This window comes from Spirosoma pulveris (genome assembly GCF_054781875.1).
Genome location: NZ_BAAGTO010000009.1, coordinates 173015 through 220595, shown reverse-complemented (window position 1 = coordinate 220595; position 47581 = coordinate 173015). Strand labels below are relative to the sequence as shown.

General features: G+C 45.6%; 42 protein-coding genes and 2 rRNA genes. 32 read left to right on the top strand and 12 right to left on the bottom strand.

The genetic code is table 11. From position 1 onward, the window contains the following. From ACYVJM_RS25085 to ACYVJM_RS25075, 3 genes are all read left to right on the top strand, one after another. Positions 1–146 (top strand): 23S ribosomal RNA (locus ACYVJM_RS25085); the annotation flags it as partial. A gap of 126 nt (positions 147–272) precedes the next feature. Further along, positions 273–383, top strand: a 5S ribosomal RNA gene (rrf, locus tag ACYVJM_RS25080). A 199-nt stretch (positions 384–582) separates the two neighbouring features. Further along, on the top strand, positions 583–2874 hold the full coding sequence (locus ACYVJM_RS25075) for a GH92 family glycosyl hydrolase (RefSeq protein ID WP_461150983.1): 2292 nt from the start codon (positions 583–585) through the stop codon (positions 2872–2874). Positions 2875–2898: 24 nt separating this feature from the next. Here the strand turns inward: ACYVJM_RS25075 and ACYVJM_RS25070 are convergent, their stop codons facing one another. Continuing rightward, positions 2899–3450, bottom strand: a complete 552-nt coding sequence (locus ACYVJM_RS25070; protein ID WP_461150982.1) for an LOG family protein — start codon at positions 3448–3450, stop codon at positions 2899–2901. A gap of 55 nt (positions 3451–3505) precedes the next feature. Next, the gene (locus tag ACYVJM_RS25065; protein WP_461150981.1) at positions 3506–4867 is read right to left on the bottom strand and encodes a UDP-N-acetylmuramate--L-alanine ligase; all 1362 of its coding nucleotides are present in this window, start codon (positions 4865–4867) and stop codon (positions 3506–3508) included. Positions 4868–5126: 259 nt separating this feature from the next. On the opposite strand from ACYVJM_RS25065, the gene ACYVJM_RS25060 reads away from it, so the two are divergent. After that, positions 5127–6611 carry a type III PLP-dependent enzyme domain-containing protein gene (locus ACYVJM_RS25060; RefSeq protein WP_461150980.1) on the top strand — a complete coding sequence of 495 codons (1485 nt, stop codon included), beginning with the start codon at positions 5127–5129 and terminating at the stop codon, positions 6609–6611. Positions 6612–6920: 309 nt separating this feature from the next. Here ACYVJM_RS25060 and ACYVJM_RS25055 read toward each other — a convergent pair whose 3' ends face one another. Together ACYVJM_RS25055 and ACYVJM_RS25050 are read right to left on the bottom strand one after the other, a co-directional pair. Beyond that, positions 6921–7439, bottom strand: a complete 519-nt coding sequence (locus ACYVJM_RS25055) for a D-glycero-alpha-D-manno-heptose-1,7-bisphosphate 7-phosphatase (protein ID WP_461150979.1) — start codon at positions 7437–7439, stop codon at positions 6921–6923. A gap of 145 nt (positions 7440–7584) precedes the next feature. After that, positions 7585–10254, bottom strand: coding sequence for a valine--tRNA ligase (locus ACYVJM_RS25050; RefSeq protein WP_461150978.1), 2670 nt, complete (start codon positions 10252–10254; stop codon positions 7585–7587). Between the two features lie 164 nt (positions 10255–10418). Between ACYVJM_RS25050 and ACYVJM_RS25045 the strand changes: the two genes are divergently transcribed. The 7 genes from ACYVJM_RS25045 (at position 10419) to hisF (ending at position 14775) form a co-directional block, all read left to right on the top strand. Continuing rightward, positions 10419–11345: a DUF72 domain-containing protein gene (locus ACYVJM_RS25045; protein ID WP_461150977.1), complete on the top strand. Its 927-nt coding sequence runs from the start codon at positions 10419–10421 to the stop codon at positions 11343–11345. 15 nt (positions 11346–11360) lie between these two features. After that, positions 11361–11594, top strand: coding sequence for a DUF433 domain-containing protein (locus ACYVJM_RS25040; RefSeq protein WP_461150976.1), 234 nt, complete (start codon positions 11361–11363; stop codon positions 11592–11594). Next, complete coding sequence (locus ACYVJM_RS25035; protein ID WP_461150975.1) at positions 11591–11941, top strand: DUF5615 family PIN-like protein; 351 nt, start codon at positions 11591–11593, stop codon at positions 11939–11941. The genes ACYVJM_RS25040 and ACYVJM_RS25035 overlap by 4 nt, the downstream gene beginning before the upstream one ends. A gap of 228 nt (positions 11942–12169) precedes the next feature. Beyond that, on the top strand, positions 12170–12757 hold the full coding sequence (hisH, locus tag ACYVJM_RS25030; RefSeq protein WP_461150974.1) for an imidazole glycerol phosphate synthase subunit HisH: 588 nt from the start codon (positions 12170–12172) through the stop codon (positions 12755–12757). Between the two features lie 121 nt (positions 12758–12878). After that, positions 12879–13601 (top strand): 1-(5-phosphoribosyl)-5-[(5-phosphoribosylamino)methylideneamino]imidazole-4-carboxamide isomerase, encoded by a 723-nt coding sequence (gene hisA / locus ACYVJM_RS25025; protein ID WP_461150973.1) that lies wholly within the window; start codon positions 12879–12881, stop codon positions 13599–13601. Continuing rightward, complete coding sequence (locus tag ACYVJM_RS25020; RefSeq protein ID WP_461150972.1) at positions 13598–14020, top strand: GNAT family N-acetyltransferase; 423 nt, start codon at positions 13598–13600, stop codon at positions 14018–14020. The genes hisA and ACYVJM_RS25020 overlap by 4 nt, the downstream gene beginning before the upstream one ends. After that, a complete protein-coding gene (hisF, locus tag ACYVJM_RS25015; RefSeq protein ID WP_461150971.1) occupies positions 14020–14775 on the top strand; it encodes an imidazole glycerol phosphate synthase subunit HisF in 756 nt (251 codons plus the stop codon). The genes ACYVJM_RS25020 and hisF overlap by 1 nt, the downstream gene beginning before the upstream one ends. 75 nt (positions 14776–14850) lie before the next feature. Here hisF and ACYVJM_RS25010 read toward each other — a convergent pair whose 3' ends face one another. Then, positions 14851–15756: a porin family protein gene (locus ACYVJM_RS25010; protein ID WP_461150970.1), complete on the bottom strand. Its 906-nt coding sequence runs from the start codon at positions 15754–15756 to the stop codon at positions 14851–14853. A 39-nt stretch (positions 15757–15795) separates the two neighbouring features. On the opposite strand from ACYVJM_RS25010, the gene ACYVJM_RS25005 reads away from it, so the two are divergent. The 4 genes from ACYVJM_RS25005 to ACYVJM_RS24990 all read left to right on the top strand — a co-directional run bounded on the left by ACYVJM_RS25005 (position 15796) and on the right by ACYVJM_RS24990 (position 21071). Beyond that, positions 15796–16785: a gliding motility protein GldB-related protein gene (locus ACYVJM_RS25005; protein ID WP_461150969.1), complete on the top strand. Its 990-nt coding sequence runs from the start codon at positions 15796–15798 to the stop codon at positions 16783–16785. Between the two features lie 89 nt (positions 16786–16874). Next, complete coding sequence (locus ACYVJM_RS25000; protein WP_461150968.1) at positions 16875–18680, top strand: ABC transporter ATP-binding protein; 1806 nt, start codon at positions 16875–16877, stop codon at positions 18678–18680. A gap of 91 nt (positions 18681–18771) precedes the next feature. Then, on the top strand, positions 18772–19188 hold the full coding sequence (locus tag ACYVJM_RS24995; protein ID WP_461150967.1) for a Fur family transcriptional regulator: 417 nt from the start codon (positions 18772–18774) through the stop codon (positions 19186–19188). Positions 19189–19229: 41 nt separating this feature from the next. Beyond that, positions 19230–21071 (top strand): MutS-related protein, encoded by a 1842-nt coding sequence (locus ACYVJM_RS24990; protein WP_461150966.1) that lies wholly within the window; start codon positions 19230–19232, stop codon positions 21069–21071. 46 nt (positions 21072–21117) lie between these two features. Here the strand turns inward: ACYVJM_RS24990 and ACYVJM_RS24985 are convergent, their stop codons facing one another. Both ACYVJM_RS24985 and ACYVJM_RS24980 read right to left on the bottom strand, forming a co-directional pair. Continuing rightward, positions 21118–22578, bottom strand: a complete 1461-nt coding sequence (locus ACYVJM_RS24985) for an MBOAT family O-acyltransferase (protein WP_461150965.1) — start codon at positions 22576–22578, stop codon at positions 21118–21120. 8 nt (positions 22579–22586) lie between these two features. Continuing rightward, entirely contained in the window at positions 22587–23489 is a 903-nt protein-coding gene (locus ACYVJM_RS24980; RefSeq protein ID WP_461150964.1) for a hypothetical protein, read from the bottom strand. An 826-nt stretch (positions 23490–24315) separates the two neighbouring features. Between ACYVJM_RS24980 and ACYVJM_RS24975 the strand changes: the two genes are divergently transcribed. The 4 genes from ACYVJM_RS24975 (at position 24316) to ACYVJM_RS24960 (ending at position 27234) form a co-directional block, all read left to right on the top strand. Continuing rightward, positions 24316–25530 carry a tyrosine-type recombinase/integrase gene (locus ACYVJM_RS24975; RefSeq protein ID WP_461150963.1) on the top strand — a complete coding sequence of 405 codons (1215 nt, stop codon included), beginning with the start codon at positions 24316–24318 and terminating at the stop codon, positions 25528–25530. A gap of 298 nt (positions 25531–25828) precedes the next feature. Continuing rightward, positions 25829–26671 (top strand): hypothetical protein, encoded by an 843-nt coding sequence (locus ACYVJM_RS24970; protein ID WP_461150962.1) that lies wholly within the window; start codon positions 25829–25831, stop codon positions 26669–26671. 15 nt (positions 26672–26686) lie between these two features. Further along, complete coding sequence (locus ACYVJM_RS24965) at positions 26687–26959, top strand: helix-turn-helix domain-containing protein (RefSeq protein ID WP_461150961.1); 273 nt, start codon at positions 26687–26689, stop codon at positions 26957–26959. Further along, positions 26956–27234 carry a hypothetical protein gene (locus ACYVJM_RS24960; protein ID WP_461150960.1) on the top strand — a complete coding sequence of 93 codons (279 nt, stop codon included), beginning with the start codon at positions 26956–26958 and terminating at the stop codon, positions 27232–27234. Before ACYVJM_RS24965 ends, ACYVJM_RS24960 begins: the two co-directional genes overlap by 4 nt. A 3-nt stretch (positions 27235–27237) precedes the next feature. On the opposite strand, the gene ACYVJM_RS24955 is transcribed toward ACYVJM_RS24960, so the two are convergent. After that, positions 27238–27846, bottom strand: a complete 609-nt coding sequence (locus ACYVJM_RS24955) for a hypothetical protein (protein WP_461150959.1) — start codon at positions 27844–27846, stop codon at positions 27238–27240. Positions 27847–27928: 82 nt separating this feature from the next. On the opposite strand from ACYVJM_RS24955, the gene ACYVJM_RS24950 reads away from it, so the two are divergent. From ACYVJM_RS24950 to ACYVJM_RS24930, 5 genes are all read left to right on the top strand, one after another. After that, entirely contained in the window at positions 27929–28576 is a 648-nt protein-coding gene (locus ACYVJM_RS24950) for a hypothetical protein (protein ID WP_461150958.1), read from the top strand. 167 nt (positions 28577–28743) lie between these two features. Then, positions 28744–29214: a LexA family protein gene (locus tag ACYVJM_RS24945; RefSeq protein WP_461150957.1), complete on the top strand. Its 471-nt coding sequence runs from the start codon at positions 28744–28746 to the stop codon at positions 29212–29214. Beyond that, entirely contained in the window at positions 29214–30485 is a 1272-nt protein-coding gene (locus ACYVJM_RS24940; RefSeq protein ID WP_461150956.1) for a Y-family DNA polymerase, read from the top strand. Before ACYVJM_RS24945 ends, ACYVJM_RS24940 begins: the two co-directional genes overlap by 1 nt. A gap of 99 nt (positions 30486–30584) precedes the next feature. After that, a complete protein-coding gene (locus tag ACYVJM_RS24935; protein ID WP_461150955.1) occupies positions 30585–32759 on the top strand; it encodes an AAA family ATPase in 2175 nt (724 codons plus the stop codon). 266 nt (positions 32760–33025) lie between these two features. Then, complete coding sequence (locus tag ACYVJM_RS24930) at positions 33026–33868, top strand: hypothetical protein (protein ID WP_461150954.1); 843 nt, start codon at positions 33026–33028, stop codon at positions 33866–33868. A gap of 59 nt (positions 33869–33927) precedes the next feature. Here ACYVJM_RS24930 and ACYVJM_RS24925 read toward each other — a convergent pair whose 3' ends face one another. Beyond that, positions 33928–34941 (bottom strand): BsuBI/PstI family type II restriction endonuclease, encoded by a 1014-nt coding sequence (locus ACYVJM_RS24925; protein ID WP_461150953.1) that lies wholly within the window; start codon positions 34939–34941, stop codon positions 33928–33930. Positions 34942–35255: 314 nt separating this feature from the next. Between ACYVJM_RS24925 and ACYVJM_RS24920 the strand changes: the two genes are divergently transcribed. After that, positions 35256–36740: an Eco57I restriction-modification methylase domain-containing protein gene (locus ACYVJM_RS24920; RefSeq protein WP_461150952.1), complete on the top strand. Its 1485-nt coding sequence runs from the start codon at positions 35256–35258 to the stop codon at positions 36738–36740. A 121-nt stretch (positions 36741–36861) separates the two neighbouring features. On the opposite strand, the gene ACYVJM_RS24915 is transcribed toward ACYVJM_RS24920, so the two are convergent. Beyond that, positions 36862–37731 (bottom strand): hypothetical protein, encoded by an 870-nt coding sequence (locus ACYVJM_RS24915; protein WP_461150951.1) that lies wholly within the window; start codon positions 37729–37731, stop codon positions 36862–36864. Between the two features lie 437 nt (positions 37732–38168). Here ACYVJM_RS24915 and ACYVJM_RS24910 point away from each other — a divergent pair, with 437 nt between their 5' ends. The 7 genes from ACYVJM_RS24910 to ACYVJM_RS24880 all read left to right on the top strand — a co-directional run bounded on the left by ACYVJM_RS24910 (position 38169) and on the right by ACYVJM_RS24880 (position 44299). Then, entirely contained in the window at positions 38169–39401 is a 1233-nt protein-coding gene (locus ACYVJM_RS24910) for a tyrosine-type recombinase/integrase (protein WP_461150950.1), read from the top strand. A 204-nt stretch (positions 39402–39605) separates the two neighbouring features. Then, on the top strand, positions 39606–39836 hold the full coding sequence (locus ACYVJM_RS24905; RefSeq protein ID WP_461150949.1) for a helix-turn-helix domain-containing protein: 231 nt from the start codon (positions 39606–39608) through the stop codon (positions 39834–39836). 43 nt (positions 39837–39879) lie between these two features. Beyond that, complete coding sequence (locus tag ACYVJM_RS24900) at positions 39880–40791, top strand: toprim domain-containing protein (RefSeq protein WP_461150948.1); 912 nt, start codon at positions 39880–39882, stop codon at positions 40789–40791. A gap of 23 nt (positions 40792–40814) precedes the next feature. Next, entirely contained in the window at positions 40815–40979 is a 165-nt protein-coding gene (locus ACYVJM_RS24895) for a hypothetical protein (protein WP_461150947.1), read from the top strand. Between the two features lie 156 nt (positions 40980–41135). Continuing rightward, positions 41136–42083: an ArdC family protein gene (locus ACYVJM_RS24890; protein WP_461150946.1), complete on the top strand. Its 948-nt coding sequence runs from the start codon at positions 41136–41138 to the stop codon at positions 42081–42083. Positions 42084–42275: 192 nt separating this feature from the next. Then, positions 42276–43643 (top strand): hypothetical protein, encoded by a 1368-nt coding sequence (locus ACYVJM_RS24885; protein ID WP_461150945.1) that lies wholly within the window; start codon positions 42276–42278, stop codon positions 43641–43643. Continuing rightward, a complete protein-coding gene (locus ACYVJM_RS24880; protein ID WP_461150944.1) occupies positions 43640–44299 on the top strand; it encodes a hypothetical protein in 660 nt (219 codons plus the stop codon). The genes ACYVJM_RS24885 and ACYVJM_RS24880 overlap by 4 nt, the downstream gene beginning before the upstream one ends. A gap of 25 nt (positions 44300–44324) precedes the next feature. Here the strand turns inward: ACYVJM_RS24880 and ACYVJM_RS24875 are convergent, their stop codons facing one another. Beyond that, positions 44325–44717: a hypothetical protein gene (locus ACYVJM_RS24875; RefSeq protein ID WP_461150943.1), complete on the bottom strand. Its 393-nt coding sequence runs from the start codon at positions 44715–44717 to the stop codon at positions 44325–44327. Further along, on the bottom strand, positions 44701–47445 hold the full coding sequence (mobF, locus tag ACYVJM_RS24870) for a MobF family relaxase (protein ID WP_461150942.1): 2745 nt from the start codon (positions 47443–47445) through the stop codon (positions 44701–44703). Before mobF ends, ACYVJM_RS24875 begins: the two co-directional genes overlap by 17 nt. Between the last annotated feature and the right edge of the window lie 136 nt (positions 47446–47581).

Here is a 47581-nt window from a genome sequence, read left to right as displayed (position 1 = left end):
CTGAAAGCATCTAAGTGCGAAACTGGCCTGAAGATGAGTGTTCCGGTATAAAGGGGTGTTGTAGACGACGACGTTGATAGGCGGCAGGTGGAGGTGGTGAGAGCCATAAAGCCGAGCCGTACTAATGACCCCGGAAGCGTGTTTATGATTTGCTTTGCATCAGTGGTGAATCAAGTTCAAAAGATCAATAGCTCTCTCTGTAGGAAAAAAGACACCAAGATATTGTGAGAAGGGAGTTTATACTTCCTGGGAATCACAGAAGAGTCAATTAGGTTGGTGTAGTTTAGGCGGGTGTTCACCTCTACCATTTCGAACAGAGCCGTTAAGCCCCGTACTGCCGATGGTACTGCTGTCATAAGCGGGAGAGTAGGAAGATGCCACCTATTGAAACAGCGAAAGCCGTTCACCCAGTGAACGGCTTTTTGCGTTTAGGTCAGGGTAAATAGAGCCTAAATTGTCAAAAATTGATGTGCTGGCTACCTAACTTCCTGGATTCAGCTTGATCGCATAAGAAGAAGTTACCGTAATTTCACGTTCTAATTCTTGATTTTCATGAAGCGCAGCTCTTTAGCCTATTCTCTAATGCGTACATCCTCTCTTACGCTAGTTTGTTTAATATGGGCAACGATAATATCGTTTGCTCAATTTATAGAACCCAAAACAAGCCCTGTTGATTTAATCAACCCGTTGATGGGGACAGCATCGAAGCCAAGTTTGTCAACGGGCAATACGTATCCTTCAATTTCACTGCCTTGGGGAATGAATTGTTGGATGCCCCAGACTGGAAAAATGGGAGATGGATGGGCGTATACTTATGATGCTGATAAGCTTCGTGGCTTCAAACAAACTCATCAGCCTAGTCCTTGGATCAATGACTACGGTCAGTTTGCTATCATGCCCATAACCGGAAAAATTCGCTTTAATGAGGACGAGCGGGCTAGTTGGTTTTCGCATAAGTCTGAAATAGCAAAACCCTATTATTACAAGGTTTACCTGGCAGATCATGATGTAACAACAGAGATTAGCCCAACTGAACGAGCAGCGTCTTTACGCTTTACCTTCCCCGAAACGGAAGAAGCTCACGTTGTAATTGACGCGTTAGACAAAGGTTCTTACGTGAAAATCATTCCTGGTGAGAATAAAATTATCGGCTATACGACAAAGAACAGTGGTGGTGTTCCTGCAAATTTTAAAAACTACTTTGTCATCAAGTTCGACAAGCCATTTGCCAAGACAGCCACCTGGCATGGAAAAGAATTGTCGTTAAAAGACCTCGAACAAACGGCTGATCATGTTGGGGCTGTTGTAAGCTTTAAGACCAAAAAGGGTGAGCAGGTTGGAGCCAGAGTAGCATCTTCATTTATCAGTCCTGATCAAGCAGAACGTAATCTTGCAGAGATCGGTAATGATTCATTTGAGGCTGTAAAAGATAAAGCAAAAGCAATCTGGAATAAAGAGCTGAGTCGGGTAAGTGCGGAAGGTGGTACGGATGAACAGCTTCGAACCTTTTACTCGTGTCTGTATCGGACTATGTTATTTCCCCGCAAGTTTTATGAGCTGGATGCCAATAAAAAAGTAATGCATTACAGCCCATACAATGGTGAGGTCTTACCCGGTTACATGTTCACCGATAATGGGTTCTGGGACACCTTTCGGGCAGCATTTCCCCTGTTGAACTTGCTTCAGCCAACCATGAACGCCCATATTATGGAAGGATTGGTAAATGCTTATAAGGAAAGCGGGTTTCTGCCTGAATGGGCTAGTCCAGGTCATAGAGACTGTATGGTGGGCTCTAACTCAGCATCGATCATCGCCGATGCGTATTTAAAAGGCATCCGGACAGGCTACAATATCAACACGCTTTACGAAGCTATCCTGAAGAATACGCAAACCGAAGGGCCGCTGAGTTCGGTTGGTCGAAAAGGGGCATCGTATTATAACCGGCTGGGCTACGTTCCGTACGATGTTAAGATCAATGAAAATGCGGCCCGGACACTGGAGTATGCCTATGATGATTTCACGATCTATCAACTTGCTAAAGAGTTAAAGCGACCCCAATCTGAGATCGATTTGTTTGCCAAACGCTCGCAGAATTACCGCAATCTCTTCGATCCAAGTACGAAACTGATGCGGGGTAAAAATGAAAATGGTACATTTCAGTCCCTTTTCAATCCGTTTAAATGGGGTGATGCTTTTACGGAAGGAAATAGCTGGCATTACACCTGGTCGGTGTTTCATGATGTACAGGGACTGGTCAATTTAATGGGTGGCCGTAAGGAGTTTACTAAAATGCTCGACTCGGTATTTGTCGTACCACCCGTTTTCGATGATTCCTATTATGGATTTGTGATTCATGAAATTCGTGAGATGCAGATCATGAATATGGGCAATTATGCCCATGGCAATCAGCCGATTCAGCACATGATCTATCTCTACAACTATGCGGGACAGCCTTGGAAATCGCAGTACTGGCTTCGTGAAGTGATGAATCGAATGTACCAGCCAACACCGGATGGCTACTGCGGAGATGAAGATAATGGACAAACGTCGGCCTGGTACGTGTTTTCCGCCATGGGCTTTTACCCTGTTTGTCCGGGTACTGACCAATATGTGCTGGGAGCGCCTTTATTTAAAAAGGTCACACTGAAGTTAGAGAATGGTAAAACTGTAACCATTGATGCGCCGGCCAACAACGCCCGGAATCGGTACGTAAAAACATTAACGGTTAATGGAAAGCCTTACAGTCCGAATTGGCTGAGTCATAAAGGGTTAATGCAGGGCGCCACTCTTAATTTCGAAATGACGGACAAACCCGATACCCAACGAGGAACAAAAGCGGCTGATTTCCCTTACTCTTTCTCAACCGCGAAATAATAAATACCAGCGATTTCTGGAATACTAAATGGTATTCCAGAAATCGCTGATCATTTGAAGTACTTCATCAACAGTATCAGCAACGAGCAGGATGGACCGGTTTTCTGGTTTAAGAAATCCGTCGGCAACCATCCGGTCGAGTTGCTTCAGCATGAGGTCATAAAAACCATTGGTGTTGACGATAGCGACAGGTCCGTCATACAGCTTGAGTTGCCGCCAGGCCAGAATCTCAAATAATTCATCCATTGTGCCATAGCCGCCCGGTAATGCAATTACGCCTTTGGATAACTGTACCATTTTGAACTTGCGTTCGTGCATGGTTTCAACAAAATGCAGTTCTGTCAACGTTTGGTGAGCCACTTCCAAATCAGCGAGAAAGTTGGGAATCACTCCCGTTACTTCGCCCCCACTTTTTAACACAGCGTTGGCCACATTGCCCATTAAGCCAAAGCCGCCCCCGCCATAAATAAGGCGGACGTTATTAGCCGCCATTTTCTCTCCGAGCTCAACAGCTACTTCATTATAAATTGGATTGACGCCGAGGCTCGACGCACAGTAAACGACAATACTTTGCATATGAAAAACAAACGGACGTTTGTTAAAAGGTCTAAAAAATAGCTATTCAACCCGTTTATAAAAGAGCTTCAGCTAACGTATTCATCGCTAATCCGCCAAACTGACCAGAACTCATCAGCAGAAAAACAGTTGCTGCTTCCTGTTGCTCAACCAAAAAGAGTTGCAGTTCTTCAGGCTGGCTGAATACACGTAAGCCGGCCTTATTAAAGGCTGTAAGCACATCGGTTGTCGATATAGCCTCTGGGTTGCCGCCTGACGCGTTTTCATCGACGTAAACAACACCAACATCAGCTTTGTCTAATGTGCCCTCATATTGGTCGAGAAACGCTTTATTTAGGCTACTGAAGGTAGACAACTCAACAACAGCTACGACTTTTCGGCCGGGGTACTGATGCTTTACAGCCTCGGTAGTTGCCTCTACTTTGGCAGGTGAATGGGCAAAATCACGGTATAGAATTCGTCCGCCCTTTTCGCCAACTTTTTCCAGCCGCATTGCTACAGGCTTGAACGTTGGAATAGCTTCATAAAATTGATCTTCGGTGATTCCGATCCGGTCGCAGACAGTCATAGCGCCAGCAATATTTTTCAGGTTATGTTCACCAAATACCTGTACCGGAATCCTGGCCCCTTTTTTCGTTACCAAAATAGTTTTGCCCTCAACCGTTGTGGCCGGGTGAGGCAGGTAAGGAATCTTGGTAATATCGGTGCGCTCTTTCTGCCCAATTACATCGAGCATATCATCTGATTCGTCAAAAACCAAAATTCCCGCTTTCGGCATGGCCTCGGCCAGTAACTCGAAAGCGTCGACGTACTCATCCCAGGTTGGGTAAATATTAACATGGTCCCAGGCAATGCCGCTGATCAACGCAATGTGTGGCTGATAGTGGAGAAACTTTGGTCGGGCGTCAATTGGTGAAGATGGGTATTCGTCTCCTTCGAGGATAATGACCGGTGCATCGGGTGTTAACTGAGCCATGGTCTCAAAACCGTCAATCTGTTCACCTACCAGGTAATCAAATTTTCTGTTGTGATACTTCAACACATGCAGAATCATGGCAGTTATAGTCGTTTTGCCATGGCTTCCGGCAATAACTACCCGTTGCTTCTCTTGACTTTGCTGATACATGAACTCAGGGTAGGAGTAGATGGGCAAGCCCAGTTCCAGCGCTTTCACGAGCTCCGGATTATCTTTATGAGCGTGCATGCCAACAATAACGGCGGTTAAACCCGAATGGATTTTTTCAGGGAACCATCCCATTTCAGCTGGTAACAAGCCATGTTGCTGCAAACGGATGCGGGATGGGTCGTAGATTTCGTCATCGGAGCCCGATATGGTATAGCCTTGTTGTTGAAGCGTCAGGGCAAGATTATGCATGGCACTGCCGCCAATGGAAATAAAATGAATAACCTGAGACATTCGGTAAAATCAATCTGTGTCGAGTGACAAAAGTAGACGTTCTTTTTGGTTTCAGGAAAGAAGATAATGGTACGGCTCAAAAAGCTGATTCTGGTACTATTAATTTTATGTTTGTTACGAATCAAACCCCCTTGTTTTTCGTTGACTAACGTACGAATTAACTTTAGTTGGAAAGCCGGAATGCCGGACTACCATTTTTCGGGTCAAATTCGCGCCTGTTTTTTGAACACAAACCCCATTTTATGCGTCAAACGTAAGAATGAAGACATACTATGACCTGATTGACCAGACGTTCGAGTTCCCAACGCGGGAGTTCAATGTCGAGAACAATGAACTGATGTTCAACAATGTTCCTTTAATGGACATTGTCAAGCAGTACGGTACCCCGTTGAAACTGACGTATCTGCCGAAAATTACGGAGCATATTGACCATGCCAAGCTGCTGTTCAAGAATGCTATGAAGCGGTACAATTACAAAGGCAATTACACCTATTGCTATTGTACGAAGTCGTCACACTTTCGGTTTGTACTCGACGAAGTTCTTAAGAACAACGTACATCTCGAAACGTCGTCAGCTTATGATATTCAAATTATAAGGGAGTTATACAAGGCGAATAAGGTCAATAAAGGTACTTATATCATCTGCAACGGATATAAACGACCGCTTTACACGCAGTATATAAGTGAGCTACTCAACGAGGGTTTTACCAACTGTATTCCGGTTCTCGATAACCTGAAAGAGATCGAAGCGTACGAAAATTCGGTAACAGCCGATTCCGTTAACTTTGGTATTCGAATCGCTACGGATGAAGAACCGAATTTTGCGTTTTATACGTCTCGTCTGGGCATTCGGTACAGTGATGTGAATGAGTTGTACCGGAGCAAAATTCAGCCGAATGAAAAGTTCAAGCTGAAAATGCTGCACTTCTTCATTAACACCGGCATTAAAGACAGTGCTTATTACTGGAGCGAATTAAGCCGGTTCATGTATAAATACTGTGAGTTACGGAAAATGTGCCCGGACCTCGATTCTATTGATATCGGTGGGGGCATGCCTATTCAGACGTCGTTCCAGTTTACCTACGACTACCAGGCCATGATCGATCAGATTGTGGAAAGTATTCAGTGGATCTGCAACAAGAATAATGTACCCGTGCCGCATATTTTTACGGAGTTTGGTTCGTACACTGTTGGCGAAAGCGGAGCGGTTATTTACAAAGTAATCGACCAAAAACTCCAGAACGATAAGGAGTTGTGGTATATGATCGATGGGTCGTTCATTACGCAATTACCGGATTCATGGGGGTTAGGGCAGAAATACATTATGCTGTCTGTCAATAACTGGGAGAATCCGTATCAGAAGGTGAACCTGGGCGGACTAACCTGCGATTCGCACGATTTCTATAATACTGAAGCGCATAGTGCCGATTTGTACCTGCCCATTTTTGACCAGGATACGGAAGATCAGTACATCGGACTTTTCCATACCGGTGCTTATCAGGAATCGTTGGGTGGATATGGTGGAATCCAGCACTGCCTGATCCCGGCGCCCCAGCACGTTATTGTGGATAAAGATGAGGATGGTAACCTCCGAACCCGTTTGTTCGCTCCTGAGCAAAACAGCGAGGTAATGCTTAAAATTCTGGGCTATGGTGGCGCTGAGCCGGGCATGACAGAACTCGAAGCGACAGAAGCCGCTGAAGAGCGGGAGGAAGAAGCTGAATTAATAAAAGACGAAAACTAAATTTTGTCGGACCGGGAGCCCGGTCCGACAAAAATCTAACGAATCGTACTGTTTTTGGCACTATATTCGTTTATAAATCTGAAGGTTAAATCAAAAGCAGAGGCTATCGATTCATGAAAAAACTACTGGTTTTTGGTGCCGTATTGGCAACATTATCGCTTGGAGCATGTTCGCGTAAAGCAAATTGCCCGGCTTATGGAAGCGTACAAAAGCCGGCCTCCGGACAGGTTCGAGCTTAAAGAGAAGTTTACCTCACAAAAAATGCCTCTAATTCTGTATGAGTTAGAGGCATTTTTTGTGAGGTTTTGTTTAGGCATATTCCAGTACAAACCGGGATGCTTCCAGTAAGTTGGGTGCGCACCCATCACAGTCGGGGGTGAGTTCGGGTTCGTGAGCAATTCGAACGGTACGAACTCCGACACGCTTGCCGGCCTGCATATCCCGAAGTGCGTCGCCGATCATCCAGGACTCGTTGGGCAGAATATCGTATTTCGCCATTGCTTTCTCCAGCATTAGCGATCCGGGTTTCCGGGTGAGTGACTCTGTATCGTATTTGGGGTGATGCGGGCAGTAATAAATATCGTCGATGAGTTGGCCGCACTGCTCTTGTAAATACTGATAACAAGCCATAACATCATCGCGGGTGTACAGCCCCCGGGCAATACCGGCCTGGTTAGTAATCACAATGAGCAAATATCCAGCATCTTTCAGTAAGCGGAGAGCTTCCGGCACACCGTTGGGAATTATAAAGTCCTCAATCCGATACACATAGTCCGTTCGGTCTTCATTCAAGACGCCATCCCGGTCTAAAAAGATACATTTGTTCATTGATGATACAGACTTTTTGAAAAGCAATAATGCAATTATTTGACCAAATAATTGCATTATTGCTTTAAAATACCGTTAAATATTAGGAAGCGGCCGCCAATACCTTATTTATCAGGCTGCAGACCACATAAAGATGGCTTTTAGTCTATATGCCTAAATCGGCCAGACGTTGCTCGAGCGCCTGAATTTTAGCGTCGGCATCGGCCAGCTTCTGACGCTCACGGTCAACGAGTTCAGGTTTGGCATTAGCAACAAACTTTTCGTTCGACAACTTTTTGAGCGTTGATTCCCGAAATCCAATATTGTATTCCAACTCCTTACGCGTACTGGCAACTTCCTGTTCTACATCGATTTCGCCAGCTATGTTGACAAAGTATTCGTCGCCTTTGATCAGGAACGAAAGTGCCAATCCGGAAGCAGCCTCACTGGCTCCCTGTTCATTTACATAACTAATAGCCGAAACGTTGGCCATTTTCTGCACCAGCGCTTCCAGCTTCCCGAATCGCTCGGGCGTAATTGTTTTAATGGCTAGTGGAAGATCCGTTTTAGGCGAGATCTGTTTTGCATTCCGAATGTTTCGAATATTCGAGATTATCTCAAATAAGGTGTCGAAATCGGTCAGAATATGCGCATCGACGGCACTGGCCTTCGGAAACGACGAGATGCAGATACTTTCTCCCGGTTTACGTTCGCGAATATCCTGCCATATCTCCTCCGTAATGAACGGCATGAACGGATGGGCAAGACCCATTAGCCGTTCGAAAAAATTAATTGTGGCCTCGTACGTCGTTTTATCAATTGGCTGCGCAGTACCGGTTGCTGCATCAAATGGGGGTTTAATGAGTTCGAGATATTGCGAACAGAAATCATCCCAGATCAATTTGTAAACGGCCTGTAGCGCATCCGAAATCCGAAATTTGCTGAAATCGTCTTCGATCTGAATCAGCGTTGCATTCAGTTTCGATTCGAACCATTGGATTGGTAGGGATAACGCATGCGTTGTATCGTTCTCGTCGGCCACCGTCCATCCTTTCACCAGCCGGAACGCGTTCCAGACTTTATTGCTGAAATTGCGGCCCTGTTCAACCAGCTTCTCGTCGAACATCAGGTCATTCCCGGCCGCCGAACTGAACAGCATACCCGTGCGTACGCCGTCGGCACCGTACTGGTCGATGAGATCGAGGGGATCGGGTGAGTTACCCAACGATTTTGACATTTTGCGGCCCAGCTTATCCCGAACAATACCCGTTAGGTATACATTCTTGAACGGCGCTTCGCCCCGATACTCATACCCGGCAATGATCATCCGGGCCACCCAGAAGAACAAAATCTCGGGGGCTGTAACGAGGTCGTTGGTTGGATAGTAATAGTTGATGTCGGCATTTTTAGGGTCTTTCAGCCCGTCAAATACCGACATCGGCCATAGCCACGACGAGAACCAGGTGTCGAGTACATCTTCGTCCTGCGTCAGATCCGCTTCGGTCATGGCGAACAGCAGTTTCTCATGCTGTACTTTCTCCAGTGCTTCGTGCTTATTTCTGGCGACAATGATGGTACCATCCTGCATGTAAAAGGCCGGAATACGCTGCCCCCACCAAAGCTGACGGCTGATACACCAGTCGTGGACATTCTCCATCCAGGAGCGGTACATGTTCTTAAACTTGGGCGGTACCAACTGAATGGTATCGTCCATGACGTTCTTGAGCGCTGGTTTCGACAGCTCATCCATTTTCAGGAACCACTGCAACGACAACTTAGGCTCAATAACGGCCCCGGTCCGCTCCGACGTACCAACGTTCGATTTGTACTCTTCGGTTTTTTCCAGATTTCCAGATTCTTCCAGCAGTTTGATGATAGCCTTCCGGGCGGCAAAGCGATCCATTCCGACCAGAATCTGGGCTTTCTCGTTCAATGTGCCATCGTCGTTCAAAATATCGAGAACCGGCAGGTTGTGGGTTATTCCCAGGGCATAGTCGTTCGGATCATGAGCGGGCGTAACTTTCAGGCCACCCGTTCCGAAGTCCATCGTTACATATTCATCCGTAATGATGGGGATTTCGCGGTTGATAAGCGGGATCAGGGCTTTCCGACCGTGCAGGTGCTTGTACCGTTCGTCGTTCGGGTTAACGGCAATGGCGGCATCGGCCATGATCGTCTCCGGCCGAACCGTGGCGATAGTGATCGAATCCTGCCCGTTACTTCCGGCTATTTCGTACCGGATGTAAACCAGTTTTTGTTGAATTTCTTTGGTGATAACTTCTTCGTCAGACACTGCCGTTTTACCCTGAGGGTCCCAGTTCACCATGCGAACGCCCCGGTAGATCTGTCCCTTTTCGTAGAGGTCAACAAACACGTCGATAACCGAGTCGTGTAAGGCTGGTTCCATGGTAAAGCGCGTACGATCCCAGTCGCAGGAAGCGCCGAGCTTACGTAATTGTGCCAGGATGATGCCACCATATTTATGCGTCCATTCCCAGGCGTATTCCAGAAACTCTTCGCGGGTGAGGTCTTTCTTACTAATGCCCCGTTCTTTGAGCATCGCTACCACTTTGGCTTCGGTGGCAATACTGGCATGATCGGTGCCGGGTACCCAGCAGGCGTTTTTGCCTTCCATACGCGCTTTCCGCACCAGTACGTCCTGAATGGTATTGTTAAGCATATGGCCCATGTGCAGCACACCGGTCACATTTGGGGGCGGAATGACAACCGTATAAGGCTCACGCTCGTCGGGCGTAGACTTGAAAAACTGGTTGTCAAGCCAATACTGATACCATTTGGCTTCAATCTCCTGGGGGGCGTATGTCTTTGAAATCATAAATCAGTTGAAATACTATGCCGTACAATCCTGCAACGTGGTGTTATCCTAAAAACCGATTGTGAGGACTATGGATAAAAGGCAAAATTAACTAAATTGGATAGGGCGAAAAAACGAAAGCATGTCTTTGCTAGTTTTATAACTACACTTCATGACCAGCACACATGGAATTCGGGAAAGTACAGAACCTTAGTAACGTAAATTTCAGCTTACCACCCGGTGCTGCCTTCAATGGCCGAATTTGGGCGACTGTTGAGCAAATACAACATAGCGGTCGATGTCAGCCATCGGTTTCTATTGGTGGCCCTGTGTGGGCTAACAAAGATTATGTCGGAAAAGTGTATCCGTCTACTGCCAGAGAAAAGGAGTTTTTGCACTACTACACCCGGCAGTTCAATACTATTGAGCTGAATCTGACCCACTACCAGATTCCAACGTTGGGTATGATCGAGAAATGGAAGATGGAAGCAACGGACGGCTTTACGTATTGCCCCAAATTTCCGCAGATGATCAGTCACGAGCGGCAACTGCTAGCAACTGAAGGCCTGACCGAAGAGTTTGTGAATGCCGTCTTGAGCCTGGAAGAATACCTGGGTATGACGTTTCTGCAATTACCACCCAACTTCAGTCCTGATAAATGGCCGGTTCTGGAAGCCTACCTCAAGAGTCTGCCCGATGAACTGGATGTTGCCGTCGAGTTTCGTCACCCCGACTGGTTCAGCAAAACGGCTGTCTGGCAGCAAACCCTCGAAAGGCTGTATAACCTTCACCGGCACGTGGTCATTACCGATGTCGCCGGTCGGCGCGATGTGCTGCATATGGGTCTAAGCAGCCCGGTACTGACACTTCGCTTCATCGCCAACGAAGGTCACCCCACAGACTATACCCGGACCGATGCCTGGGTGCAGCGGCTAAAAACCTGGTTTGAAAAGGGTCTTCAACGGGCTTATGTATTTGTGCATGGGGGCGGTGACAACGATACCGCCCCCGAACTGATCGCCTACTGGATTCGCGAACTGAACAAACATTGCGGCCTGAATCTGCGCCAGCCCGTTCTCCAGCCGAAAGTAGTGCAGGGAAGTTTGTTTTGATTTATATTGCATTCTATGAACTACAAAGACAGAATTGTTTCTGACCACCAGGTTATGCTGGGTAAACCTGTTATTAAAGGCACACGCATTACGGTCGAGTTAATCCTGCGTAAGTTGTCGGAAGGTGCGGTAATGGCTGATTTATTAGCCATGTACCCACATTTACAGGAGTCAGATATTCTGGCAGCACTGATGTACGCATCTGAGGTTTTAGCAAACGAAGAAGTAATTATGCTGAAAGCAGCATGATTATCGCTGACGAGAACATCGATCACAGTCTTATTTTGTCAATTCGTAACCTGGGTATTGAGGTGTACTCGGTTTATGAATCAAACCGGGGTATTCGTGACGAAACCGTAATAGAGTCATCTCGAAATCCACCACGTATTATTCTGACAGAAGATAAAGATTTCGGTGAGTGGGTGTTTGCGCATAATGTGAAAGGAATCAGTGTTCTTTTTCTTCGGTATCATTTTAAAGAGACCGAAGCCATGCGCGAAGTACTAGTCAAGCTTCTAACCGAAAGACTAGATGAATTAGTTGGTTGTTTCACAACCGTAACGATTCAAAAAATTAGAACCCGTCGCATCGACTGAATCTCATCTTAAAGTAGTACAGGGAAGTTTGTTTTGATTTACAGGCCGGACCCTTTACCTTTGTTGCATGATTTCACAGGTAATAACGTATCGGCATCACCATTCTGAGCGGTAACGCAGCAGAACGAGATGCTCGTGTTTGTGAATTCGGAGAGATATTCCTGACTACCACAATATACAAAGCCCGGTTCTGCCTAGGAACCGGGCTTTTTCTGTACAACGGAAAATATGAAAACGGTTATTATCAAATACAACGCGGGTAATGTACAGTCGGTGATGTACGCGCTGGACCGCCTGGGAGCGAGTTATCTGCTTACCGACGACGAAGCCGAAATTCGCTCGGCCGACAAGGTTATTTTTCCCGGCGTGGGTGAGGCCAGTACGGCCATGGCTTATCTGCGGGAACGTGGATTGGATAAACTGATTCCATCGCTCAAACAGCCGGTGCTGGGCACCTGCGTGGGTATGCAGCTCATGTGCCGTTATTCCGAAGAGAACAACACGACCTGCATGGGGATTTTCGATATTGACGTCCGCCGGTTTCCGAACGATGCCGGGCTGAAAGTGCCGCATACCGGCTGGAACAACATCCATACGCTGCGGGGTCCGCTTACGGAAGGCCTACCGGACAATGCTTATGTCTATTTCGTTCATAGCTACGCGGCCGATGTATGTCCTGAAACAACGGCCATCTGCGATTACGTTCGGCCGTTCAGCGCCATGCTGCACCAGGATAATTTCTATGCCGCCCAGTTTCACGCCGAAATCAGCGGAAATGTAGGCCAGCGGATACTGGAAAACTTTTTGACGTTGTAGTGTCGGGCGTCCCGCCTGGAAGAAATGTGAACAAGTGAAATTGAAACGATTGATTCGTTGACACAAGAATCGGTACCAGAACTTATAATCACGGCCGGGCGGGATGCCCGGTGATACATACATGTATATTATTCCCGCTATTGACCTTATTGATGGTAAAGCCGTCCGGCTCACTCAGGGCGACTACAATCAGAAGAAAGAATATAACGCCCGGCCGCTCGAAGTGGCCAAACAGTTTGAAGACGCCGGACTAACCCGCCTGCACCTGGTTGACCTCGATGGAGCCAGGGAGAAACGGGTTATCAACTGGAAGGTTCTTGAATTGATAACGTCAAAGACCAGCCTGCACGTCGATTTCGGCGGTGGCGTTCAATCCGACGAAGACTTACGGGTTGTGTTTGAATGTGGGGCAAAGCAGGTAACTGGCGGAAGCATCGCCGTGAAAAAACCTGACCAGATGGAGCGGTGGCTTTCGCAACTGGGTTCCGAAAAGCTGATTCTGGGTGCCGATGCCAAAAACGAAAAAATCGCCGTCAGTGGTTGGGAAGAAGGTACCGATGTCTGGATCTATGACTTTCTGCAAAACTGGGTGGATAAGGGAATAAAATACGTAATCAGTACTGATGTGGCGAAAGATGGGCTGTTGCAGGGGCCTTCGTTCGATCTATACCGCAACATGCAGGATCAATTTCCCGACTTGAATATCATTGCCAGCGGGGGCGTCAGCAACATGGCCGACATTGAAACTCTGGCCGATATGAATGTATTCGGCGTGATCGTCGGTAAAGCGATTTACGAAGGGCGCGTAACGTTGAAGGAACTGCAGAAAATTAGCGGGCAATGACCATCGATTATACCATCAGCGACGATAAAACGAAACTTGATCTGGATCTGATTCACCGGTTTTTGAGCCAGGAAGCGTACTGGTGCAAGAACATTCCGATGGACATTGTGAAGCGCTCGATTGACAATTCGCTTTGCTTCGGTGCTTATCTGGGCGATGATCAGGTTGGTTTTGCCCGCGTTATAACAGACCAGGCTACGTTCGGTTATCTGGCCGATGTATTCATCCTGTCCGAACATCGGGGTAAGGGATTATCCAAACAACTAGTAGCCTTTATTATGGCGTACCCGGCTTTGCAGGGCTTACGCCGACTCATGCTGGTTACATTCGACGCCCATGGCTTGTACGAGCAGTTTGGCTTCAAACCCATCGACATGCCCGAAAATACAATGTCTATAAAAGCTTTCACTGCCTACTAATGCTGACAAAACGAATTATTCCCTGCCTCGATATAAAAGACGGTCGCACTGTAAAAGGCACCAACTTCGTCAATCTCCGCGATGCTGGCGACCCCGTTGCACTGGCTGCCGTTTACGCCGAACAGGGTGCCGACGAACTGGTATTCCTGGATATTACCGCCACCGTCGATGAGCGTAAAACCCTTATCGAACTCGTTCGAAACGTAGCGCATACGATCAACATACCGTTTACGGTTGGCGGGGGCATCTCGTCTGTTGCCGATGTGTCGACCTTGCTCAACGCGGGAGCTGATAAGATCTCGATCAACTCATCGGCCGTTCGCAACCCCGGCCTGATTAATGAGCTGGCGCTGGAATTTGGCAGCCAGTGTGTGGTCGTGGCTATTGATACACGTTATGTGAACGACGAACATATCGTTCATACCCACGGTGGACGTAAGCCTACGGAATTGCGCACGATTGCCTGGGCGAAAGAAATAGAAGAAAGAGGGGCGGGTGAAATTCTGCTGACGTCAATGGATACCGACGGTACCAAAGCCGGATTTGCCCTTGAGCTGACCGCCCGGATTTCGGGAGCGGCCAATATTCCGGTCATTGCCTCGGGCGGAGCAGGTACCATGGATCACTTTGTCGATGTGTTCACCATAGGGAAAGCCGATGCCGGGCTAGCCGCCAGTATCTTCCACTTCAAAGAAATTGAGATCCCTGACCTGAAAGGGTATTTGCGGGAGAAAGGAATTGAAATGCGGATTTGAAAAGTTTGGGCCAGCCTCCAGCCTGGCCCGTCAAATTTGCAGGGGCTAATCCAGAAATTGGCCCAGCCTTACACCTTAGAACTTAAACCCTAAATCCAGCGATACGACCCGGTTTTTAGAGGTTAACTCACTAGCCCGAGCTACGTTGATCAAACCACGCTGATAACTCATGCCGATATTGAAGGCGTTGTTTTGATTGATTCGGTATTGAACGCCCGCGCCAAGTAACAGCTCAATATCACCGAAACCGTACTGTCGGCGGGTGCCGCCACTTTCGGCCATGTAGAGACCATTGCGGGTTGGCTCCACGGCATGTTCAGCTAATTTTAAACTCAATAGGCCGCCCGTTTGCACATACAGCCGCATATTGGGGCCAATGTTATTGGCAAACAACTTCACTGTTGCCGGAATTTGGAGGTACTGTAAATTATAAACCGATTCCTTTTCGGGGGCACCGGGGTTCCACCGCGACTCGCCAAATGAGCCGGGCATTTGAAAGCCGGATCGCTTAATGGTGTAGAAAAGTCCCGTACTGAACGCATACCGGTCTTTAAAGAAAAAGTAGTCCAGTGTTGGCCCGACACTCATCCGAACACCCGCGCCATTGTTACGAAAACCAGCGTAAGAACCGGTGCCTTCGGCCGTGTTAAGATTGAGCGATGGCGCAAAACGAATGCCCATTTCAATCAGGTGAGTTGGCCAGGCATAATCGGGGCCGGAACCGTAGCCATTATTGTCGGTCTGGTTACCGGTGGTTTGTTGCTGCTGCTTTTTCCGTCGTCGTTTGCGGTCGTCGTCATATTCCCTGCGGTTTTTGTCCTGACCGTCGTAATTATCACCTAAGATTTTTCGGAATCGCCTATCCGTAGCGTTCGATTCCTTCGTTCTCATCTGGTATAAAGCGGGTGATGTAGATTGTGCCCAGCCACACCCAACGGACAACATGACCAAAATCAATCCGAACCCTGCAACTTTTTTCATAATTTTGCACGTTTTCTATATTGAAAACACGTGATTTTCATGCGAATATGGTTGGCCCTTGTAGGCCTCTTTTGCTTCTTTTTATTGACTTCGTGTACTAAAAACGAAGACATCACCCTTATCCGGCTCAACCAGCAGCTTTTTCCCGGTAAATCGCCCGATAGTATTCGGGCTTTACTAAACCGGAATCCAGCCGTAGCTCAATTGTACTTTAACGCGAACGGAGCCGGAAATGATACAGCACTCGTCCGGGAATTGACCAACCGGGTTTCAAATCCGGCACTTAGTGAACTCAATAACCAGATTCAGACTGAATTTGGCGATATGGCCGATCTGAAAAGTCAACTGGCTGAAGCCTTTACAAACATAAAGAAAGACTTCCCCGATTTTCGTTCGCCTAAAGTGGTTACCGTTGTAACGGGTTTCATGGGCCCTGACCTGGTCGTTACCGATAGCCTGATTGTGATTGGCCTCGATTACTTTGCCGGACCGAAAGCCAAATACCGTCCGCCCACACAAGAATTTCCTGAATATATCCTGCGTAGATACCAAAAGCAGTACATCGTACCAGCCATTGTGTTTGCTATCTCCGACAAGTACAATGCCACCAACCGGGCCGATCAGACCATGCTGGCCGATATGGTGTATTATGGTAAAGGATACGTATTCACAAAATCCATGCTGCCCAACATCGACGGCGAACCCGTTGCCGACAGCCTGATCATCGGATATACAGACAAACAACTGACCGAAACGTTTAATGCGCAGGACATTGTTTGGGCGCATTTTATCGACAATAAACTTTTATACCAAACGAGCCCTGCTATAAAACAGCGATATTTGAATGAGCGGCCGTTTACGGCCGAAATTGGTCAGGCTTGCCCCGGTGCGATTGGCCGTTGGGTGGGCTGGCGAATTGTGGGCCGGTACCATGACGAACACGGCAGTGTTGGCATTCCGGAACTAATGCGAAATTCTGATGCCCGGCAGATTTTTGAGCAGTCGGGTTATAAAGGACAGAAAGAATAGTGAATTAGTAGTAGTAAAAAACGTGTAGTGGGTTGTTTCGTGAAAACGTACTGCACCTAGTAGACTACTGCACCATTCTACCAAAAATAATGGCAAAGAGAGGAAGAAGTTTTGGCGAGGAAGCCAGCGAAGAGGACAAAAAGAAAATTAGTCGGGAAGGGTTTAAAAAGGCACTGAGCATATTTCAGTTCGTGAAACCCTATCGATTGCAGTACATCATTGGATTCGTGTTCCTGATTTTATCGACGGGTACGACTATGAGTTTTGGTCTGCTCATCGGGCAGATAACGAGCGTTATCCAGGGAAAATCGGCGTTTACGCTCAATCAGGTCACGCTGTTTTTTGTGGGCGTGCTGGTGGCACAGGCCATTTTCTCATTTTTCCGAATTTACTTTTTCTCGCAGGTGAGTGAGCGAGCCATGGCCGATGTGCGTCGGGCAGCATACAGCAAAATCATTACCCTGCCGATTCCATTTTTTGAACAACGACGCGTTGGCGAATTGACCAGCCGTATCTCCGCCGATATTTCGCAGTTACAGGACGTACTGACACTGACCGTGGCCGAATTGTTCCGGCAAGTCGGCACGCTGACCATTGGTACGGCGATCATTTTTTATGTTTCCTGGAAGCTGACGCTGTTTATGCTGGCAACCTTCCCGGTTATCATTGTGGCGGCTATGGTCTTCGGCCGGTTTATTCGTAAGCTGTCCAAGCAGGCGCAGGATTTGCTTGCTCACGCAAACATCATTGTGGAGGAAACCCTCCAGTCGGTGAACGTGGTGAAAGCCTTTACGAACGAGAAGCTGGAGATCAATCGTTATGGAACAGCCCTGGAGCGGGTGGTTAATACCGCACTCCGGGCGGCCCGGTTCAGGGGCGTGTTTGTTTCGTTTGTAATTTTTGCGCTCTTCGGCGGTATTATCGGGGTTGTCTGGTATGGTGGTTCGCTGGTAATTTCCAATGAAATGCCGTTTGCCGACTTGCTGACATTTATCGTTTACACAACCTTCATTGGCGGTTCGGTAGCAGGTATGGGCGATTTGTACGCTCAGCTACAAAAAACGATTGGTGCTTCGGAGCGGATACTGGAGATTCTGGAAGAGCCGTCCGAAGTAGATGCTACCGAAGAAACACCCCTGTTTGTACCAGTGCTTGGTAATGTTCAGTTCAACGATGTTCGGTTCTCGTACCCATCCCGCCCGGATGTACCCGTATTGAAAGGTATCACGCTCAATGTAGCTGCCGGTCGGAAAATTGCACTGGTGGGTCAGAGCGGAGCTGGCAAATCGACAATCGTTCAATTGCTGATGCGCTATTACCCAATTGGTGGTGGTCAGGTAACGGTCGATGGCCGGGATTTGTCGGGGTTCAATGTAACGGAGCTACGCAAGAATATTGCTGTGGTACCGCAGGAGGTTATGCTGTTTGGCGGGACCATCCTCGAAAACATTCAATACGGTAAGCCCGGCGCATCCGAAGCCGAAGTGCGCGAAGCCGCGCGAAAAGCCAATGCGCTCCAGTTTATCGACTCCTTCCCCGAAAGCTTACAAACCATTGTTGGCGAGCGTGGAGTTAAACTATCCGGTGGCCAGCGGCAGCGAATTGCTATTGCCCGTGCCATTCTGAAAGATCCTGCCATTCTGATTCTTGATGAAGCAACGAGTTCGCTCGATGCCGAATCGGAGCGACTTGTTCAGGAAGCACTGGATATACTGATGCAAAACCGGACTACGATCATCATTGCCCACCGGCTGGCCACCATCCGTAAAGTAGACATGATTTACGTGATGCGAGAAGGGCAGATTGCCGAAGCGGGCACCCACGACGAGTTGGCAACCCAGGAAGACGGCATCTACGCCAATCTGGTTAAATTGCAGTTCGAAACGATAGAATAAAGACTAATTGATAATGCACAGTGTATAATGAGCACCATAAGTAATCAGTGAATGTTCATTATACATTATACATTTCACATTCCTATAGATCATGACTTTGGCTGCTAAAACCCTGAAAGACTTTAACCTTCGCCATACCAGTGGCCGGGAGGAAGTCCTTGCTTTGTTTTTGAATGCCGGTCATGCACTGGCCCATAACGATGTCGAAAATGGTTTGGGTCCTGACCATGACCGCGTAACGATTTACCGAACGCTGCGGACATTTCTGGACAAGGGGCTGCTGCACAAAGTGCTGGATGACGAAGGGGGGACAAAATATGCCCTCTGCCGCGATAATTGTTCGGAAGGACACCATCATCACGACCATGTCCACTTCAAGTGCGAAGCCTGTGGGCAAACCACTTGCCTTGATAAAGTCAGCATACCAACCATTGCGTTACCCGAAGGTTACAACCGAAAGGAAATGAATCTACTCATTCAGGGGGTTTGCCAGGGTTGTAATAAGTAATTGATTGTTTTTGTCATGCTGGAACGCCAGCCCGGTGCCGAATGCCCCCAGAAACTACTTTTCTCGAACGTCAGCAGGAATTCAGTCAGAAAGAACAGGCTGCTCAAGGTAAATACAATCAACTTGCCTTCTGGCGGCTCATCTGGTTTGTTGGAGCCGTTGCCGGGGTTTGGCTGCTCGCCCGGCTTGATGAGCAGTTAGCTGCGGCTGGTGCTTTACTGATCGGCCTGATTGGGTTTATGATTCTGTTGAAAAAGCACCAGAACATTCGTCAGGAGCGAGATCTGTATCATCACCTTGCCTTTGTCAATCAGGATGAGCTAGCCCGACTTAAGCGCCAATACCTGCGTTCTGAAACCGGCGAACAGTTTGTTGGCCCTACTCATTACTACGCGGGTGACTTAGATGTTTTTGGTAAACACTCACTTTTCCGACTACTTAACCGTACCCACACGTACGAAGGTCAGAAACGGCTGGCAAGCTGGCTAAAGGCTCCCACGGCACCGGATTCCATTCGATTGCGCCAGGAGGCTGTAGCCATGCTTAAACCGCAACTGGAATGGCGTCAGCAGCTGGAAGCGCTGGCTTATGCGGAGCCAACCATTAGCCAGTCGCCGGATGCGCTGGTTAAATGGGCCACGGCTAAAGGAGAGTCGTTGCCGGGGTACTTATCCATTGTTCGTTTTGTTTTTCCCATCATCACGCTGTGCATATTTGTTGCCTGGTTAATGGGCTATGCTCAGGGAGCCGCCGTTTTGCTGGCACTTGCCGGGCATGGTCTGGTACTCAGTCAGGTTTCAAGGTTGGCGAAAGATGTTAGTGAACAGACATTTGAGATCTCGACGGCACTGAAGGCCTATCAGGCGTTACTCCAGCAGGCCGAACAGGTGCAAGGCGATTCTATACGACTGCGGGCTATTCGGCAGGCACTCACGTCAGACAATAAACGGGCTGCTTCGGAAGCGATCGGCCAACTCGGACGGCTTACGGAAGGGTTAAACTTCCGCCGAAATCCTTATTTCGTTTTGCTGCTTGGTGTAGTAACACTCTGGGACATTCATTACCTGCTTCGGCTCGAACGCTGGCGGCAAACGCACGGGCCGTCACTTCATCTATGGTTCGACGCACTGGGCGAACTGGAAGCCCTGAATAGTCTGACCGGCTTCTCGTACGCGCATCCGTCTTACGCAACTCCCGATATCGTTGATGATAAGTTTGTGCTGGAAATAACAGCCGCTGCTCACCCATTACTGGCAGAAAATAACAGCATCGCTAACTCCCTCATCCTGCGCGGTGCCGGGCAAACTGTTTTGATTACCGGCTCTAACATGTCGGGGAAAAGCACGTTTCTGCGGACTGTAGGCACGAACGTAGTGCTGGCATTAGCAGGCGCCGTGGTGCGTGCCGACCAATTCCGATGTTCGCCCGTTCAGGTGTTTACGAGTATGCGTACGCAGGACTCGCTCGAAGAAAGTACCTCGTCGTTCTACGCCGAACTTAAACGTCTTCAAACACTTATTGGCCTGACAAGCCCGACTAAATCAACGGCCGACTCACCAACTGATCGGCTACCAATGCCTGTATTATACTTTCTGGATGAAATCTTGAAAGGCACGAACTCCGCCGACCGTCATCGGGGCGCTGAGGCTCTTATTCGGCAGCTACATCACACAACGGCGTCTGGCTTCGTATCGACCCACGATCTTGAACTCGGGCAGCTTACGGATGCCGATGGTTTCGTGCGTAATTATCACTTCCAGTCAGACCTGATTAACGGCGAACTTGTCTTCGACTACAAACTCCGCAATGGTATCTGCCAGAGCTTCAACGCCAGTCAGTTGATGCGGGCCATCGGTATTGATATGGACGCCCTTCGGAAGTAAAACAAGTATCGTATTCGTCTGATACAGCGCCTGCTCAAGGCCTGCTTTAAAACTGAAAGTAGATAAACTGAGCGGGTTTATTAAACGCGCCAAAGAGTAGAATAAGTAAGATACCCACATAATACACACTCCATCTAACCCAGATGGGTTGCATCCGGAAACGAGTCTGCCAGGAAGGATTTCGCTGTAAGTAATGCACCAGTTCCATCAATACGATAGCCAGCAGCGAAAAAGTAAATAATTGCTCTGATTCTTTTAGCAATATATGGGTTCGTACAAATTCCGGATTGCTCAGATGATTCCAGGTATACTGCCAGCCCACGGCTAAATGGCTGATAATATAAAAAGCATCCTGTACGCTTGATGCCCTGAAAAATATCCAGGCGAAGCTGACAAATGAAAACGTTAAGCCTACGTGCAGCACTTTTTTGATGAAAACAGGATTGGCATTCGATCGTTTTCTACCACGGCGGGCCACTAATTCTACGAATAAGTAAACTCCGTGTAGCGCCCCCCAAATAACAAATGTCCAGTTGGCTCCGTGCCAGATACCACTGAGTATAAAGACCAGGAAAAGATTGAACGCCTGTCGCCACATGGGTACCCGATTTCCGCCCAAAGGAATGTATACATAGTCTCGAAACCAGGTTGACAGGGAAATATGCCAACGGCGCCAGAACTCAGTAATGTTTTTGGAAAAATAAGGCCGGTCGAAATTCGTCATCAATTTGTAACCCATTACCCTGGCAGCACCAAGAGCAATGTCGGAATATCCGGAGAAGTCGCAAAAAATCTGAAAAGAAAACAGTACAGTCGCCAGTACCATTGATGGCCCCATGAACTGTTTCGGGTGGCCGTAAACTGAGTCGACCATTGGGGCTAGTCTATCGGCAATAACTATCTTTTTAAAGAACCCCCAAGCCATTAATTGTAAACCGCTCACTACATTCTCATAATTGAAGACTTGCCGGGTATGCAGTTGTGGTAAAATGTTTTGTGGACGTTCAATGGGTCCCGCAACCATTTGTGGATAAAACAAGACATAAAGCGCGTAAATCCCTAAGTGCCGCTCTGCCCGCTGATTTCCCCGGTAAACCTCGATCGTATAACTCATCGCCTGAAACGTGTGGAACGATAGGCCAATGGGGAGTGCCCACGAAATCAATGGAAGGCTCGTTGCTCCATCGGGCGTGTGCAAAAAACCAGGTAGGCTGCCGACTATGAAATTGTAGTATTTGAAAACAACCAATAACCCAATGTTAGCGACTAAACTCGTGATCAATAAAATTTTACGCTGTTTTCCTGTCGATGCTTCAATACCTATACCGGCTAAATAATCGACCAGTATTATGAAAAAAAGGACTAGAATATAAACGGGCAAAAAGCTCATATAGAAATAGCAGCTTGCCAGCAATAACCAGGCCCAGCGAACGCGATGTGGCAACACGAAAAAAAAGACAGTTACTAAGGGAAAGAAGAACAGGAAGTGAACTGAATTAAATAACATAATGCCGTTTAATTACTCGATAGAAGTGTTGGCTGATTTACCCGACGCGTCAATGGTTTTAAGAGACCAGCCAATTGTAAGGAACGGTCATGACGGCCAGCAGACGCCAGGTGATATGCGCTGTCGAAAAAGCAGGAGTCGGGGTACATATTTTTCTCCGGCTGACTTAGCACGTTAACAAATCTCAAATTTTTTAACAGGTTGGTATAAAGCTTAATGGCAGGTTGATTTGCCATAAACGTACTCTCAGACAGCGCAGGATAAGTGAGTAGCATACTGACATTACGCTGCCGAAATTCCTTTGCCAGTGCGTTTATTAAGGCAATCTCTTTTTTATAGTCGAGGGGCTTTATATCCAGTTGGGCAATTTTTTCTGGCGCCTTGTTGTTGAGCGGGCTAATGAGGTCTCCCTGTGGTGAGAATCCAGCTCGAAAATAAACAGATGTAGTATCGCTTATTCGAGCAGACCGCTCATCTTTGATCACTAAAAGGAAACTGGATTGAATGCGTCTGATCCAGTACTTTACGCGACGTACAGCAAAGCTTAGGGGATGATCGAACGTGATGTAATTCAATGCCGGTGAGTAGCACACGCTGGTATAAAACTGCATATACTCATCGCCGTCACTGAGGAAGTATTCAGGGGTTAAGAGGACTACATCTCCCGAATGAGCAATGCTTTGTACCTGGTTAAGCATGAATGGAAGACCTAAACCTGCGTGGATTGCAAGGTTTACAACAGAAATATGAAGGCTGTCTTCCAGCAACTTACTGTCAATGCCAAACGCCGTCCCGGAGCCCCCTACCAGCAGCAGCCGCGGACGGTCTTTCAGACTTTCGGCCCGGTTTTGTTTATCGACTATGGAGGAAAAGTAATTTGCTTCCTGATGCTGATTTACGTATTGGTACATGACATAAAGGGTTAGTACCAAAGAACTTGATAACAGGATTATCCTGGATAAAAGGGTATACATTTCAATATATAAGCCTGTTAATTAAGTGTAATTGTTTTGATTGAATGTAGCTATCCGATAAGTGGCAGACGGTATACCACTTCGCCACCTGTGTTTAACCCTTGTCCTAAACTGATAAAGTTGAGAAGTATAACCCTCCGGAAGATGTATCCAGAAAGTACTAGATGGTTTATCGACTTCGGATGCAGCTCATCTACCCAGCAATATTGATTATTGCAGCGGTTGCCGCTACTCAATGGTACACCTACTCGTGTTCACTCATTAAGGTAACTTGAAAAAAAAGTACAAATTAAGTCACTTTACCAGTAAAGTGACGTTTCTCAATCCATTCTAATTGGCTTAAACTTGCGCTAATTGCATCAGTTAAGGCTACTAGAAAAATTGTAGTTTACTTAAACCAGTGCTAAAACAACCCCTTCCAGCACTTGTTAGATATATCGAAAGCAGTATATTTGCCGTTGCAATAATAGTATGCAAGCATACTATTATTGCAAATCTTATGTAGATGATTACGAAAAGCAAACTTCTGAATAGACAGGGCATAAAAAAGCCTTCCCGAATGGGAAGGCTTGCGTTAGGGTGGTGATGGACGGAATCGAACCGCCGACACAAGGATTTTCAGTCCTTGGACAAATGGTTTTATGTGGCTCCATATGAATCAATAATGGTGATTATCAGTCGTATATAGATTAATTTAAGCCAGCAAAAACCGAGTAAAACCACCCATTGTTGTACCTTTGTTGTACCAACAATGAGATGTTGTATGTCGGAAGTTAAGCTCGTTCTGCGCCAGAAACCCAATAAGGAAGGCAAATTGCCTTTGGCGTTACGCATCACAAAGGATCGCAAATCCTCTTTCATTCATTTAGGTTACCATCTTGATCCCACTGAATGGGACGACGCTAAAGGGCAAGTTCGGAAATCACATCCGAATAGCGCTCGGCTCAACAATTTTATCAAGAAAAAACTGATCGAGGCCGAAGATCAGTCTTTAGAGCTCAAAACGCAAAAACCACACACTTCGTCACGCGCTATCAAGCAGAAGATCAAACCTTCTGCTGGCAGTACATTTTTTGCACAGGCGGACCTTTATTTGCAACGACTGAAGGAAGCGGGCAAGTATAATCAATACACCGCCGACAAGCCGCGTGTAAAACACTTCAGAGAGTTCATCAAGCATGATCTTCCTTTTCCGGAAGTCACGGTTGCTGTGCTGGAACGCTTTAAAAGCTACGTCCGCATAAAGCTCAATTTATCTGAGCGGTCGGCTGTCAATCACATTGTCATGATGCGTTCAGTTTTCAGTCACGCCATCAAGGAAGGCGTGGTCGATGAAAAACATTACCCATTCGGCAAGGGCAAAATGAAGATCAAGTTTCCAGACTCGTCTAAGATTGGCCTCAACAAAGATGAAGTAGAGAGCTTAAAAACCGTTTCCCTTGAAGGACAGCCGCATCACGCTCGTAATCTGTGGATGATCTCTTACTACTTTGCAGGTATGCGGGTGAGTGATGTCTTACGCTTAAAATGGAGCGATTTTCAAAATGATCGCTTGCATTATGCAATGGGTAAGAACAATAAAGCCGGTTCGCTTAAACTCAGACCAGAAGCCACCCAAATTCTAGATGAGTACAAAAGTTTTAAACGAAACGCAGACGATCTTGTGTTCCCTGAGCTGAAAGATGTCAATCTTGACGACAAATTTGTCGCCCAGCGTACTATCGCTTTTAAGACGAGTGCTATCGACAAATGTTTAAAAACTCATGTCGCACCAGCCGCCAACATCGAAAAAAATCTGACAATGCATCTTGCGCGTCATTCGTTCGCACAGTTGGCAGGAGACAAAATTCCTGTGCAGATTCTGCAAGAGCTTTATCGCCATAGTAGCATTATCACGACTATCGGCTACCAGTCAAATTTCACAACTCAGCAAGCAGACGAAGCCTTGGACAAAGTGATTAATGGTGTAAGTATATAAATGAATTTAAGATATAACTGGATTTTTGTTGTCTTTATGGGATAGAAAAATTACCCCAAGATGTTTTGCTATAAAAAAATTTAAAATGCAGACCGCTGACGAAACACCATCTAGTAATGATCCAAAATTGGTAGACAGACGACTAAAGATCACTGTACAGAGATCAATCATAACGATCTGCATAACATGTGTCGTCTTTGCCTATTATTTTCTCCGAGTAAGGATAGCATCAGTTCTGTATAATGAGCTATCTGACCCGTATCCAACTGTTGAAATATTTCGTGCCCAAAGTCCTAGAATGTTAGCTATCGATTTGATGATGATATTTTTAGGGATCATTGCAGTATCAATGTCAATGGCAGAATATTTAGAATCTGGTCGTGTTCGGATATTTGATTTATATCACTACGCAAGGAAAAGAGTTTCACCGCTTGGGAACCACGATCCAGATGTTGATACTGAACGGATGGATACTTCCGGTCATAAAGTTGAAGAAAAGGCTCAATCTTTAACAGATATTGACAATGTCAAAACTTTATTTGGTGGCAATGACGCCAAAAATCTAAGATATTATGTTTTAAGCCGTGAAGCTCAGGAATACAGGTCAAGGCTAACTTTCGAAATAGAAAGCCTAAATAAAAGAGGAAATACAAACCTTATAATTGCATCAGTAACGACTTTAGCTGCGGTTACAATTCTCTTATATAGCGTGTTGAACCCGCTGAAGTCTGCTAATATTTATGAGTTACTTTCATACTATGTACCAAGAGTGTCCCTCATACTACTTATAGAAGTATTTTCTTTTTTCTTTCTGAAGTTGTATCGCAACAGCTTAGTGGACATTAGATTTTATCAAAATGAGCTTACAAATTTTGAATTTAAAATAATGTCGTTAAAAGTTGCTTTATTCGAAGAAGATAAAAGTCTCCTATCAAGTATGCTTACTGAATACTCAAAGACGGAGAGAAACGCAGTGTTGAAATCTGACGAAGCAATCACAACCACATCACTGCAAAAATTTGAAGGAGAGAAAGACAGGTTTTTTACTGATAACTTCAAGTCACTAACCGAATCAGTGTCAGCATTAGCTGAGAAGGTTATGTCATTGAACGGAAAAGGACCTGATAAAGCTGATAAGTAAACCTAATGCTTATGTATGCAAGTCATTTGTCTTGAAGATAAAGCTTTTTACGCCCTAATCGAAGAGGTCGTCGCCCGTATCAAGGAGAAGAATGGACAGGACCAGGACAAATGGGTGTCCGGCGAGCAGGCCATGCGGCTTCTGAACATCAAATCAAAAACGACTTTGCAGACCTTACGAGACGAGGGGAGGATCCGCTTTTCCCAGCCCCAAAAGAAAATCATTCTTTACGACCGGGATTCAATCAACGCTTATCTTGAACAGAACGCCCGAAATACTTTTAGATGATGGAAGAACAGGACAAGGTCGAACCAGAATATCTAAAGGGCTTCAACGAAGGCTATGATATAGCCAGGCACAAACCGGAACTTGCAGAAAAGTTGGCTGCTATCGACAGCGACTTTATCCGCTTGGTTGGATTTAAGGACGGTAAGAAACAGTATGAGGCCGAGCGAGCGAAAACCCGCCTGCCGTCGTGGATGAAAGAGGATCGTTTCGGCGGACAAAAGGATGTACCTGGCAAGACTAAAGACAAAGACCGCGACATCGAGCCGGAAAAGTGACAGTTAGCCTAGATCCCTGTCTGGTCCACGGTCCGGTGAGGGCTCGGTCATTTCGCGACCTTGCCTGCTAAAATCGCACTTAAACGATTTTGAATATCGTTCAGACGCTGAAACCGCTTGCTCTCCCTTTATCCCAACTGTCGGATTTTCCGGTTGAGGTGTTGCCATGCGTTCTGAAGCCTTTTCCAATCGTTCGGCATCCATGTAATCTTGTGACATCTGAATGTCCCTGGATTTCCCGCGTTCTGCTTTCCGTTCCTCTTTATTCAAGTTGCGATAGGGATTTGGAAATAATGCCTGTCTGGCAGTGTCCCGTGCGACACGGGCCGCTTTATCATTCGGCTTTGTTGTTTCCTTTTCAATTTTTCCCCACGCTTCCGCTTGAACGCTCTCTTTCTGCGCTTCTAAAAGCGAAACCGTCCGTTCCCGGTTGATAAAGCGGGTCGTGGCAAAACCGCGCGGCTTAAGCGTCGGTACTGGCCTGCTGCTTTGCGGTGTCGTCTCAATCTGCCTGTCGATGTTATGGACTTCACGAATTGTTTCGCTCACGCTCCGTTCCACATACTCATACCCTAGAGGATAAGAACTGTTTAAGTCATCGTTTGTCTCCATTTGTTCTAAGAGTTTTCATTGCGAACGCTCGTTGCTTTTGCTAAGATAAGAAACGGTTAAATCATTTTTATGTGGCTGTTGCATGGACTGGAAAAAAGACATAATAGATGGCCATTACAATGGTAATACGGCGCAGTTCGATACTGAATTTGCCGAAGCCGTCACCGAAGGCCGCTTAAACGCCGTCCATTGGGAAGACTTTTTGGCGGATGCAACGACCCTGACTCATCTTAAGGACACGGGGCGGGGCGTTATTGAAATCAATCTCGGCTATCTTCCGCCTGACGAGGTGATGTTGCCCTATGAGCCTTATTTACGCGCCCTTATCCAAATGTACTGGCATAGCACGATGGACGAGGATGAGTTTATGCATCAAGTGGAAGATCACATCAGACTTATTCGCAACGCTGACATGAAACACAATGTCTGTCTGAATTACGACGACGCGATTTATCAAAACTACAGAGAGAATTTTGCGCCCTACGGCTACGCCGTAAAGGAACGCCTGACAAACTTCTTGGGCTACGAACCGCAACTCGAACACTCGCTGATCGCTGAGATGTGGATGCGGGACATCATGTCCGACGACACTTATAAGATCCCGGTTGAAATGACCCCGGATGACATCCGGGCGATGACGCTTATCAAGTATCGTGAAGTCCTTTTGAAAGACGGGCAGGCCGAAGCCGATAAATCTCCGCTTTTAACCGATATGATCGTGATTCCCTGACTATAGGGATCAGGGTCATTTATTATGTCATATAGGACTACATTCTTAAATATCTGATTTTCAATAGGATTATAATTCAATTTAAAAGATAGTAATAGGAATTTGTTGCTATTATTCGAATCTGTGACACAATCGCTAAGGCCAATACATAAAAAAAGGCGGTCACCATGCGATTCCAAACGATACCAAGGTCTGAAATTCTTTTATTCGGCATCCCGGATTTTACGCCAATCCCGCTACCAAAATTTGCATCCAGTGTCGAATGCGGCAACAGCACTACTGGATTTGCCAGCCCCGCCGACGAGCACGTCGAAGCCAATCTGGATCTGAACGAGTTCCATCATATTCGTAAGCATGTCACATTCTTGGTGAGAGCTGTCGGAGATTCCATGAATGACGCCGGTATTTCGGAAAATGATGTGCTAATCGTTGATACCAGTATGGACTACAGAGAAAATGATGTCGTGATTTGCTGTTTAAACGGCAGTCACAAAGCCAAAACTATCAAGCGCGAAAAGGGCAAACTGTATTTGAAATCGCGCAATCCGTTATACGCCCCAATTGAGATACAGGAGAGCGATGATCTCCGCATTTTTGGCGTCGTGAAAGGGCTAAGTCGTAATTTCCGGCGCGACTGATGCAGTGGTTCGGCCTCCTGGACTGCAATAACTTCTATTGTTCCTGTGAACGGATATTTGACCCAACCTTGCAGGACAAACCAGTCGCCGTTCTCAGCAACAATGATGGTTGCATCATATCACGCAGCCAGGAGGTCAAAAATTTAGGCATTCTAATGGGAGCACCAGCCTTCAAAATCCGTCAACTGATCAAGCAGCATGCCGTACAGGTTTACAGCAGTAATTATACCCTTTACGGCGATATTTCAGCCCGCGTCATGAACACCTTGGGTGAACTTTGCCCGGTTGTCGAAGTCTATTCTATTGATGAAGCGTTTTTAGACTTGTCGATCTTGCCAGTTGCAGAGCTTGAACCATTCGCCCACAAAGTCAGAACCACCGTCCGGCAATGGACGAAAATCCCAACATGCGTCGGTATTGCGCCCACCAAGACGCTAGCAAAGGTTGCGAACAAGATCGCCAAAAAGAACCCCGCCCTTGACGGGGTTTTTGTCATTAAAGACGACGCAACCAGAATTGCAGCCCTTGAGGATTTTCCGGTCAGCGATGTTTGGGGGATCGGCTCACAGTCTCAAAAGCTTTTATTGACACAGGGTGTGCAGACGGCTTTGCAGTTTACCCGTCTCAACGAGCAATGGGTCAGGAGCAATATGACCGTTACGGGCCACAGGCTCTTGATGGAGCTACGCGGCCTTTCTTGTGTCCCCATGCTGGAGCCCCGCGCCATTCAGAAGAACGTGTGCAGCAGTCGTTCCTTCGGCCAGCCGCAGACCACCTTTGATGCGCTCAGTGCTGCCGTCAGCACTTTTGCCAGCACATGCGGCCAGAAATTGCGGGAGCAAAATGCCTGCGCAAGTGTCCTGTCCGTGTTTATCCACACCAACAAGCACCGTCCAGACCAGCCGCAGTACCATCGCACTAAATCAATCAACCTGCCGACCGCCAGCAACAGCAGCGCCGAACTGATTAAATACGCCCTATATGTCTTGAGGCAGATTTTCATGACCGGCCCCATCTATGCGAAAGTCGGTGTAATTGTGACGGGAATTATCCCCGCCGACCAAATAACGGTCGATTTGTTCGACACCGCTGACCGCGCTAGACTTAAGAACGTTAGTCTTGCGATGGATAGTATCAACCGGCAATATGCACGTAACACCGTTCTCTTCGCTGCACAAATGACTCAGCACAAGTGGCAGACTAAGGCTGACCGGAAAAGTCCCTGTTACACTACTCGATGGGAAGAATTGCTTAAAGTTCAGCTTGATTGAGTGGAGAAGACTTTGTAAGTAAGTTAAATATCTTGACTAGTTTTTATTAGTTTTACAGACTGTCTAACACCAAGTTTAATTTGAGTTTTATAGCCTAACATGATTTCCAAAATATATCTACACAAAGCTGCTACTTATACAGAGCCAGTTGAAATCCACCCTACTGAAATAAATTATTTGTATGGTAGTAATGGTAGCGGTAAAACTACTCTATCGAATGTAATTGCGAATTGCGCTTCTTTTGAAGATTGCACATTGACTTGGCATACAAACCCAACAGAAACTCTTGTTTATAATAAAGAGTTTGTTCAACAAAATTTCGGCCAGGCTAAAGCGTTGAAAGGTATTTTCACTTTGGGGAAAAGCTCAGTCGATGCACTGGCAAATATTGGCATCAAAAAGGAGAGGTTAGATACTGTAAAGAAAACAATTATTGGTCTTAATAAATCGTTGGGTGAGATTGAAAGTAAAGAATTTGGAGAAAATAGCATTTTATCTGAAAAGTGTTGGAATGCTAAAACTAAATTCGAAACACATTTTAAACCAGCGTACATAGGCTTTATAGGAAGCAAGAAGTCTTTTTTAGAAAAGTGTATTGCAGAACAATTGAACACAGAAGATTTATTCGAGGTTGAAATAATAAAGGAAAAATGTGATAAGGTTTTTAATAGTTTTATAAAAATAGAACAAAACATAAATCCTTTTGACTATGAAGATTTAGAATCAATAGAAAAAAATGAAATTTTAGCGACAAAAATTATTGGGAAAGATGATACATATATTGGCAAACTCATCAGTAAATTACAAAACAGTGATTGGGTTAAAAGAGGAACCGATTATCTTAGAATTTCTGAAAATTCTTGTCCGTTTTGTCATCAGGCAATTGAGGAAACATTGAAGGCTGATCTGATCGGCTTCTTTGATGAAATGTATCTAGAAAAGTACGACGAAATACTTGCCTTCAAAAATACTTATATTGAATATATAGAAGAAAAACTTAATGAGATTAGGAGCATTGCTCGAAAGAAAGATGGCGTTTATAAACCTGAAAAATTAATTGCTCAAGGCGTGTTATTGAACGAGATATATTCAGCAAATTTAACTGTTATTGAAGAAAAACTAACTTCGCCAAGCGTCGCATTAGAGATTAGATCTTTATCTCCAATATTTGCTGAAATAAAATCTATAATTGAGTCCTATTCAATCAAAGTGCTAGAAAATAATAACACATTTAATAATTTGCGTAATGAACAAGAGCTTTTAAAAAATCAGATATGGCGCTTTGTGTCGAACAATTTGAAGTTAGACATAAGCACTTCTCTAGAAATATCTGACAAATACCATAAAGCAAAGCATAAAATACAAGATAAAATACTCGCAAATGAAATTCAGCAGTCAGTTCTGGAATCTGATATCAGAGCACTTGAATCTGAAGTGACGAACGTAACTCACACCATAAACGAAATAAATCGCATCCTTAAACTATTCTCATTTACTAATTTTAAACTTGATGAATCAGCCGAAAAAGGTTTTTATAAAATAATTCGAGAAGATGGATCTGAAGCGAAACAAACATTGAGTGAAGGTGAAAGCACATTCATAACATTTCTATATTTTTATCAACTAATCAAGGGTAGCACAAATAGTCATGGTATTGTAAAAGAGAAAATTGTCGTTTTTGATGATCCCATTTCGAGCTTGGACAGTAGCGTGTTATTTGTAGTCAGTAGTCTCGTTAAGGAGGTTATAAACTATAGCAGAAATAAGACTAATGATGTTAAGCAAGTATTCGTTTTAACTCATAACATCTATTTTTATAAAGAAGTGACATTTAAAGGTGGGAGAAACAGAAATCCTCTAAAAGAGGAAAGTTTTTGGGTTGTAAAAAAAATCGGAGGTAAGTCAACAATATCTGTTCACCCTGAAAATCCTATCAAAACTACATACGAACTTTTATGGAGAGAAGTAGCTGATATTGAAAATGTAAACAAGGCTACGATTTATAATACACTCAGGCGTATACTTGAATATTATTTTAATATTATTGGTGGGCTAGATTACGAAGATTGTATCAATAAGTTTGAAGGTGAAGAGAAAATTATTTGCAAATCACTTGTCGCCTGGATTAACGATGGGTCTCATTTTATCAATGATGATCTAATTGTGCATACTGAACATGAAGAAATTCAAAGATATTTAGATGTATTTCGAATAATATTCGAAAGAATGGATCACAAGAGTCACTATGATATGATGATTGAATCTTGTAAGTAGATTATAATCTTACACGGTATTCAGCTTCATACACTGTATAAGTTGCTTAATAAGCTATACTAAAGCTCGCTATGCAAGTCCCCTTTTATACGAAAGATTGGTTAGACATGCTAAAAGTAAAAGTGCCATTAGAATAGTTGTGAAATAGATAACTATCGTTATTCACAAACAGAATTACACTATTTAACTTAGACCGGATAGCACTCATGTTGTGGCGGCTCCATTTGCGATCTACTCCCAAAAACGGGAAAACGCAGAACGACGTTGTGAATTATTGTATTCAGAACGACGTGGCTGGTATTGGCTGGCCGGTTACATCAAAGCCAGCCTCGCCATCGGATTACGTTGATCTTGTTAAGAAAACATATGGCAGAGCTACAGCGGCTGTTGCTTTTGCGACAAAGCCTCAGCCGGGTCATCTGATTTGGACACGCAGCCGTAATGGGGAATATTATTTGGGGCGTATTGACGATGAGCAAGGCGACTGGCGGTATTCAGACAAACCTTTGCACTTAGATCTGGATATTCCGAACCAGCGTGGTTGTCATTGGATATATGTAGGTAATGAAGCAAACGTCCCAGGGAAGATTGTTGCCTGTTTTCGACCCGTCAATGCGTTTCAGGCAATTCGCGACCCTGAAATGGAACGTTATTCGCGATGGCTTTATGCTAACCCTAAGGGCTCATTGGAAATTGACACTTCTGATAACAGAACAATTGATCCGACCGCCTTTTTCAAAATGATTAGTGCCGATGAATGTGAAGACATTGTCGGTTTGTATCTTCAAAAGATAAGGGGCTACTGTCTGATACCGAGTACGAGTAAGCGAGAGACAATTGGATATGAGTTTATACTTCATCACGGTGAAACGGGTCAAACGGCGGCAGTACAAGTTAAACAAGGGAGCGTAGCGTTAGATGAACGGCTAAAAAACGTCGCTGATCGCATTTTCCTTTTTTCAACTCAAGGAGCTGCTTCGGTGACGGCTTCAAATGTTGAGGTACTATCTATTCAAGAACTTTACGCGTTTTTGAGCAAACACGAATATTTGCTACCTAAGAAGATAAGATATTGGCTTGATGCAATGCATTATAAGCACTTAACATGATTAGGTGCTTATAGTTGCAATGATAAATAAACACAAGAAGGTGTTTGACCAAGTTGAGTTTAGCTAGAAGACTTATTTTTATAGTATTCAGCGATAAATTCTTTTTGAGGATCTTCTAAAATCCACACTCTACTTGAGTCTGCTAAATTCTTGTGTTTTTGTTGTCTAGCAGAAAACATCTTCCATGTTAGATAAGTGGTAGTAGCGCCGCCAAAGTTTTTAGATGACTTTAAACAGATACGCTTCAATCCAGTAAGCTTATGTTCATCTACTTCGCCATCACTTGTAACAGCTTCTATGAACCACAATGTGCTACTGGTAGGATTATAAAGAATTACATCTGGAAAAGAATCCTCTAGCTCTAACTTAATTCCGTATTTGTCCATGAGAGACCGCTCTTCATCACTAATTCTATCTCCATCAGCATCATCTTTATAAATAGATATAAAACCAGGCAAGAAGTGGCTAGCGTATAATTCGATTGATTTTTCGATGAGGTTTGTATGTGGGTTGCCTTCAACCAAGGCCCTTGACGCAACTTCAGCAGCGGCTTGTATTTCTAAACGTTCACGAATGCTATCGCCTGAAATCCAGACCTTTAAGGCAGCATCAAAGTTTTTTGTATCGAATTGCTGAAGTAGGCTAACAAAGTCAGCATTCAATCGGTAACAGGAATTCGGTGACTTGGCTTTGACATGACCAGATAGAAAGCCTTTAAACGGATCAAATGTCAGAGGTTCGATAGCGCCAATTTCGCGAAGAGGCTTAATCCAACTATCGCGGCCCTCTCTATCAAGCTTGGTTTTTCCTCTCATGAGTATTCCCACGAATGAACCAATTTCGGCTATAGTGGCACCATCCTTCAATTTGTAACCGTCATTTTTAGCGAATTTGGATGTCAGCTCATCATTCAGAAGGCACCAAACCGCATCTCGGGTATCATCATTGAATTTACCAATCTGCTTAAGTACATCCTCTATTTGCTTTAAACCAATGCGTTGGTATGAATCTTTAAAATTATAATGCTTCCGCTTTTCACTGTATTCGTCCTCAATTTTCATTTTTGTTTTCATTGAAACGGTATATCCGAATCGGTTATTAAGATTATTAATAACTGCAACATTAAAGGTTTCAATTTACATTACAATGTAAACATATTAATTGGTCGCTCGCGCCGATTTTAATCGGTTAAACAGCAAACAATTACAGGTTCAAAAACCTTGTCTGAGGCACATTAATACCGTTGTTATCAGTTATGAATCAGACTGCTACATGAATTGCCTGTAGGTTCGAAAACGCTTCTAATGTCTCATTCACATACTTACTAGCGGGGATAATAGGGCTTAAAATAGTAGCCACGATCCGGAAAAAACGCTAAATTGTAGCAATGTTTGATCAAATCGATACCATCCGCCGAGACACTAACACAGCTCTAGACCCGACACGGCGCTCTCAGCTTGGTCAATTTATGACACCGAGTCGGATTGCTCGCTTTATGGCGTCTTTGTTTACAGATAACCAGCAAGATCATGTTTCTTTACTGGACGCTGGTGCTGGTGTTGGATCTTTATCAGCTGCCTTCTTAGAGCGAGTACAAAATCAATGGGGCTCATTTAGCAGTATAAGCGGAACAGCCTACGAGATTGACCCTATCTTATCTGAAGTACTGACGAACAACTTTGATGATTATCAGGGCTTCGCTTTAAGTTTCGGTGTTAATTTCGCACCTAATATAATTTCTGACGACTTCATAGAGTCGTCGGTTTTGCAGCTGTTAGCTGGACAGGGATCGGCATATGACTACGCAATCCTCAACCCTCCTTATAAAAAGATAAACAGTAATTCCCATCATCGACATCTACTACGTGCAGCTGGTATCGAAACAGTGAACCTGTACACAGGCTTTATTGCATTGGCTCTAATGCAAATGAAGGCCGCAGGTCAGATTGTCGCCATCATTCCCCGTAGCTTTTGCAACGGGCCTTACTATCGACCTTTCCGCGAATTAATTTTAAAGCATGCTGCTTTGCGGCACATTCATCTATTCGACTCTCGCAATAAACCCTTTGGAGAAGACGCTGTCCTTCAAGAGAATATTATTATTCATTTAGTGAAGGGTGGATTGCAAGAGCAAGTGACAATCTCTACGTCATCTGACGATACTTTTTCTGATTTACGAACGACTGCGTTTGACTTTAAAGATATTGTAAAGATAGATGATGTTGAAAAATTCATACATATTCCAACAGGTCACGAAGAAGGTAGCTTAAAAATACCTGAAGCATTTCATTTTACTCTAGCTCAGATTGGCGTGGATTTATCTACCGGTCCAATAGTAGACTTTCGGGTCAAAGAACATTTACGCATGGAGCCAGAAGAAGGGAGCGTGCCTTTATTGTATCCAGGCCATTTCTCTAACAAACATGTTAGCTGGCCAAAATTGGATTTCAAAAAACCAAATGCTATCGTTTTAAACTCAGATACAGAGAAATGGCTGTATCCCGCTGGTTATTACACCGTTGTAAAAAGGTTCACCTCAAAAGAAGAAAAAAAACGGATTGTAGCAAGGGTCGTCAGCCCCTCTGATTTGAACGGACAACTTTACGGATTTGAAAATCACTTGAATGTTTTTCATTGCAAAAAACGTGGTCTGTCAGAAGAGTTAGTATTAGGGTTAGCTGTCTATTTAAACTCGTCGATGATAGACCAGTATTTTAGGCAGTTTAATGGTCATACTCAAGTTAATGCTACAGATCTACGTCTTCTGAAGTATCCGAGTAAAAAAACTCTGTTTGAATTAGGGGCTTGGGCTAAGTGTATCCCAGATTTTGAACAAAATTTGATAGACCAAAAAATAGGTTCTCTCGCGTAGGGGATTTTGGTGCCCTTTTTTTGAAGGTCTTATCCACATGCAAGTTTAAATGTAGAACTTGAAAAAGGGTGGGTAAATCCTGATAATTTAATCTTATCTAACGTGATAAATTTTCAAATAACTATTTTGTGCTATTAACAATCTGATAAATTGCTGCTCTTAGAACTTGCCAACAAATTCTGGCGGTATGTATATCAGGGTTGAATTTACCACTCATCTGTTCATAAGGATGAATATAATTTCTGAAATCTCTCAAAGAATGACTGAATTTTTTTACGTCACTTTTCAATAACCCCACCTCATGTGAAGCATCTATAAAATTGCTTAGTGTCCATTGGTGGAACGGCTTGACGGTGCTATCTTTTTCTTTCGGCGCGCTATTAGCCTGATTAAATTTTCGTGGATATATTAATGCAATCCCTAATAAAATTCCCTCCAATGTGCTGCCAGCCAAGAAGATAACTGAAAGCGGAGCATTATTTCTGAGGCATTTTTCTATTTCCTCAAGCCTCGCCTTAAGTATTTCTGTAACGATGCTATCCAGACGTAATGCATCAAGGCTAATATCTTTAAACTCGTGACTTAAAAAGTCTTCCTCTTTTAATTCAGAATTTTGTTGAATTTTAACATCAGGAATGATTATCTCGCTCAGTTTTACAAAATGTATCTCTGCATTTATCCTTTTTATTTTCCATTTATCAAAGGCAAGATAATTGTTGAAATCTTCAATCAAATTGTCTAACTGAGGCAGATTTTCTATATAATTAATTACAGCAAAGACGTTGCGAATACATTGGTCTAGCTCAGAACGTCCATTTAACTGATTCAATTTTTCTTCTGTATACTTACCTCTCGAAGGAAAGCCTTGGCCGTAAATATCTTTGAAACCAAGTTGATTAAAGAAAGCTACAAGTATAGGACCAGATCTGTATTGGGATCCTTCATTGATAATTTCGCGTAGCTTTTCTAAAGTCCGCTGTTGAAGAAACATTATGCTCTCTTAAAATATAGAGTGAAAAAGTATGCTACAGCTGGCAAGTGCCATTTTCTACTTGAAACAAGAAGAAGACATTAATAAGATGCAAATTAGTTCTTATTGTCTACATGCCACTAATAAGGGACTAAATAGGGGACTCACCTAAGTGTGAAATCTGCATTTAGATACGAAATCAAATTGATATGAGAATAATATGAATCCTGCTCGAGGAGCCAATACTCCCTTTAATCAGCGTTATTTGTTCTTAAGAACCTTGCCAAAACTCCGGTTTTGCAGGGCTTTTGGCGTATCGTTTGATTTACGAGCAATGACCCAGGTTACCCGACATTTATCCAAAGTGGGGGCATATTGGGGGCATGGTGTGAATTTAGCATATTCTTTGTCCCCCAGTTCGTTCAATCAACGTCAGCTGATAGAAAGGGAGGGGAGCCATGCCGCTCACCGACATGCAATGTCGCACCGCCAAACCAAAAACTAAGCCATACAAGCTTTCTGATAGCGAGGGTCTTTATCTCGAAGTCCTGCCATCCGGAGGACGCTACTGGCGACTCAAATACCGTCTTCACGGTAAAGAAAAGCGTCTCGCTCTTGGGGTATATCCAAAGGTCACCCTGTTAGAGGCCCGACAGGGCAGAGACAAGGTTAAGCGCGAACTGAAAGACGGGGTTGATCCCAAGCTCGCGAAGCATGAGCGAAAACAGCAAGCAGCTTTCGAACATGGACAGACTTTCGAATTAATCGCGCGAGAGTGGCATAGTAAGGGTCTGGAAACCTGGGACTCACGTTACTCAAAAACCATCCTGCACCGTCTGGAAAAGTATGTTTTTGATGATTTAGGCCAGTTCCCAATTCATCTTTTGAAGCCGCTCACTGTACTTGCCTGTCTTCAGACAATTGAGACAACCGCCCCCGAAATGGCACGGCGGGTCAAGCAGTTGATCAGCCATATTTGCCGGTATGCAATCATTACGGGCCGTACTGAGAACGATCCGACGACAGGTTTAGAAACGGCTCTTAAGCGTTACAAGAAAGGGCATTTCGCATCCCTCGACATTGATCAGTTGCCGGAGTTCATGTTGGCTCTTCACCACCATAAGGCACGTCTGCACTATCAAACTTATCTGGCAATCCGTTTGATGTTCCTCACTTTCGTTCGAACCAGCGAGCTTGTCGAAGCGACATGGTTGGAAATCGACCTTGATCAAGCTATGTGGACGATACCAGCTGAACGCATGAAAATGCGCAGTCCACATCTAGTGCCTTTATCCCGTCAATCTCTCACGATTCTAACCGAGTTGAAAAAGTTGAATGGTAATCGAGAGTTTGTCTTTCCAAGCCTGCCGCGTCCTCGCAAACCCATGAGCAAAGGGTCTATCCTGGTCGCTCTTAAACGCATGGGGTACAGCCGAAAGATGACCGGTCACGGTTTTCGTGCGTTGGCACTGGGTATTTTAAAGGAGAAGCTAGGGTATTCACATGAGATTGCGGACCGGCAATTGGCCCACGCACCCAAAAGCAGCACAGACCGTGCGTACGACCGGGCTAAATTCTTATCTCAACGGACACAGATGATGCAGAATTACGCCGATTATCTGGATCAGGTTTACCTGGCGGCCTTAACAAAGCAAATCAAAGATGGCGTTATTGGTCAGGTACAGACCTGAAAAAATCTTTTTAGTTGCTTCAGTTAAAGCCCTTCGGGGCTTTTTATGTCTGCAAACCACGAAAGCCTGATTTGGACCATTTCCATTATTCATTATTAACAAGACCAAATTCCTATTGATTATCCGTAATCTGTAACTTAACATGAATATATTCCTAGGTCAATCAAGATGATTGCCTGATTCTTTTAGAGGGAGAGAAATATCATGTCTGACAAAAACGAATCTCTACTCGATCGTAAAACTGCGGCCAAGTACCTCAATCTGTCACCTGGAACTTTGGCCGTTTGGGACTGCACAAAGCGCTATAATCTCAACCCCATCAAAATAGGACGTGCCGTCCGCTACCGTAAGGCGGATCTCGATAAATTCATCGAGCAACGGCTCTGGTCATCCAATAATCCCAACCCTGACCCGCCTAGTAAGACGCGCCGTTAAAATCTAAGCCATTCCTTTTATTTCCGTTGCCTTGGAGATCGCCATGAACATTGATCATGCGAAACTGATTCCTATCGCCCAAATTTTAGATCAACTCAACATTAAGCCTCGTAAAACGAGTGCCGGTAAACTCCTTTATCTGTCACCCATCCGAAAAGAAAAGACCCCAAGCTTTTGGGTTTATAGTAAAGCCAATCGCTGGCATGACTATGGCATCGGGCAGGGCGGTGATCCCATTGATCTGGCATGCGCGTACCTCAAATTTATCCGTGAAGATCACACGATTGCTGACGCCTTGCGATGGATCAGCAATCTGACTAGCGGCCCTTACAAGTTTGATCCTGCCTTAAGCGACGCGCCCGTAGTAGACGATGAACCTTGTCTTTCCTTAAAGAAAGCGGGTGTCATCCAGCATATCGGACTTATTCATTATTTAGGAAAACGGGGCATTCCGGTGGCGACCGCTCATAAACACCTAAAAGAAGTTCATGTCCGTAACAAGCGCACGCAAAAGAGTTTTATCGCTCTAGGATTTGACAATGAGGAGGGTGGCTATGAACTCCGCAATCCTTTCTTCAAAGGTTCGCTTGGGGCGAAATCCATATCGTTCATTCGAGGAACAGTCCCGGAAGAGAAAGCAATCCACATTTTTGAAGGCTTTTTCGATTACCTCTCAGCCATCACACAATTGAAGGGCCGAGGGTTCAAGGGCGACACCATCGTTCTGAACTCAATCTCCTGCCTCAAGCAAGTTTTGCCGTACATCAGCAATTATGGTTATCGCAGCGCTTTTACCTGGCTCGATAACGATTTGGCCGGTGAAACCGCAACCCGCACCCTCAGCCAATTCTTCAAAACGCAACATGAGCTTGTTTATAAACCCATGAACCCCATCTATGCCCCACACAAAGATGTTAACGCATGGCACATGCACAAGCGGAATTTGGCCTTGTAAGACCTTGAGCCGTTAAATGATGCATGAGATGGCTTCTCGACATCTCTGGTCTCGATCATCTGATTGTTACTTTTCGCAACGAGCGCTCGTTCGCTGATGATGAGTTGCTGCCGCTGCATTATCCAATGCTTGATGTGATCGTCTCGAATGCCGGTCTCAATCGTTCAGGCCTGTTCTGCCACAACTGAGGCTTAAGGACGAGACTGTACCCGCCATCACTCTTTCACCAACAAGAATTTTCCCCGGCCTAACGGCCTTCCTCGCGAGACAAAATTCTTGCCGGTTCCTTCGCTGGATACCGGGTTTTGCCAGTCCCTGTAACCCTCACCCGTGGAGAACACACCATGACGACCAACACCCGTAAACCTTCTTCCAAACGTGCAAATCAAAAACCGTCTGACACCAACAACCCACCTACACAAAACGATCTATACGCCCGCGTAACGGGTAAAATCATCACTGATCTTGAACAAGGCAATCTGACGTGGCGCAAGCCGTGGCATGCGGAACATCTTACCGGTCAGGTCATGCGGCCCCTACGCTGGAATGACATTCCCTACCAGGGCGTCAACACGCTTTTGTTATGGGGAACAGCCGCCGAGCAAGGCTACAGCTCGCCCTACTGGATGACCTACAAGCAGGCCACCGATTTGAAAGCCCAGGTCCGTAAAGGCGAGAAATCAACGCAGATTGTCTATGCCGACAAATTCATAGTCGAAGACAAGAACGCGCAGGGCGAAGCCGTTACCAGTCAGATCCCGTTTCTCAAACCTTACGCGGTTTTCAACGCCGATCAGATCGAAGGTCTATCCGAAGGGTTTTATAAGAAACCCGAACAGACCGTCACCAACGACCTGACCCGCAATCAAGAGCTTGAAGCGTTCTTCTCCCAGACAAAAGCCGACATCCACACCGGCCGCGAAGCGTCCTACTCCATCACGACCGACCGGGTCCAGATGCCGCCATTTGAAAGCTTTACAAGCACGGAAGGCTATTATGCCGTATTGGCTCATGAAATCACCCATTGGACCCGCCATCCATCACGGCTAAACCGCGACCTTGGCCGGAAAACATACGGTGATGCCGGTTACGCCAGCGAAGAGCTGGTTGCCGAACTGGGAGCCTGTTTTCTGGCGGCTGATCTCGGCTTCGAACCGATGCCGGAGGCCCAACATGCGGCCTACATTCAGTCCTGGTTACAGGTTTTGCAAAATGATAAACGGTTCATCTTCTCAGCCGCATCTCATGCCCAGAAAGCGGTTGAGTACTTGCACAGGCTTCAACATGGCTAAATAACATCAAACCAAACCGGACGCCTTAAAATTCAAAAGGCGTTCGGATTTGAAATCTGTCGCAGCGTTATTTACATAAATGAGTCAACAGATAAACTCATTTGGTTAAATCATTTATCTAGTCTTACTTTCAGGCGGTTAAGGCGTCCTAACACAGCCGTGTCTTTGGGTAAGTGCTTTTATAATTTGTATATGATCCATTTCAAGAACCTGATCATTTTATTTGTGCTGTTACTCTGGACAAATACGGTGTTTTCGCAAAAAGTCGTGACTGATAGGCGCTATTTTGATAATTACGGCCTGAAATGCGAAGGCGAAACTTTAGAGATGGGTATTCTCGATGAGATCAGTTGTTTTAAAGCAAAAATAGGCGTCTGTGGTGATCCGTTCCCCGATGAGTTTGAAGACAAATCAACTGAAATACAGATTTCAGGACCTGGTGACCCGACACTCACTCAAATCAGAAGCTACACAATTGGCACGAACAAGGCGACAATCAAAGTGTTCAAAGCGATGGCAAAACTGACTGAGTCCGGTGAAATTACGATTACCAGTCGAAGCCTGTTTGAATATGTTGTCGGTCCTCAATGTCCGACCAACCCACCGGAGAACTACATTCTTGAACGTATCTGGGTTCACAGGTTTAGGGTTGTACCCAAACCTCCAACGCCCAGTTTGACCGTTGAGAGATATATAAGCGCAAATAACATCAAGTTTATTGCGAGTGGCTGTCCGACCAGTAATACAGAATACGGCTACGAATATCAGTGGAATAACACGGACTGTGCAGCTCAGCCGAATAATTTTTTCTCTCGAAATCACAATCCTGACGGTACGAATCCGGGTGCAGGCGGTCAGTATTACCGAGTCCGGTGCACTGCATTAAATGGAACATGCGTCAGTGATCCATCAGATTATGAAACAGGGATCTCTTACATGCCGCCTGATCTGGCGCGAGTTCTACCAGAACACCGTTCGTCTATTCAGCTAATTGAGTCTTTGACACGCAGTCCTTTACTCCTTTCTTATCATAGCTATTCAGTAGAAACCGCCATATGCTCCATTGATGATAACTCAAATTGTACTGTTCAGAATGTCTTCGACATTATAAAAAGTAGCAATCAATATATCGCGGCGATTACTCAAGATATGCGGGGAATAGGTTATAATGATAATCGTTACAGTTATGATGATTTTTCGCCAGTTACAAATTATGGAACTGTAAACCTTTCTGGTCCCGCTATCCGTTTTTTTCTGGAAACAGGACTTGCTCCTGTAGCTAAACTTATACCAAATCCAATAATGACATATATTGACGATCAGACCCGTTGCGTTATAAACTACACGCTTCCTGGACATATATTATCGCCTGGCAGAGTTATTCGGCGAGTTATTCAAAAATGTAATGAGATCTATGTAGTAACTATCGGAGAAGGCGCTAGCAATCTTCAGTTTCCTTTTGATATAGCCGCGGCTGGCATAAATGTTTTCGAAGGGAAAAGATTGTTTAAAAATGTGGACGTTCGTGTGAAAACAGAATTTCAAAGGAAATTTCCATGAAATACTTCAAATTAATTCTAATCTCCTTTGCTCTTGCCGTAAGCTTTTCAATAACAAAGGCCCAAGCTCAGATTGACCTAGAGAAATTATACGAAAAACATTGGCGTACTAAAACGTATGAGTTTATTAAGCCGAATGACACTGTCTTAATGTACTCTCGATATGAGAATAAAGGCGCTGTGGAGTACGGCAGTGTCGTTACGTTATTCAAGAAAAATGGACTTTTAGAAGGATTTAATGCAGCCGGAATTCCCACTCCGGGCAGATATAAATTGACAAATAATAATGAGATATTTTTCGACGATGAACAAGTACCTGCAAAGATAATCAGCCTGACAGATACAGAGCTAGTAACTGAGGCAACTCAGTTATACACACCCATACTTACAAGTGAGCCTTACAACGTAACTACAAAAATTGTGTATGAAGCTTTTGATCCAAATGCCATTTGCGAAAGCTTAAAGTCAGGTGAGTGGGACAACTTAGCTTTATGGACGTGCCAAAGAGTGCCTACTATCAATGATAAAGTTCAAATCAATCAAAATCATAGAGTAGCGATCCCAGATAATTACAAAGCTTACGCTCAAAGCCTTAATCAAATAGGCAAACTGAAGATCGGCGAAAACGCTAAATTAGAACTTGGTAAACAGCCTTAACGGCAATCTAATATATATACTGCGTCTACTCAACCGGACTTATGACGATACTTATGACCACGCTGTCCTGTCGGTCTTCATCTAGCACATAACGCGGGTCGATAGCTGTAATGATACGGGGCAGGTGGTCAAGCAGGGCCATAAATAATGGCTCAAGGTTGTATCCTTGCAACGTGACACTGTGCGACGAGAAACTGAGCTTGATCACGTTCTTTTCGTCATTTGGCTCATACTCACCAGCAATCAGGTAAGCATAGTTTAGAAAGACCCGCCGACCGTCCGGCCAGACCAGACAGACATTTCGGGTGTGCCCATTGGATGGGTACTGTTCGACTAGCAACGTCCCAGACTCCTCACCAGAACCGGTCGGATCGTTTTCCCGCAACTGGTCAAAACGCAATTTAAAGCCCTGGTTCATATTCGCGGTCTTTTATGCGAGTGGGTTTTGTAATTTCTTTCTGTCTGGTTGGATCGGCTGGTGACCGGCTCAAATCGTCGCGGACGCGCTGTTGGACCAGCTCTGAGGTCTTGTTTTTGCGTCCGACGAGTTCAAGGGCTGATTGCCGGTCACCAAGTTCCGAAGCTTGTGCCAGTAATTGCTCCTTATCCTCGGTGTAAATCCTTACCCTGTCACGCCCTCTGGAGACCGAGACGTAAAACTGCTTCGCATCGGTCGCCGCAAAGGTCGAAGCCGGTTGTGAGATAAACACCTCGTCCACCGTCTTACCTTGTGAGGCATGGCTTGTGATGCAGTAATTATGCGCAATATGCCCGAATTGCTGATCCAGCCGATATTCAACCTTGCTTTGCGCATTGCGTAAAAGAATGTCGCCTTGCTTCGACACTTTCATCACGTCCAGGGTCTGGCCGTTATTGAGACGGGTGCCGTCAAGGTCAAAGCCATTGCGCGTGATCCGCACAGCGTCTCCTTTGGCAAGGCTGATCTCGCTTTTGTGGTAAACATCAAAGTCCCGGCTCCTGGCGGTCGGTAAGGACAGGGATGCCCCCTGATCGTCCTTGATCGTCACACCTTTCTCAGATGCAGTATCAATCGTCCAGACGCTGCCGCGCTTGATGCCAGGCAGATTCTGGTTGAACTGAATGACCTGTCCCTCCTGAAAATTCCGCCAGTCACTGCGTTCTGCCTCGGTCATGTTAAGGTTGGTCAGCCGGGCGGCTGAAACCTCTTTTTTCGAGAGCAGCCCGCGTTCCTGCAACGAGCGGCGAATGTCACCCGTTACGGCTTCGCCGTGGGCGTGAGTCGGAGAGACGACAAGTGCCGATTTGCCTTTTTTGATCGTCTCCACATAGTCCTTTACAAGCTGGCTGTTTGGGTGCATCGGGTCGATGGTCTGAATGGCCCCCATGCCATCCAGCTTGGTAAACCCTTGCGTCACATCTCCCTTGGCAAGGTCTTCTACCGCCGAGCGGTAATCCGCTCCACGTTGGCGGTAGATGCGGCTCACCTCCGCTGTCTGGATGCCAGCGACGGTGTTCAATATACGCAAAGCATCACCCCGGACGACTGAAGCATGTTGGCGCGTATCGCCCCCAAGGATCAGGCGAGCATTTTGTTTTGTGGCAATGTCGAGTAAGGCCGTCATGTCGGACGTCCCCAGTAGCCCGGCTTCATCACACCAAAGAACCTGATCCTTTAGTGCCGCTTGCATCTTCTCATCGCTGAGCAGCTTGGCGACCGTCTCAGCACCGGCAAAACCCTCTTCTCGGAGAACACCTCGTGAGGCCTGCGTGGTGGGTGCAACGACAGTCACCGTTTTGCCCGCATCTTCCATGAGGCCAACCGCTTCTTTCATCAGTGTCGTTTTGCCCGTGCCAGCCGCTCCCCGGATAATGGACACGCGGTGAGGGGTCGTTAGGACATGCCGCACCGCTTCCGCCTGTTGACCGTCAAGTTTGATCTCTGGCGCTTTGTCGTATAAAGGCTTCAATTTGCCCTGACCCTGCCGGGCAAGACCCACCATACGTTGCTCTTCACTCAAAACCTGTTTTGTGGTGCAGAATGTCCGTCCTTTTTCTTCAACGTGAACCAGCCGGGCGTCCGCTTTGAACTCTGCCGTCACATCGTCCAGAGAGACTGACCGTCGCCCGATACTGTGCCGGTAAGCTGACGCCAGCAATCGGCGCTCACTCTGTACGGAGGCCCGTTCGAAACCGTGACTGATCGCATGATCGACGCACATATCAGGGGTGAGGCCGGATTTATCTTGTACTGGCATGGCATGACGTAGCGTAGCTTTGCCCTCGCTTCCCTCTCGTTGCCCCAAATTTTCAATCTGTTGCCGCCAGTCCTTTTTCAGTTCGGCCATCGTATGGCCTTTCTGCTTTTTAGCGCGGGTACGCGCTCCTAAATTGTCTAATTCCTCTCGGTCGGTTATGCCTTTTTCTTTAGCAACCCGCCTAATCTCATCTGTACGCTTCGAAAATAAATCCAGGACATCTTGGGGCACCCCTTCTATCTCAAAACTTTTGCCGGTACGGCGAATCTGATAACCAGAATCGACCAGTCCATCTGATAGTCGCTTTTGGAACAATGCTTCGTAATAAGGACAGTCGCGCTTAATATCTCGAAACTGACCGGCCTTGATTTGTTTCTCCGTATCATCCCAAGTCGCGTTAAATATGAAACAATGTGCATGTAGGTGTGGATCTGGAAGGTGTCCATCTACGGGCCTTGCTGTCTGATGGTAAAAGTCGGCCCAGATCAACTCCCCGGTCTGACGTTCATCAACCACTCCGGCTTTACGAACACGGGTCCGGGCATCTCGCTCGATGTCTTGCATCGTTTGCCTAACAGCCTCCTGGAATATATTTAGAATATGATCATCTTGAGAGAGAGCATGAATGATGCTTAAACTTTTTGGGCAGTGCATGTTGAGATCGTAACCAACCGTCCGGGCCTCTTTTGTTATTGGGGTCAACGCTTCACCGGTTACGGGATGCCGGTTGTCACACAATGCAAAGAAAGCTTCTTTGGTGATCGAACCAGCGATCCCAAGTCGTTCGGCAAGTTTGCCCTGCATGCGCCCACTCATCTCCTGATTTTGCTCGGACAGGTAATAATCGGACTTAACCAAAGCCTCTGTATAGTAAGCTTTGGCGTGTCCGCTCGATTGGGATTGTACCATTCGTATCATGTCCAGGAGTGTACAGGAGATGAGTGAGACGACAGGTTACTTTGATCGTTTCTTAGTCTCAAAGCATGAGGGATAACGAGGTAACAGGGCGAAAGGCTGTGCAACGGAAATAGTCCGACCCGGTTAG

Coding starts and splice junctions, on each gene's coding strand:
- ACYVJM_RS25075 (WP_461150983.1), top strand. CDS start 583: ATGCGTACATCCTCTCTTACGCTAGTTTGTTTAATATGGGCAACGATA.
- ACYVJM_RS25070 (WP_461150982.1), bottom strand. CDS start 3,450: ATGCAAAGTATTGTCGTTTACTGTGCGTCGAGCCTCGGCGTCAATCCA.
- ACYVJM_RS25065 (WP_461150981.1), bottom strand. CDS start 4,867: ATGTCTCAGGTTATTCATTTTATTTCCATTGGCGGCAGTGCCATGCAT.
- ACYVJM_RS25060 (WP_461150980.1), top strand. CDS start 5,127: ATGAAGACATACTATGACCTGATTGACCAGACGTTCGAGTTCCCAACG.
- ACYVJM_RS25055 (WP_461150979.1), bottom strand. CDS start 7,439: ATGAACAAATGTATCTTTTTAGACCGGGATGGCGTCTTGAATGAAGAC.
- ACYVJM_RS25050 (WP_461150978.1), bottom strand. CDS start 10,254: ATGATTTCAAAGACATACGCCCCCCAGGAGATTGAAGCCAAATGGTAT.
- ACYVJM_RS25045 (WP_461150977.1), top strand. CDS start 10,419: ATGGAATTCGGGAAAGTACAGAACCTTAGTAACGTAAATTTCAGCTTA.
- ACYVJM_RS25040 (WP_461150976.1), top strand. CDS start 11,361: ATGAACTACAAAGACAGAATTGTTTCTGACCACCAGGTTATGCTGGGT.
- ACYVJM_RS25035 (WP_461150975.1), top strand. CDS start 11,591: ATGATTATCGCTGACGAGAACATCGATCACAGTCTTATTTTGTCAATT.
- hisH (WP_461150974.1), top strand. CDS start 12,170: ATGAAAACGGTTATTATCAAATACAACGCGGGTAATGTACAGTCGGTG.
- hisA (WP_461150973.1), top strand. CDS start 12,879: ATGTATATTATTCCCGCTATTGACCTTATTGATGGTAAAGCCGTCCGG.
- ACYVJM_RS25020 (WP_461150972.1), top strand. CDS start 13,598: ATGACCATCGATTATACCATCAGCGACGATAAAACGAAACTTGATCTG.
- hisF (WP_461150971.1), top strand. CDS start 14,020: ATGCTGACAAAACGAATTATTCCCTGCCTCGATATAAAAGACGGTCGC.
- ACYVJM_RS25010 (WP_461150970.1), bottom strand. CDS start 15,756: ATGAAAAAAGTTGCAGGGTTCGGATTGATTTTGGTCATGTTGTCCGTT.
- ACYVJM_RS25005 (WP_461150969.1), top strand. CDS start 15,796: ATGCGAATATGGTTGGCCCTTGTAGGCCTCTTTTGCTTCTTTTTATTG.
- ACYVJM_RS25000 (WP_461150968.1), top strand. CDS start 16,875: ATGGCAAAGAGAGGAAGAAGTTTTGGCGAGGAAGCCAGCGAAGAGGAC.
- ACYVJM_RS24995 (WP_461150967.1), top strand. CDS start 18,772: ATGACTTTGGCTGCTAAAACCCTGAAAGACTTTAACCTTCGCCATACC.
- ACYVJM_RS24990 (WP_461150966.1), top strand. CDS start 19,230: ATGCCCCCAGAAACTACTTTTCTCGAACGTCAGCAGGAATTCAGTCAG.
- ACYVJM_RS24985 (WP_461150965.1), bottom strand. CDS start 22,578: ATGTTATTTAATTCAGTTCACTTCCTGTTCTTCTTTCCCTTAGTAACT.
- ACYVJM_RS24980 (WP_461150964.1), bottom strand. CDS start 23,489: ATGTACCAATACGTAAATCAGCATCAGGAAGCAAATTACTTTTCCTCC.
- ACYVJM_RS24975 (WP_461150963.1), top strand. CDS start 24,316: ATGTCGGAAGTTAAGCTCGTTCTGCGCCAGAAACCCAATAAGGAAGGC.
- ACYVJM_RS24970 (WP_461150962.1), top strand. CDS start 25,829: ATGTTAGCTATCGATTTGATGATGATATTTTTAGGGATCATTGCAGTA.
- ACYVJM_RS24965 (WP_461150961.1), top strand. CDS start 26,687: ATGCAAGTCATTTGTCTTGAAGATAAAGCTTTTTACGCCCTAATCGAA.
- ACYVJM_RS24960 (WP_461150960.1), top strand. CDS start 26,956: ATGATGGAAGAACAGGACAAGGTCGAACCAGAATATCTAAAGGGCTTC.
- ACYVJM_RS24955 (WP_461150959.1), bottom strand. CDS start 27,846: ATGGAGACAAACGATGACTTAAACAGTTCTTATCCTCTAGGGTATGAG.
- ACYVJM_RS24950 (WP_461150958.1), top strand. CDS start 27,929: ATGGACTGGAAAAAAGACATAATAGATGGCCATTACAATGGTAATACG.
- ACYVJM_RS24945 (WP_461150957.1), top strand. CDS start 28,744: ATGCGATTCCAAACGATACCAAGGTCTGAAATTCTTTTATTCGGCATC.
- ACYVJM_RS24940 (WP_461150956.1), top strand. CDS start 29,214: ATGCAGTGGTTCGGCCTCCTGGACTGCAATAACTTCTATTGTTCCTGT.
- ACYVJM_RS24935 (WP_461150955.1), top strand. CDS start 30,585: ATGATTTCCAAAATATATCTACACAAAGCTGCTACTTATACAGAGCCA.
- ACYVJM_RS24925 (WP_461150953.1), bottom strand. CDS start 34,941: ATGAAAACAAAAATGAAAATTGAGGACGAATACAGTGAAAAGCGGAAG.
- ACYVJM_RS24920 (WP_461150952.1), top strand. CDS start 35,256: ATGTTTGATCAAATCGATACCATCCGCCGAGACACTAACACAGCTCTA.
- ACYVJM_RS24915 (WP_461150951.1), bottom strand. CDS start 37,731: ATGTTTCTTCAACAGCGGACTTTAGAAAAGCTACGCGAAATTATCAAT.
- ACYVJM_RS24910 (WP_461150950.1), top strand. CDS start 38,169: ATGCCGCTCACCGACATGCAATGTCGCACCGCCAAACCAAAAACTAAG.
- ACYVJM_RS24905 (WP_461150949.1), top strand. CDS start 39,606: ATGTCTGACAAAAACGAATCTCTACTCGATCGTAAAACTGCGGCCAAG.
- ACYVJM_RS24900 (WP_461150948.1), top strand. CDS start 39,880: ATGAACATTGATCATGCGAAACTGATTCCTATCGCCCAAATTTTAGAT.
- ACYVJM_RS24895 (WP_461150947.1), top strand. CDS start 40,815: ATGAGATGGCTTCTCGACATCTCTGGTCTCGATCATCTGATTGTTACT.
- ACYVJM_RS24890 (WP_461150946.1), top strand. CDS start 41,136: ATGACGACCAACACCCGTAAACCTTCTTCCAAACGTGCAAATCAAAAA.
- ACYVJM_RS24885 (WP_461150945.1), top strand. CDS start 42,276: ATGATCCATTTCAAGAACCTGATCATTTTATTTGTGCTGTTACTCTGG.
- ACYVJM_RS24880 (WP_461150944.1), top strand. CDS start 43,640: ATGAAATACTTCAAATTAATTCTAATCTCCTTTGCTCTTGCCGTAAGC.
- ACYVJM_RS24875 (WP_461150943.1), bottom strand. CDS start 44,717: ATGAACCAGGGCTTTAAATTGCGTTTTGACCAGTTGCGGGAAAACGAT.
- mobF (WP_461150942.1), bottom strand. CDS start 47,445: ATGGTACAATCCCAATCGAGCGGACACGCCAAAGCTTACTATACAGAG.